Source organism: Criibacterium bergeronii (assembly GCF_001693775.2).
Lineage (GTDB): Bacteria > Bacillota > Clostridia > Peptostreptococcales > Filifactoraceae > Peptoanaerobacter > Peptoanaerobacter bergeronii.
Map to the genome: position 1 here is coordinate 1 of NZ_MBEW02000013.1, position 45,892 is coordinate 45,892.

At 33.1% G+C, this 45,892-nt stretch carries 41 protein-coding genes; 35 read left to right on the forward strand and 6 right to left on the reverse strand.

Annotation, left to right across the window (positions count from 1 at the left end):
* Positions 1 to 221 precede the first annotated feature (221 nt).
* The 3 genes from BBG48_RS06740 (at position 222) to cysK (ending at position 3,439) form a co-directional block, all read left to right on the forward strand.
* The gene (locus BBG48_RS06740; protein WP_068914062.1) at positions 222 to 1,334 is read left to right on the forward strand and encodes a DUF362 domain-containing protein; all 1,113 of its coding nucleotides are present in this window, start codon (positions 222 to 224) and stop codon (positions 1,332 to 1,334) included.
* A 191-nt stretch (positions 1,335 to 1,525) separates the two neighbouring features.
* The gene (locus BBG48_RS06745; RefSeq protein WP_068914063.1) at positions 1,526 to 2,431 is read left to right on the forward strand and encodes a serine O-acetyltransferase; all 906 of its coding nucleotides are present in this window, start codon (positions 1,526 to 1,528) and stop codon (positions 2,429 to 2,431) included.
* Between the two features lie 69 nt (positions 2,432 to 2,500).
* Positions 2,501 to 3,439, forward strand: a complete 939-nt coding sequence (gene cysK, locus BBG48_RS06750; RefSeq protein WP_068914064.1) for a cysteine synthase A — start codon at positions 2,501 to 2,503, stop codon at positions 3,437 to 3,439.
* Between the two features lie 120 nt (positions 3,440 to 3,559).
* Here the strand turns inward: cysK and BBG48_RS06755 are convergent, their stop codons facing one another.
* From BBG48_RS06755 to BBG48_RS06770, 4 genes are all read right to left on the reverse strand, one after another.
* Complete coding sequence (locus BBG48_RS06755) at positions 3,560 to 4,051, reverse strand: PTS system mannose/fructose/sorbose family transporter subunit IID (protein WP_308593690.1); 492 nt, start codon at positions 4,049 to 4,051, stop codon at positions 3,560 to 3,562.
* A gap of 356 nt (positions 4,052 to 4,407) precedes the next feature.
* Positions 4,408 to 5,217: a pyrroline-5-carboxylate reductase gene (gene proC / locus BBG48_RS06760; protein ID WP_068914066.1), complete on the reverse strand. Its 810-nt coding sequence runs from the start codon at positions 5,215 to 5,217 to the stop codon at positions 4,408 to 4,410.
* An 8-nt stretch (positions 5,218 to 5,225) separates the two neighbouring features.
* Positions 5,226 to 6,041 (reverse strand): glutamate 5-kinase, encoded by an 816-nt coding sequence (gene proB, locus BBG48_RS06765; protein ID WP_068914067.1) that lies wholly within the window; start codon positions 6,039 to 6,041, stop codon positions 5,226 to 5,228.
* 14 nt (positions 6,042 to 6,055) lie between these two features.
* Positions 6,056 to 7,297 carry a glutamate-5-semialdehyde dehydrogenase gene (locus BBG48_RS06770; protein WP_068914068.1) on the reverse strand — a complete coding sequence of 414 codons (1,242 nt, stop codon included), beginning with the start codon at positions 7,295 to 7,297 and terminating at the stop codon, positions 6,056 to 6,058.
* Positions 7,298 to 7,578: 281 nt separating this feature from the next.
* Between BBG48_RS06770 and BBG48_RS11000 the strand changes: the two genes are divergently transcribed.
* The 22 genes from BBG48_RS11000 (at position 7,579) to BBG48_RS06875 (ending at position 32,104) form a co-directional block, all read left to right on the forward strand.
* Positions 7,579 to 7,725, forward strand: coding sequence for a hypothetical protein (locus tag BBG48_RS11000; RefSeq protein ID WP_158527913.1), 147 nt, complete (start codon positions 7,579 to 7,581; stop codon positions 7,723 to 7,725).
* A gap of 197 nt (positions 7,726 to 7,922) precedes the next feature.
* Positions 7,923 to 8,075 carry a carcinine hydrolase/isopenicillin-N N-acyltransferase family protein gene (locus BBG48_RS11590; RefSeq protein ID WP_408608354.1) on the forward strand — a complete coding sequence of 51 codons (153 nt, stop codon included), beginning with the start codon at positions 7,923 to 7,925 and terminating at the stop codon, positions 8,073 to 8,075.
* A 145-nt stretch (positions 8,076 to 8,220) separates the two neighbouring features.
* Positions 8,221 to 9,693: a hypothetical protein gene (locus BBG48_RS06780; RefSeq protein ID WP_068914069.1), complete on the forward strand. Its 1,473-nt coding sequence runs from the start codon at positions 8,221 to 8,223 to the stop codon at positions 9,691 to 9,693.
* A 473-nt stretch (positions 9,694 to 10,166) separates the two neighbouring features.
* Complete coding sequence (locus tag BBG48_RS06785) at positions 10,167 to 11,354, forward strand: pyridoxal phosphate-dependent aminotransferase (protein ID WP_068914070.1); 1,188 nt, start codon at positions 10,167 to 10,169, stop codon at positions 11,352 to 11,354.
* A gap of 18 nt (positions 11,355 to 11,372) precedes the next feature.
* Positions 11,373 to 12,101 (forward strand): RsmE family RNA methyltransferase, encoded by a 729-nt coding sequence (locus BBG48_RS06790; protein WP_068914071.1) that lies wholly within the window; start codon positions 11,373 to 11,375, stop codon positions 12,099 to 12,101.
* A 31-nt stretch (positions 12,102 to 12,132) separates the two neighbouring features.
* Complete coding sequence (locus BBG48_RS06795; RefSeq protein ID WP_158527914.1) at positions 12,133 to 13,938, forward strand: stalk domain-containing protein; 1,806 nt, start codon at positions 12,133 to 12,135, stop codon at positions 13,936 to 13,938.
* A 103-nt stretch (positions 13,939 to 14,041) separates the two neighbouring features.
* Entirely contained in the window at positions 14,042 to 15,376 is a 1,335-nt protein-coding gene (gene mtaB, locus BBG48_RS06800; protein ID WP_068914073.1) for a tRNA (N(6)-L-threonylcarbamoyladenosine(37)-C(2))-methylthiotransferase MtaB, read from the forward strand.
* A gap of 259 nt (positions 15,377 to 15,635) precedes the next feature.
* Positions 15,636 to 16,061, forward strand: coding sequence for a CBS domain-containing protein (locus BBG48_RS06805; RefSeq protein ID WP_068914074.1), 426 nt, complete (start codon positions 15,636 to 15,638; stop codon positions 16,059 to 16,061).
* 8 nt (positions 16,062 to 16,069) lie between these two features.
* Entirely contained in the window at positions 16,070 to 16,897 is an 828-nt protein-coding gene (locus tag BBG48_RS06810; RefSeq protein WP_068914075.1) for a pyruvate, water dikinase regulatory protein, read from the forward strand.
* Positions 16,898 to 16,936: 39 nt separating this feature from the next.
* Positions 16,937 to 19,564, forward strand: coding sequence for a pyruvate, phosphate dikinase (ppdK, locus tag BBG48_RS06815; RefSeq protein WP_068914076.1), 2,628 nt, complete (start codon positions 16,937 to 16,939; stop codon positions 19,562 to 19,564).
* Between the two features lie 168 nt (positions 19,565 to 19,732).
* Positions 19,733 to 20,194, forward strand: coding sequence for a ribosome maturation factor RimP (locus BBG48_RS06820; RefSeq protein WP_068914077.1), 462 nt, complete (start codon positions 19,733 to 19,735; stop codon positions 20,192 to 20,194).
* A gap of 99 nt (positions 20,195 to 20,293) precedes the next feature.
* Positions 20,294 to 21,436 carry a transcription termination factor NusA gene (gene nusA / locus BBG48_RS06825; RefSeq protein WP_068914078.1) on the forward strand — a complete coding sequence of 381 codons (1,143 nt, stop codon included), beginning with the start codon at positions 20,294 to 20,296 and terminating at the stop codon, positions 21,434 to 21,436.
* A gap of 15 nt (positions 21,437 to 21,451) precedes the next feature.
* Positions 21,452 to 21,721, forward strand: coding sequence for an RNase P modulator RnpM (gene rnpM / locus BBG48_RS06830; RefSeq protein ID WP_068914079.1), 270 nt, complete (start codon positions 21,452 to 21,454; stop codon positions 21,719 to 21,721).
* Complete coding sequence (locus BBG48_RS06835) at positions 21,714 to 22,055, forward strand: L7Ae/L30e/S12e/Gadd45 family ribosomal protein (protein ID WP_068914080.1); 342 nt, start codon at positions 21,714 to 21,716, stop codon at positions 22,053 to 22,055. The genes rnpM and BBG48_RS06835 overlap by 8 nt, the downstream gene beginning before the upstream one ends.
* Positions 22,024 to 24,312 carry a translation initiation factor IF-2 gene (infB, locus tag BBG48_RS06840; RefSeq protein WP_068914081.1) on the forward strand — a complete coding sequence of 763 codons (2,289 nt, stop codon included), beginning with the start codon at positions 22,024 to 22,026 and terminating at the stop codon, positions 24,310 to 24,312. The genes BBG48_RS06835 and infB overlap by 32 nt, the downstream gene beginning before the upstream one ends.
* Positions 24,313 to 24,319: 7 nt before the next feature.
* Positions 24,320 to 24,745, forward strand: coding sequence for a 30S ribosome-binding factor RbfA (gene rbfA / locus BBG48_RS06845; protein ID WP_068914082.1), 426 nt, complete (start codon positions 24,320 to 24,322; stop codon positions 24,743 to 24,745).
* A 96-nt stretch (positions 24,746 to 24,841) separates the two neighbouring features.
* Complete coding sequence (locus tag BBG48_RS06850; protein WP_068914083.1) at positions 24,842 to 25,807, forward strand: DHH family phosphoesterase; 966 nt, start codon at positions 24,842 to 24,844, stop codon at positions 25,805 to 25,807.
* Complete coding sequence (truB, locus tag BBG48_RS06855) at positions 25,800 to 26,675, forward strand: tRNA pseudouridine(55) synthase TruB (RefSeq protein WP_068914084.1); 876 nt, start codon at positions 25,800 to 25,802, stop codon at positions 26,673 to 26,675. The genes BBG48_RS06850 and truB overlap by 8 nt, the downstream gene beginning before the upstream one ends.
* Positions 26,676 to 26,678: 3 nt before the next feature.
* On the forward strand, positions 26,679 to 27,602 hold the full coding sequence (gene ribF, locus BBG48_RS06860) for a riboflavin biosynthesis protein RibF (RefSeq protein WP_068914085.1): 924 nt from the start codon (positions 26,679 to 26,681) through the stop codon (positions 27,600 to 27,602).
* An 87-nt stretch (positions 27,603 to 27,689) separates the two neighbouring features.
* Positions 27,690 to 30,230 (forward strand): ATP-dependent Clp protease ATP-binding subunit, encoded by a 2,541-nt coding sequence (locus BBG48_RS06865; protein ID WP_068914086.1) that lies wholly within the window; start codon positions 27,690 to 27,692, stop codon positions 30,228 to 30,230.
* 428 nt (positions 30,231 to 30,658) lie between these two features.
* On the forward strand, positions 30,659 to 31,441 hold the full coding sequence (locus BBG48_RS06870; protein ID WP_068914087.1) for an enoyl-CoA hydratase-related protein: 783 nt from the start codon (positions 30,659 to 30,661) through the stop codon (positions 31,439 to 31,441).
* Positions 31,442 to 31,453: 12 nt separating this feature from the next.
* Positions 31,454 to 32,104, forward strand: coding sequence for a hypothetical protein (locus tag BBG48_RS06875; protein ID WP_144015615.1), 651 nt, complete (start codon positions 31,454 to 31,456; stop codon positions 32,102 to 32,104).
* A gap of 93 nt (positions 32,105 to 32,197) precedes the next feature.
* Here BBG48_RS06875 and BBG48_RS06880 read toward each other — a convergent pair whose 3' ends face one another.
* Both BBG48_RS06880 and BBG48_RS06885 read right to left on the reverse strand, forming a co-directional pair.
* Entirely contained in the window at positions 32,198 to 32,947 is a 750-nt protein-coding gene (locus tag BBG48_RS06880) for a TIGR03915 family putative DNA repair protein (RefSeq protein WP_094754502.1), read from the reverse strand.
* A 23-nt stretch (positions 32,948 to 32,970) separates the two neighbouring features.
* On the reverse strand, positions 32,971 to 34,257 hold the full coding sequence (locus tag BBG48_RS06885; RefSeq protein WP_068914090.1) for a putative DNA modification/repair radical SAM protein: 1,287 nt from the start codon (positions 34,255 to 34,257) through the stop codon (positions 32,971 to 32,973).
* A gap of 229 nt (positions 34,258 to 34,486) precedes the next feature.
* On the opposite strand from BBG48_RS06885, the gene BBG48_RS06890 reads away from it, so the two are divergent.
* The 10 genes from BBG48_RS06890 (at position 34,487) to BBG48_RS06935 (ending at position 45,683) form a co-directional block, all read left to right on the forward strand.
* The gene (locus tag BBG48_RS06890) at positions 34,487 to 35,908 is read left to right on the forward strand and encodes a sigma-54 interaction domain-containing protein (protein WP_094754503.1); all 1,422 of its coding nucleotides are present in this window, start codon (positions 34,487 to 34,489) and stop codon (positions 35,906 to 35,908) included.
* Between the two features lie 358 nt (positions 35,909 to 36,266).
* The gene (locus tag BBG48_RS06895) at positions 36,267 to 37,739 is read left to right on the forward strand and encodes a 4-hydroxyphenylacetate 3-hydroxylase family protein (protein ID WP_068914091.1); all 1,473 of its coding nucleotides are present in this window, start codon (positions 36,267 to 36,269) and stop codon (positions 37,737 to 37,739) included.
* Between the two features lie 271 nt (positions 37,740 to 38,010).
* Positions 38,011 to 39,312: an acetyl-CoA hydrolase/transferase family protein gene (locus BBG48_RS06900; protein WP_068914092.1), complete on the forward strand. Its 1,302-nt coding sequence runs from the start codon at positions 38,011 to 38,013 to the stop codon at positions 39,310 to 39,312.
* Positions 39,313 to 39,440: 128 nt separating this feature from the next.
* Entirely contained in the window at positions 39,441 to 39,725 is a 285-nt protein-coding gene (locus BBG48_RS06905; protein WP_068914093.1) for a NifU family protein, read from the forward strand.
* A gap of 14 nt (positions 39,726 to 39,739) precedes the next feature.
* The gene (locus tag BBG48_RS06910) at positions 39,740 to 41,104 is read left to right on the forward strand and encodes a benzoate/H(+) symporter BenE family transporter (protein ID WP_068914094.1); all 1,365 of its coding nucleotides are present in this window, start codon (positions 39,740 to 39,742) and stop codon (positions 41,102 to 41,104) included.
* Positions 41,105 to 41,251: 147 nt separating this feature from the next.
* On the forward strand, positions 41,252 to 41,530 hold the full coding sequence (locus BBG48_RS06915; protein ID WP_068914095.1) for a hypothetical protein: 279 nt from the start codon (positions 41,252 to 41,254) through the stop codon (positions 41,528 to 41,530).
* Positions 41,531 to 41,556: 26 nt separating this feature from the next.
* A complete protein-coding gene (rpoN, locus tag BBG48_RS06920; protein ID WP_068914096.1) occupies positions 41,557 to 42,858 on the forward strand; it encodes an RNA polymerase factor sigma-54 in 1,302 nt (433 codons plus the stop codon).
* 37 nt (positions 42,859 to 42,895) lie between these two features.
* On the forward strand, positions 42,896 to 43,477 hold the full coding sequence (locus BBG48_RS06925) for an SGNH/GDSL hydrolase family protein (RefSeq protein ID WP_068914097.1): 582 nt from the start codon (positions 42,896 to 42,898) through the stop codon (positions 43,475 to 43,477).
* Positions 43,478 to 43,673: 196 nt separating this feature from the next.
* Complete coding sequence (locus BBG48_RS06930; RefSeq protein WP_068914098.1) at positions 43,674 to 44,450, forward strand: enoyl-CoA hydratase-related protein; 777 nt, start codon at positions 43,674 to 43,676, stop codon at positions 44,448 to 44,450.
* A gap of 54 nt (positions 44,451 to 44,504) precedes the next feature.
* Positions 44,505 to 45,683, forward strand: coding sequence for an acetyl-CoA C-acetyltransferase (locus BBG48_RS06935; protein ID WP_068914099.1), 1,179 nt, complete (start codon positions 44,505 to 44,507; stop codon positions 45,681 to 45,683).
* The last annotated feature ends 209 nt before the right edge of the window (positions 45,684 to 45,892 follow it).

The following is a 45,892-nucleotide window of genomic DNA, read 5'->3' on the forward strand; positions in this document are numbered from 1 at the left end:
TGATTACATTTTACAACAAAAAGGATCACTTTGGATTATTTTTTTATAGGTTCAACTTCATTTTACAACTAATTTTTATATAATTTTATAAGTTTAATAAAATTAGCTTGAAAGATAAAAACTAAGGCATAAAATAAATTTATATGATATAATTTAACTCAAATATTGGAAAAAGTTTTATTTATAAAATTTAAACACATAGGCATCAATGGGAGGAATAAATGTCAAAGGTCTATTTTACTGATTTTAGAACATCGCTCAATGAAAATGTCCCCCAAAAGCTATTAAGACTCATAAAAAAAGCAGGGATTGAAGATATAGATTTCAATAAAAAATTTGCAGCCATAAAAATACACTTTGGAGAGCCGGGAAATTTAGCATTTTTAAGACCGAATTTTGCCAAGGTGGTAGCAGACGAAGTAAAAGCACTTGGAGGCAATCCGTTTTTGACTGATTGTAACACACTTTATGTAGGTAGACGTAAAAATGCACTAGAACATTTAGAGTCTGCTCAGGAAAATGGATTCAGTCCATTATCTACAGGCTGTCAAATGATAATAGCAGACGGGCTAAAAGGCACAGACGAAACTTATGTAAAAATATCAGGAGAAAATATCAAGCATATCAAAGAGGCTAAAATAGGTACAGCTGTAATGGATGCAGATATAGTTATTTCTTTAAATCACTTTAAAGGACATGAGTCTGCCGGATTTGGCGGAGCTATAAAAAATATAGGCATGGGTTGTGGCTCAAGAGCCGGTAAAATGGAGATGCACTATTCAGGCAAGCCTGTAGTAAAAACAAAATATTGTGTGCGATGTAGAATGTGCTTTAAAAATTGTGCCTTTGGTGCGATTTCTTTTCCTGCACCTGAGAAAAAGGCTGAAATTAATCAAGATAAATGCGTAGGCTGCGGACGATGTATAGGTAGCTGTAACTTTGATGCTATTTCACCAAAAAATGACAGCAGCAACCTTTTACTAAATGAAAAAATGGCAGAATACTCTCTAGCAGTATTACAAAATAGACCAAGCTTTCATATAAATATTATCAATAATGTATCACCATATTGTGATTGTCATGCAGAAAATGATGCGGCAATAGTGCCGGATATCGGTATGCTTGCCTTCTTTGACCCGGTAGCACTTGACATGGCGTGTGCAGATTTGGTAAATAAGGCGACCCCTATACCAAACAGTGCACTGGGTGAAAGTAAACGGGATTTACATGACCATTTCAAAAATATCTTCCCCGACACAGATTGGATGAGCTGCTTAACCCATGCAGAAAAAATTGGTGTCGGAGAAATTAAATATGAATTAGTACAAATATAATGATATAAATTTTATATAAAAGCTCTAGCAAAAGGCATGTACTACCTTTACTAGAGCTTTAAATAATAACTACTTAATATTACAACTAATGCGTTTTCAATCATTATGATTTTTTAATAAATTTTATACTAAAAGAATGTATATATAATATTTGGGTATATAAAAAAAATAACTTTAACTTGGGAGTAAAAATGGATATTAAAGGTCAAATTGCAGTTGTAGCCAATCAACTGGAAGAAAACTACAAAAAACAAGGGATTTTTGAAATAGAAATAGGTCAAAAATTCCCTAAAAGGTCAGAAGTTATAGATATAATAAATGAGTCAAGGAGAATAATTTTCCCCGGTTTTTTCGGTAGTGAAAATACGGCATATATAAATCTAAACCACTTTGCCTCTCTTGTTTTGTCAAATGTATATGAAAAACTATTCAAACAAATCAGAGTAGCTTTCATGTTTGCAAAAAGAGGTGAAAATTTAACAAATATAGACAGTGAGGCAGAAAAAATAGCATCACAGTTTATAGAGCAAATCCCAAGAATACAAAATACGATTTTTAAAGATGTTGAGGCTATGTTGGATGGAGACCCTGCCGCAGGGAGCAAGGAAGATGTAATATTTTCTTACCCAGGAATTTATGCACTATTTGTATACAGATTGGCACATATTTTGTATAAATTAGATGTTCCTTATATTCCAAGAATAATGACAGAGCACGCTCATAGCAAGACAGGAATAGACATAAATCCAGGTGCTCAAATAGGTGAATATATAGCCATAGACCATGGCACAGGTATTGTAATTGGAGAAACAACAATAATCGGAGACCATGTAAAAATATATCAAGGGGTTACACTAGGTGCATTATCTACAATGAAAGGGCAGGCACTGTCAGGTATAAAAAGACACCCTACCATTGAAGATTATGTAGTGATATATGCCAATGCAACCATACTTGGCGGAAATACGATTATAGGTAAAAATTCTGTAATTGCAGGTAATACTTTCGTGACAGAGTCAGTACCGGAAAATTCAAAAGTGTCAAGCAATATACCTGAAATTAATTTAACTCAGGTGTGTAAAAATTATAAAGCTTAGCAAACATTTATTGTAGCTATTGACAAATGTTAATTAATGTTAAACTATTTATAATAAAAAGGTGAAATTATGTCAGATATTAAACAAAGTGCACTAGAATTAGTAGGTAAAACACCAATACTTGAAAGCCATAGATATACAGAAAATCTAGGAGAAAATGCAGGAAAAATATTTGTAAAACTTGAATATTTAAATCCGGCAGGCTCAGTAAAAGACAGAGTAGCTCTATCAATGATTGAAGACGCAGAAAAAAGCGGAAAATTAAAACAAGGCGGCACAATCATAGAGCCAACAAGCGGTAATACTGGAATAGGCTTAGCAATGGTAGCAGCAGCAAAAGGCTACAAGGCAATCCTTACATTACCTGATACGATGAGTGTAGAAAGACGTAATATGCTAAAGGCATACGGAGCTCAGCTTGTTTTGACAGAAGGTACAAAAGGCATGAAAGGTGCTATAGCAAAAGCTGAAGAAATCCAAAAAGAAACAGAAAATTCTATTGTTTTAGGGCAATTTGTAAACACGGCAAATCCGGCAGCTCATAAAAAAACTACAGGACCGGAAATATGGGAGCAGATGGACGGAAAAATAGATATTTTTGTAGCTACTGTTGGTACAGGTGGCACACTTACAGGTACAGGAAAATTTTTAAAAGAAAAAAATCCAAGTATCAAAGTAGTAGCAGTAGAACCAAAAGATAGTGCAGTATTATCAGGAGGACAACCGGGTTCTCACAAAATACAGGGCATAGGTGCAGGATTTATACCTGAGGTACTTGACACAAGTGTATATGATGAAATAATCACAGTAGAAAATGATGATGCCTTTAAAGAAGGCAGAGACTTCTCTCACAAAGAAGGAATTCTAACAGGTATTTCCGGAGGAGCAGCCCTAAAAGCAGCAACTCAGTTGGCTCAAAGACCTGAAAATGCCGGCAAAAATATAGTAGTAATATTACCTGACTCAGGCGATAGATATTTATCTACACCATTATTTGCAGAAGAATAAAAAATTATAAAATGAATTACAAAAAGAGCCGTGGAATTTATTTTCCATGGCTCTTTTAAAATTTTTGTTATAATATTCCTAGTGCTGAAAAAACAATAGCTAATACAAATGTAACACCAATTAAAACTGTTGGATTAGCATTTTTTTTTTCAAAAGGTAATACATTAAAAATGTGTAAACAACAGGTAGAAAATTAGGAATTATTTTGTCTAACAAATCACTTTGAATTTTTACTACATTACCAGCAGCAGTCGTAATTTCAGAAAGGACATCTATGTTAACGTAGCTGGCAATAAGACCGCCTATAACAGTCACACCGAGAATAGTTGCAGCTCTTGAAATCTTTGCGGATTGTTCATTGGTAAAGTCAAGAGCTTTAACTCCTAACTTGTAACCTAAATTTGCTAGAGGTATTCTACATAAGAATATTACCAAATATACAATGAAAAATATAATTGGACCTAAAGCATTACCCTCCATTGCAAGAGAAGATGTGATACCTGCAACGATTGGTAGGATTGTAAACCAAAATAACGCATAACCTATACCTGCGATTGGTCCAAATAGACCTAGCTTAATACAATTAATTGTTTCAAATTTTTCATCTTTAATAAAAGAGTAAGACTAATGTTTCAAGACAAAGCAGGATTTGGACGAATAAACAAACCAAAGTATTGTTGGTGTAACGAGTAAATCCGACCAACAGTGCCATGCCATCACATAAGACAATACATATATGTGTACGCAGCAGTAGAACCAAAGACAGGAGAAAATTTCTTTTTAATATGTATGCTACAATTTTCAAAGTAATTTAGTATAAATTATAAAAATAAAAACAGCTATAAGATTTTTGTAAAATCCATAGCTGTATTTTAGTACAATTATAATTTATTGCAATCAAGTTTCATTAGATTATTTTCTTGGATAGTTAAAAAGAAAAATCTAAATTTAAATGATATAAAAATATTTTATTTTCCAGCAATCTTTTTAGATTTTTCTATTACTGCGTCTACTGCATCTATTACAGAGGCTCTAAAGCCTTTTTCTTCAAGCACTTTTACGCCCTCTATAGTTGTGCCTGCTGGGGAGCATACCGCATCTTTTAGTGCTGCTGGGTGAGTTTTTGTGTCCAAATATAATTTTGCACTGCCTAGGATAGTTTGTGCTGCCAATTCGTATGCGTCAGCTCTTTTTAGTCCTCCTAATACTCCTGCATCTGCAAGTGACTCAATAAACATAAATATAAACGCAGGAGAGCTGCTGCTTACAGCTCCTACTGCATCAAGGTAGCTTTCGTCCATTGTCATGACTTTACCTACGGCTGCAAAAATATTTTCTACTGATTTTTTTTCTTCTTCGTTGAAATTTTTGCCAAAGGCTATTACCGACATTCCTTCGCCAACAAGGGCAGGGGTGTTTGGCATTACTCTTGCGATTTTTAATTCCTCTGAGCCAAGGGAAGCTATTAAATCTTCTAATTTTATACCTACTGCTATGGAAACAAAAATTTGGTTTTTATTAACAGCATTTTTTATTTCATTTAAAACCTTTTTTATTATATTAGGTTTAACTGCAAATAATATTAGCTCACTATTTTTGGCTATTTCTAAATTATCTGTCGTGGTATCAATGTCAAATTGTTCTTTTATTTTTTTTAATGAATTCTCGTCTTTATCGGATATTAGTATTTCGTTTTTTTTGTATAAATTTGATTTTATTATACCTGAAAGTATTGCACTGCCCATATTACCTGAGCCTATAATCCCTATTTTTTTCATCTTTACTCCTAAAGTCCTCTAACTAAAGTATAATTTGATGTTCCTTTAAAAATATTTATTATTGCATCTTTATGTTTTCCGTTGGTTATTACTAGATTGCAGCCATACTGAGTAACTTTTTTAGCTGCATCGATTTTTGTTTGCATTCCGCCAGTTCCGAATGAGCCTTTTTCACCTATGCTAATTTTGCTTTCAAAGCTTACAATGTCATTGATATCGTCAAATAAAACAGCATCTTCAAACTGATGTGGGTTTTTGTCATATATGCCGTCTATATCTGATAATAATATGTCTAAATCTGCCCCCCAAAGGACTGATACATGGGCAGACAGCATATCGTTATCGCCGATTTTTATCTCTTCTACGCTGACGGTGTCGTTTTCATTTATTACCGGTATTACTCCTTCGTCTATCAGTGTAAATAAGGTGTTTCTTATGTTAAGATTTCTTTTTTGGTCTTTTAAATCATCCTTTGTGAGCAATATTTGTGCGACATGAAGATTTTCTTGCAAAAATATTCTTCTGTATTCTCCCATCAGCTCTACTTGTCCTATTGCACAAAGTGCCTGCTTGTAGTTGATGTCCTCTTTTCTTGACCACTTATTGATGGAAGAAACTCCAGCCATCCTTGCACCGGAGGATACTATTACAACTTTTTTATCCATATCAATAAGCTCTTTTACTTGGTCTCTTAGATTAGTCAAAAATTCTGTATCAACCTTGCCATCTTTACTGGTAAGTGTGGAAGAACCGATTTTGATTACAATTTTTTTGGCAGAATTGATTAATTCTTGTTTTGATTTTTTTTCTGTATTATTTTCCATTTTTGCCTCTCAATTTATCTTATTTGTCCGTTGCCAATAATAATATATTTTTTAGATACCAATTCGTTTAAGCCGATTGGACCTCTTGCATGAATTTTTTGTGTGGAAATGCCCATTTCTCCGCCAAAACCAAATTCTCCTCCGTCTGTAAATCTAGTGGAGGCATTGACATATACTGCTGCTGCATCAACTTTGTTTTGGAATAATAAAGCATTGTTGATATCCTTAGTAACTATTGCCTCAGAATGTTTTGTGCCGTAGGTGTTTATGTGGGCTATGGCATCGTCAATATTTTCTACTATTTTTACACCAAGAATGTAGTCAAGGTATTCAAAACCCCATTCTTCTTCTTGGATTTGTTTTGTATCTGGGAGGATTTTATTTGCTTTTTCATCTGTCCTTATTTCAAGCTGGTCTTTTGTATCGTTTTGGAGTTTTTTGAGCAGCTCATCAGCTACGGATTTATGGACTAGGATTTTTTCTATTGCGTTGCATACGCCTACTCTTTGTAGTTTTGCATTTTTTATTATTTTTAGTGCCATATCAAGGTCTGCTGTTTCGTCTACATAGACGTGATTATTTCCTTCGCCTGTTTGAAGTGTCGGTATTGTTGCCTCTTTTATTACTCTTTGTATTAGGCTATGTCCGCCTCTTGGTATTGCTAAGTCTACTAGATAATTTGATGTTATTATTTCATTTACGATGTCTCTGTCGGTATCCTTAACTAGATGGATTACATCTGTTGGTATGTCGGATTTTTCTAAGCCATCAATGATTGCATTTTCTATAGCAATATTTGAATTTAATGAGTTTGATGAGCCTCTAAGTATCACTGCATTTCCGGATTTAAGTGCTAGAGCAAAGGCATCTACGGTGACATTCGGTCTTGACTCATATATTATTGCGATTATACCAATTGGTACAGTTATTCTAGTTAATCTTAAACCGTTAGGCAAAGTGTCGGTATAGTCGGATTTGCCTATGGGGTCAGGCAGGGAGATAATAGTTTGTATAGACTCTATCATGCCGTCAATTCTTTTTTCATCAAGGTATAATCTGTCTAAAAGTCCTTTAGACATACCTGATTTTTCGGCATCCTCCATATCTATTTTGTTAGCTGCTACAATTTTAGCTTTATTTTTTTCAAGAGCTTTTGCAACTAATTTTAGAGCTTTATTTTTTTGAAGAGTATTTGAAGTTGCCAAAACTTCTTGAGCTTTTTTTATTTGCTTTTCATATTTGTTTAAATATCCCATTTTTACCTCGAATTCAATACTCAAAGATTAGAAATTATTTGAATGTAATTTTATAAATTATACTACATTTTTAAAATAATTAAAATCACTAATTTAGTAGAATTTCAAACAAAAATGAAAATTATTTTTTTATTAAATTTTTATATTGAAATTAAAATATAACTAATAATTTATTGCTATTAGCTAGTAATAATATAAAAAATAATAGCATAATTTTAACAAAAATGATTATTGACATAAATTTTTTATTATTAGATACTTTATATGTTGGGAGGTGCAGAATGTATCATTCAAGATGGAGAGGAAGTCACAAAGAGTCTGGATATAAGTATGGTGACATACTCTATTCTCATGGTAAAAATATAGATTTACATAAATTAGTTAATGATGAAAAATTAAGTTATGCAAATAATGTCTATGAAATATAATATTATCCTGAGATTATATATGAAATACAAGGGTTTTCTGATGGATTAAGAGAAAATTTTGAGGATGTTTTTGCTTTTTTATCATCAATGTACGTTTTTACATTTGATAATTACTGTTCTTGTATAGGCATAAGCAATGACAAAGGTGTATTTTTAGCGAGAGATAGTGATTTTAATAGAAATATTGAGAAATTGAGATTGGTTCATCACAAAATATTATAATTGCGGACTCAAATGGAGATATCTTATTAGCAGAATTAAATTCTAGAGAAAAATATTTTGAGCAAATTTCAAGAGGGCAATTATATCGAACTAATCATTTTACTTCAGAACAGATGGAAATAGAATAAATCGGTAACGTTAGTTTATTTTCTAAAGCTTAAGTGAATACCTGCTTTACTAACGAATAAAAAAATAAATAACACTTTTATATTATCAAATTTTGGGAATAAATAAACAAATAACGTCACAATCGTTTAATATGGAGGTAGCTAAATGTTAGATGAGAAAATCACTTATGAAAAAGAGAAATATCAAGACTTCAAAGTGTCTGAGCTTGGTGTTAGATTAGCGAGAATGCAAAGAATTTGTGAAAGCCTTAAAATACCGGTACTAATAATAGTAGAAGGCTGGGAGTCATCAGGCAGAGGCTATGTGATAAATGATTTGGTTAGAGAATTAAACAGAAAATTTGTTGACGTAGATGTATTCAACAATCAAAGTGACGAAGAAAGAAAATACCCGTTTTTAAGAGATTTTTGGATTAAAATACCAAGAAAAGGCTACTTGAAAATATTTGACAGGAGTTTTTACTATGACCTGATGAACGATTTGGAAATGGGTAAATCTGAGTTAAAAACAAAGATAGAATTTATTAATTCATTTGAAAAAGCTTTATACGATGACAAAACAGTGGTAATAAAATATTTTCTTGACGTATCACAAAAAGAACAAAAATCTAGAATGGAGGCGCTGGAAAACTCTGATTTAAAGTCGTTTTATATAGATATGTATGATAAAGAGCAAAATAAAAATTATGATACCTACAAGGCTCAATTTTCAAAGATTATAGAAAAAACAAATACTGATTATGCTAAATGGCACGTAATAAATGCAGAAGACGAAAAATACGCCTCAAAAGAAACACTTGGGATTGCATTAGAAGAAATTGAAAAAGGCATAGAACGAGTATCGACCCACAGAGAAAATGGAGTAAGGTTCCAAAGAGATTATAAGGCGAAAAATAAACCATTAAATGATTTGGATTTGACAAAAAAATTATCCGATAAAGAATATGATGCAATATTAAAAGATTTGGAAAAAGAAGTCGCCTCTACTGTAGTAAGATTTCACAAGGAAAATATCCCTACAATGCTAGTATTTGAAGGAATGGATGCGGCGGGCAAGGACGGAGCAATAGCTAGACTAATAAGATATGTAGACCCAAGACTTTACACAGTACACGCCATATCAGCACCTGATGAATCGGAAAATGCTAGAAACTATCTTTGGAGATTTTACAATAGGATGCCCCAAGATGGCAAAATGGGGATTTTCTCCAGGTCATGGTATGGCAGAGTAATGGTTGAAAGAGTAGAAGGCTTTGCATCTGACAATGAATGGGAAAGAGCTTATGGCGAGATGCTTGACATGGAAAAACAATTTTATGAACATGGAGGTTTAATATTAAAGTATTTCGTAGTAATTGATAAAGACATACAGCTTGAAAGATTTCAAGACAGAGAAAATGACGTTGACAAGCAGTATAAAATCACTGAAGAGGACTGGAGAAATAGAGACAAATGGGATAAATATCTAGAGGCGGAAAATGAAATGATAGACCGCACAAATGTTCAATATGCTCCATGGATATTAGTAGAGGGCAACGATAAAAAATATGCAAGAATAAAAGTAATAAAAGAATTTTTGAATAGAGCTGAAAAGTTTTTAAAAGATAAAGAAAAATAAATAGAAATCAAAAAAGCCTGCCAATTTTATAATAATTGAGCAGGCTTTTTAACTAATTACTTTAAATGGAAAGATTTTATGATATAATATTGCCCAAGAGAAAAGTAATACAGTAGGTTTGCTCCAATCTAAAAAAGATTGGGGGTGAGTTGTATGTCAAAATATGAAGTTATAACAACAGTTATAATGCTAGTAGAATTGATGCTACAAATCATTGCCCTTTTTCAAGAAAAGAAAAAGTAAGCAGAAAAAAACCGCTGTATTCGCACTACAACGGTTTTTAAATTTTAAAAATTGACTGTAGGAGCAAACCGATAAGGTTTACTTTTCTCTTTTTATTATATCACAAAAATAAAAATTTACAACAAAACAAATAATAATTTATATTTCGTGCAATTGTAAAACTACTAAAAATAATATATAATTGTAGCTAACTTTTTAAAATTTATATCTTTTAAACACGAGGAGGAAACATGATACCTATTTCTGAAAAAGCTAAGAACGTAACTCCGGCTATAACCTTGCAGCTTGGTGCAATGGTAAAACAAATGAAAGCAGAGGGGCAAAAAATCACAAATCTGACTTTGGGCGAGCCGGATTTTAATACGCCACAAAAGGCAAAGCAAAGAGCAATTGATGCAATAGAAAATAATATTACAAGATATGACTTAGCCAGCGGAAACATGGAGCTAAAAAAAGCCATAGCTGAAAAGATGAAAAAGGACCATGACCTCACCTATACACCTGAGCAAATAGTAGTAGCAAATGGTGCAAAACAAGCGTTATTAAATTCTATGCTTACCTGTATAAATCCGGGCGATGAAGTGCTTATCCCTACACCATGCTGGGTTAGTTATCCTGAGATGGCCAAATTGATTGGGGCAGTGCCGGTTTTTGTGGAAACAAAAAAAGAAAATTCATTTAAAATGACAGTGGAAGATGCTAAAAAATATATAACTGACAAGACAAGAATGGCAATAATTACAAACCCTAATAATCCAACCGGTGCAGTTTTTTCAAAAGACGAGCTTATGGCATTGTGTGATTATTTGACAAAAAAAGACATAGTAATTTTAAGCGATGAAATTTACGAAAAAATGTGCTATGACTTTGACTTTGTAAGTGCAGCCTCACTTAGTCAAGAAATATTTGAAAACACAATCGTAGTAAACGGACTTAGTAAATCAGGAGCTATGACCGGCTGGCGAGTAGGCTACTGTTGTGCACCGACAGTAGAGCTGGGAAAAACTATAGGCTCAATACAATCAAATACAACAGCTCATGCTTGCACAATATCTCAGCAGGCAGCAATATCAGTCTTAAAAGAATGTGAAGAAGACACAAAAATGATGGCTGAGCAGTACAAAAAAAGACGTGATATGATAGTAGACTACTTTGAAAAATGGGGACTACTTGATATAGTTAAGCCACAGGGAGCTTTTTACGCATTTATAAATATTGAACCACTTAAAGACAAAATAAAATTTGAAGGCTCTTACTCTGCATTTTTCTGCAAAGATATTTTAGAAAAACAAAAAGTAGCCTTTGTGCCGGGAAGTGGATTTTACAAGGAAGATTATATAAGACTAAGCTACGCAGCTAGCGAACAAGAAATCATGGAAGGTCTAAATAAGCTTAAAGCCTACGCTAAGAGCCTATAATATAAAAAGAGAAAAAATATGAACAGATTTTTTTTAAAAGAACAAGCAGATGCTATAAATAAAATAATAGATAAAACGGACATCTCCCATTTAAAAAATGTGCTACGAATAAGAGCCGGAGAGCTAGTAGAGGTAGTGGACTTACTTGGTGAAGAATACATCATGAAAATCAAGACTGTAAATTCTGATTGCGTTGAGCTAACAATAGAAGAAAAGCTTGACATAAAAAGAGAAACAAGTATTGACATAACAGTATACCAAGGCATACCAAAAGGTACAAGGATGGAATATGTAATACAAAAACTTACAGAAATTGGAGTAAAAAAAATAGTACCTGTTAAAATGACGAGATGTGTAAAAGACGAAATAAATCCATCAAAAATGCAAAGATATGCCGCAATAATTAAAGAGGCGGCAATGCAGTCAAAAAGGCTTATAATTCCGGAGCTTGAGTATCCAATGAACTTTGACGAAATGCTGGAAACCATGAAAAGTAATCAACAAAATGTCGTTTTTTATGAAAATGAACAAAATAAAGGCATAAAAGATTATGTAAAGCAGTTTCCATCAGTTAAATCCCTAGGCATAGTAATCGGTCCTGAAGGCGGAATTGATGACAGCGAAATAGAAAAATTAAAACAAGCAAATTTAGAAATATTAAGCCTAGGAAACAGGATACTTCGTACAGAAACAGCAGGACTGATTGCGTCAGCAATTTTTATACACGAATATGATGAAAATTTTTAATAGTATTAATTTTTTTAATCAGAGGTTTGAAATGAAAAGAAATGGCAAAAAAGTTCTTAGCTTATTATTGATTTCAGCGACAATGCTTTTGGCAAAAACAGGTGATATCTCTGCTGCTAATAATATATCACTGATGATAGACGCCACGAGAGTTTACTCAGACGTAGCACCTTATATTAAAAATAGTAGAACCATGGTGCCTCTAAGAGTAATTTCTGAAAATCTTGGAGCTGAAGTGAATTGGGACCCAAATATCAGGCAGGCAATAGTACAGATGCCATCCACAGGAGTTAATTTGGTTTTCCCAGTTAACCAATATATTTATTACAAAAACGGCAACTCTTATAATTTAGATGCACCTGCGGAAATAGCATCAGGCAGGACAATGGTTCCGTTTAGAGTTATCGCTGAGGCTTTTGATAGAGATGTGCAGTGGGATAGCTCCACAAGGTCAGTTATTATAGGCAGTGGAAATAGTAAGAATAATGTAAATAATGTAGCTAACAATGCACAAAACACTAAGAAAATAAACCAAGTTCCTAAAAATGCGGATTATAAAGAATATACAGCGATTACAGGAGAAACTATAAAAGGAAAATTCATATCCAACTCAGATAAATTCATAGAAATAATGAATGAATACAGAGTATCAAAAGGACTTTCTCAGGTAAAACATTCAAAAGAAATGGACGAATACGCAAAGGTTAGATGTATAGAAACAGCTATAAGGCTTAAAAAAGGTCTAGGACTTTCTCACTCAAGACTTGATGGTAGTCCTGAAAAATTTATTGGACAAGGCGGAGAAAATCTTGCCGCAGGTAACACAACAGAAGATGCAATCTTTAACCAATGGAAAAAATCTCCCGGACATAATGCACATATGCTGCATAATTTTTCATCAAATGCAGGTTATGGGTTTGCGACCTTTGAATTTGAAGGAGATTATGGAGCTTGCTCCGTATTACCATCAATGCACTTAGATTTAAATGATATGCCTAAATATACATGGGATGAGTACGAAAATGGCACAGTAGTGACTAGGACACCCGGTAACAATAAAAAACCAAGCCAAGCTCAGCCAATACAAAAGCCTGAACAAAAACAAGATACTAATCAGCAAAAAGAACAGCAGCAAACTGAAAACAAAGCTTGGTACAATGAATTACAAAGCGAGAAAGCGACAAGCGTCTACAATCAAAATGTGCCTTATGGTGGACGTATGGACGTATGTGGCAAAGACCCTAGTATATATTTAAGAAGTGATGGTACCTTTGACTACGAAGTGCACTTCAGGTCAGATACTAATTATGCACAAGATTTCTTTGCAAAGTATAAAGCCTTATCACTTGATGAGAAAAAAAGACTATACAGACAAAGAGATGCTGAAGCAAGGAGAAAAGCCGAAGAGTTAAAACAAGAAGAAGAAAGCTTTAAAAAGCTAGAGGAGCAAAGAAAACAAGAGCAACAAAAGCAAGCTGAAACTGAGAAATTAGCAGAGCAACAAAAGCAAGCCGAAACTCAAAATACTCCATCTGTTTCAAATAACTCAACAAATTCACTATATAACGTTGAAGAAAACATAGCTTGGTACAACGAGCTGATGCAAAACAAAGACAATAGCTATATTTACCAAAAAGAACCATCAAGCGTTGGATTTTTGGTATATGAAGGCAAACTTAGAATTTATTTATCAAGTGATGGTAGTTTAGTGCGTTCTTTATCAAGTGGAGCATATACATCTGAAATAATAGACGAGGCTAGAAGTTACGATGCACTCCCAATATCTCAGAAAAAAGCTATATACAACAGCCTAGAAGAAACATATAAAAATAAGTAAAGGTAAAACGAGGTATAAATAAAACAAAAACTCTTAAAACCATTTTGATTTTTTGGTATTAAGAGTTTTTTAAAATAATTTTGATTATTTGATTAGGAGAAAAATGCAAAACAAGACATTTGCCACATATACATTAGGCTGCAAGGTCAATCAGTATGAGACCAACGCAGTTGAAGAAGTTTTTATAGAAGATGGATTTACACTTACAGATTTTGATGAAAAAGCTGATGTGTATATAATTAACACCTGCACAGTCACAGCCATGTCAGATAAAAAATCAAGACAGATTATCAGACGTGCAAAAAAACAAAATAAAAATTCCCTAGTAGTAGTCATAGGTTGCTATAGTCAGATATCACCGGATGAAGTAGCTAAAATAGAGGACGTAAATCTTGTGATGGGAACAAGCAATAAAAAAGGAATTTTGCAAGAGGTAAAAAAGCTTAAACTAACAGATAAAGTCATAAAAGTAAACAGCTTAAAAGACGAAAATGAGTTTGAAAACCTAGACACCAAGGCTCATAGCAAAAACCAAAGAGCCTTTTTAAAAATACAAGACGGTTGCGACAGATATTGCTCATACTGCATCATACCATATACAAGAGGCAAGGTAAGAAGTAGAAGAAAAGATGACATACTCAAAGAAATAGAAGAATTATCAAAAAATGATTATAAAGAAGTAGTTTTAACAGGCATACACGTTGCATCTTACGGAAAAGATTTTAGATTAAAAAGTCTTAAAGAGCAAGAAAATGTAAATGATATCAACGAAAATTATTTACTTGACGTCATAGAAAGCATAGCACAAAATGACGGCATAAAAAGAATTAGAATAGGTTCGCTTGAGCCGGTAATAATCACAGATAATTTTTTAGAAAAATTGACAAAAATAGAAAAGTTTTGCCCACATTTTCACCTTTCATTGCAAAGTGGATGCGATGAAACACTTTCTAGGATGAATAGACGCTACACCACAGAGGAATATGAAGAGTCAGTTAATAAAATTAGAAAATATTTTGACAATCCAGCCATAACCACAGATGTGATAGTAGGTTTCCCCGGAGAAACTGAAGAAGAATTTAATAAGACCTTTGACTATCTTAAAAAAATAAAATTATACCAAATGCACATCTTCCCATTTTCAAGACGTTCAGGCACTAAAGCCCACGATATGCCAAATCAGATACCTGAGCAGATTAAGCATACAAGAGTTGAAATATTAAAAAAGCTTGATGAGCAAAATAGAGACTCTTTTGAAAACAATATGATTGGAAAAATTGAGCAGGTACTATTTGAGCAAAGAGCTGGAGAATATTTTGAAGGGCATACAAAAAATTATGTGAAGCTGTATATGAAAACCGAACAAGATTTATCAGGTATATTACAAAATGTGTTAATATATGAAAAAATTGACGACCGGCTCATTTGTAAAAAATAGACCGATTTTTTGTAAAACCTCTTTAAATTATTAAATTGATGTGCAATTCCTTGACTTTTATAGCAAAAAAATATATTATGTTTCTAAGGAAATTGATTTCATATTTTATATATGCAATCAAAAATTTAAATCATTAGCTTGGATTTAATTCCAAGCTTTACATATATCACTGTATTAATATATAGCCTGTAACAATAAACACCTATAAAATAATTTAATTTATAGAAATAATGTCATCTTTAGGAAAGAAGGGATTATATTGTACGTTGCAGAATTTCACCCCAACTATCAAACAGTAGACGACGTAATGATGGTTGCTAGAACATTTGATGCAGCAAGCTCCATATCCTATATAGTAAACACTATGTTTACTGAGAATGTGGAATTTTTCATACTTACCAAGGACGATTTATTGGCAGGAGTAGTAACAAAAAAAGACCTGATAAAAAATTTGGTGATTGACAAAGTAGGCACACAAGGTCAAGTATCAGACATTATGACAAAAATGCCAAACGTATTGTATGTTAAATCTGATGTTAACATTGCGATTGCAACAGGAAAGCTTATACAAAATGATGTAGGTTTTTTACCGGTGGTCGAGGAGCTGCCTGAAGGACTAAAGGTAGTAGGCGTATTTTGTGAAAGCATTGTAACTAGATTATACTTAGAAATGTTTTATTCTTAGGAGAAAATATGAATAGCTTAGATATTTTCATTTTATCAGACTCCTTGGGAAACACAGCCGAACATATATGCAAGGCTGCTGTAGCTCAATTTGAGACACTTGATTATAAAATTCGTAAATTTTCTCATGTAAAGTCGGATGAGGAATTGCATGAAATATTTGAAGACGTACTGAGTAGACAGACTGTTGTGGTATTGTATACGATAGTATCGGAAGAACTAATAAATTCAGTTAAGGAATTTGCTGAGAAAAACAAAATTATAGCAATAGACTTGCTTTCACCAATTACAAACAGTATTACAAAGCTTACAAAGCTAGAACCATTAGAAAAACCGGGAATGCTTAGACAGCTAAACGATTTATACTTTAAAAGAGTTGAGTCAATGGAATTTGCCGTTAAATATGATGATGGCAAAGACAATAGAGGAGTTTTACAAGCAGATTTAGTAATAATAGGTATATCGAGGACATCGAAAACACCGCTTTCAATGTACCTTGCTAATAAAAATATAAAGGTTGCAAACATTCCACTGGTGCCGGAAGCATCTGTACCAAAGGAATTGTTTGAAATCTCAAGTAAAAAAATTGTTGGACTTACAAATTCACCGGAAAAATTAAACCATATCAGAGTTGAAAGACTTAACGCCTTGGGACTTCCAAACGGCTCAAAATATGCGGATATGTCGAGAATTTTAGAAGAAATTGATTTTGCAGAAGGTATAATGAGAAAAATTGGTTGCCCAATAATCAATGTTGAAAATAAGGCAATAGAAGAAACTGCAGAGCTAATCATTACTTACCTTAAAAAGAGTGGGGTAAAAATTTATAACGATTAACAAATTTAAAGTTAAAATATTATTATCAGGAGGAAAAAAATGTCAGAAAAAAAGTATGTTTATGATTTTAATGAAGGCGACATGAATATGAGAAGCCTACTTGGCGGAAAAGGTGCAAACCTAGCTGAGATGACAAACATTGGACTTCCGGTACCTCAAGGCTTTACAATCTCTACTGAAGCTTGTCTAAGATTTTATGATGAGGATAAAAAACTTTGGCCTGACCTCTTATTAGAAATCGACAAGCATTTAGAAAATGTTGAAAAACTTCAAGGCAAAAAATTCTCCGACCCTCAAGACCCACTACTGTTTTCAGTTAGGTCAGGTGCTGCAATTTCAATGCCAGGTATGATGGATACCATTCTTAATCTTGGGCTAAATGATGAAACAGTAAAAGGCTTAGCAAGAACTACAAACAACGAAAGATTTGCGTATGATTCCTATCGTAGATTTATCCAAATGTTCTCTGACGTTGCTATAGGGATACCTAAAGCACTGTTTGATGCAAAACTTGATGGCATGAAGGAAGAAAAAGGCGTCAAAAATGATACAGATTTGAATGCAGAGGACTTAAAAAATTTAGTTGAACAATTCAAAAAAGTATACAAAGAAGAAATGAAAGAGGACTTCCCACAAGAACCAAAAGTGCAGCTACAAAAAGCAGTTGAAGCAGTATTTTCTTCTTGGAACAACAACAGGGCAAAAGTATACAGAAAATTAAATAATATTTCTGATAGCCTAGGTACAGCAGTAAACGTACAATCAATGGTATTTGGCAACAAAGGAGCAACATCAGGTACAGGAGTTGCATTTACTAGAAATCCGGCTACAGGCGAAAATAAATTATTCGGAGAATTCCTTATGAATGCACAAGGCGAAGACGTTGTTGCAGGTATAAGAACTCCGGAAAGCATTGATAAATTAAAAGAAATAAACGAAGATGCTTACAATCAATTTGTTGAGGCAACTCACACACTGGAAAATCACTATCACGATATGCAAGATATAGAGTTTACTATCGAAGAAGGAAGACTATTCTTTTTACAGACAAGAAATGGTAAAAGAACAGCTGAAGCAGCAGTAAAAGTTGCTGTAGACCAAGTAAAAGAAGGACTAATCGATAAAAAAGAAGCGATAATGAGAGTTGAACCAAAACAACTTGACCAGTTACTTCACCCGGCATTTAAAGCAGATGCTCTTAAAAAAGCAGTTTCTGTAGCTAAAGGTTTACCTGCGTCACCTGGAGCAGGCTCAGGTAAAATATATTTTAATGCCGAAGATGCAGTTGCAGCTGCAAAATCAGGACAAAAAGTATTATTAGTAAGACAAGAAACATCTCCTGAAGATATCGAAGGTATGATATCTGCTGAAGGCATACTTACAGCAAGAGGCGGTATGACATCTCACGCTGCTGTAGTAGCCAGAGGTATGGGTAAATGCTGCGTAGCCGGCTGTAGCGAGGCAAGAGTTGACGAAATATCAAAAACTATGAGGATTGGTGAAAAAGTTTACAAACAAGGCGATGTTTTATCTCTTGATGGTTCTACTGGTTCAGTTTATGATGGCGAAGTAGCAAAAGCTGAACCTGAACTAACTGGTGACTTTGGACAGTTTATGGACTATGTAAATGAAATCAAAAAACTAGGTGTATATACTAATGCTGATACACCAAGAGATGCTAAACAAGCTGTAAAATTTGGAGCAGAAGGTATAGGACTTTGCAGAACAGAACATATGTTCTTTGATGAAAAAAGAATTCCGGCAGTTAGACGTATGATTTTATCAAAATCCGTTGACGAACGCAAAAAAGCCTTGGCAGAAATCTTACCAATGCAAAAAGAAGATTTCATAGGCATTTATCAAGCTATGGAAGGTAGACCGGTAGTTATAAGATTACTTGACCCTCCTCTACATGAATTCTTACCAAAAGAAGAAAAAGACCTTAAAGCTATCGGAGAGTCAATGGGAATATCCTATGACGATGTTAGAGATAGAGTGTTAGAACTAGCAGAATTTAACCCAATGCTTGGGCACAGAGGTTGCAGACTTGGCATAACATATCCTGAAATATCAAGAATGCAGGCAAGAGCTATAATAGAGGCAGCATTGGAGGTTAAAAAACAATATCCGGTATTAAAACCTGAAATAATGGTACCACTTGTTGGTCATGTAAATGAGTTAAAATATGTAAAAAAACAAATGGTTGATGAAATAAACAAAGTATTTGAAGAAAAAGGCGAAAAAATAGATTACCTAATAGGTACAATGATAGAAGTGCCAAGAGCGGCAATAACAGCTGATGAAATAGCAAAAGAGGCAGAATTCTTCAGCTTTGGTACAAATGATTTAACTCAGATGGGATTTGGATTTTCAAGAGATGACTCCAGTAAATTCTTAGCAGACTACGAATCAAAAAATATTTTTGATTTTAAACCATTTGAAACAATAGACCAAGAAGGCATAGGTAAGCTTATGAAGATGGCGGTAGATTATGGTAAACAAACTCGCCCTGACATCATTCTTGGTATATGCGGAGAGCATGGTGGAGACCCTGCGACAGTAGAATTCTGCCACAAGCTAGGACTAAACTATGTATCTTGCTCACCATTTAGAGTACCAATCGCAAGATTAGCTGCAGCACAAGCGGTAGTAAAAGAAAGCAAATAAAATTTTTTGTCAATTATCATATGTATAAAATTATCTAAAAAAATTGATTTTTTGCTAATAATCTGATATAATAATCTAAGACAAAATATAAGACTATTCAAGAGTGGGTCAATTCCCACTCTTTGTTTTTACATAAAACTGATTAATTATGTAAAAAGGGAGGAATTTATGAGCAAAAAAGTAGAACAGCGTGCTCAAGAATTAGTAGAAAAATATATCTCAAAAGAGCTTGAGCTGGTTGACGTAGATTATGTAAAAGAAAATGGTGAGTATTATTTAAGAATATTAATAGATAAAGAAGGTGGAGTAAGTCTTGATGATTGTGAGGCACTAAGCAGAGCCCTAGACGATAAGCTTGATGAGGCGGATATTATTCCGGATGCTTATTATTTAGAAGTATCATCACCCGGCTTAGACAGAGAGCTAAAAAAAGAAAAAGATTTTATAAGAGAAAAAGGTAAAAAAATCTTAGTTAAGCTTTACAAAAAATCAGAGTTGGGTAAGGAGTTTACCGGAGTATTAGAAGGCTTAGACGAAGATAAAAATCTATTAATAAATATAGATGGAAAATCCCATACAATAGAAAAAAAGGATATAGCAAAAATAAATCTTCAGGATTTTGATTTTTAATCAGTTATAGAAATTAAAGCCGGAATTAAAAATTTTATTTGACTTTAATTTAATATATAAAGTAATAAAGCAGGTAAGTACGATTTAGGAGGAAAATTAATGAACGCAGAGTTTTTAAAAGCTCTAGAACAAATTGAAAAAGAAAAGGGAATAAAAAAACAAGTTTTAATCGAAGCGGTGGAGCAGGCAATACTTAACGCTTACAAAAAAAATTACGGAAGTAGTGATGATGTTGTAGTTAAGATAGACGAAAAGACCGGTGAAATTAAAGCTATAAATCACCTCTTGGTAGTAGACGATGAAACAGAGGATATCGCCGAAAACGAAGTAACTCTTGAGTATGCAAGAGATTTCTACGGCAAACAATACAAGGTTGGAGATACCATTGAAGAAGAAAAAATCCCAGCCAACTTTGGACGTATAGCTACTCAGGCTGCTAGACAAATAGTAGTACAAAAAATTAAAGAGGCTGAAAAAGACATCCAATATGACCAGTTTAAACAAAAAGAGGGAGAAATAATTACCGGTACAGTCTCTAGAATGTCTAGGGGTACAGTTTATATTGATATATCTATAATAGGTGACAATGACCTGACAATTTTATCTGAAGGAATTTTACCGGTATCTGAGCAAATGAGCACAGACAGCTATAAAATCGGACAAAGGCTAAAATGTTATATCAGTGAAGTAAAAAGAAATAACAATAAAGCACAAGTAGTCCTTTCAAGAGTACATCAAGATTTTGTAAGAAGATTATTTGAGCTTGAGGTGCCGGAAATTTATGATGGTACAGTAGAGCTGGTTAGCATAGCTAGAGAAGCTGGTTCTAGGACAAAGATGGCAGTAAAAAGTAACATGAAAGATGTAGACCCAGTAGGAGCTTGCATAGGAGCAAAAGGACAAAGAGTTAGAAATATTGTTGATGAAATAAATGATGAAAAAATAGATATAATTGAGTACAGTGATGACAAGGTAAAATACATCACAGCGGCACTGTTACCGGCAAAAGTTACCAGCGTGACAATTTTAGAAGACGAAAAAATCGCAAATGTAATAGTACCGGATGACAAACTTTCCCTTGCAATAGGTAGAGAAGGACAAAATGTTAGATTAGCAGCCAAGCTTACTAATTATAAGATTGACATAAAATCAGAAAGTAATGCTCAAAACGAAACGTCATCAGAAATACCACAAGACGAGGAAATGCAAGAGCAAACAGAAAAAGAAGTTACTCAAGATTAGGAGAAAGAGCAACAAATGAAACAAAAAAAGGTACCTATCAGAAAATGTATAGTATGCCATGAAAGTGGTGAGAAAAAAAATCTTATAAGAATAGTGAAAAATAAAGATGGAGAAATATTTTTGGACCCTACCTATAAAGCCAATGGCAGGGGAGCTTATGTGCATGAAGATAAGGAATGTATTGACAAGCTAATCAAAACTAAAGGTCTTGATAGAGCCTTTAAAATCAAGGTAGACCAAGAAGTATATGAAAAGATAAAAAGCGAGTGCACTGCAAATGAATAAAGCAAAAATTCAAACATTACTTGGATTTGCAATGAAAAGTGGAAAATTATCCCTTGGAGAAAATGCAGTATTAGAAACAATAAAATTTGGCAAAGCAAAAATAGTTTTTATAGCCAGCGATGCCTCACAAAATACATCAAAAAGATTATTAGACAAGTCAAATTATAGACATATACCTGTTTGTATGGATTTAGACAGATATGAACTAGGTAAAGCAATTGGTAGAGAATATTGTATGAGCATAGCGTTGAAAGATAAAAACTTTGCTCTAGGTATAAAAAAAGAAATGGGAGGTAATGCTATTGAAGAAAAAGAGGATATATGCAATAGCTGATGAATTAGGAATATCAAGCAAAGAACTTATAGAGAGATTAGCTGAATTAGATTACACAGTATCTAGTCCACTTGCCACATTTACAGAAGAAGAGGCAGAAGCAATTGTGGAAATGCTCCAAGAAGAAAAAGTTCAAACAAACAATATAAAACCATCACAAAAGGATAAAAGGTCATCAAAGACTTATGATAAAGCACCTGAAAAACATAATGCACAACAAGCTGTTCATAAGGCAAAAGAGCATACTAAAAAACATACACATGAAAATAATAAAACTTTAGACCAAAAACCTGAAGCAGTAGAAACAAAGCATACAGAGCATAAGCCAAAGCAAGAACATCATCAAAAAAATACAGCTAAGAGTAATACTAACGAGCACTCACAAAATCAAAAATCAGCACAAAAGTTTGTAGAAAAACAGCAACCATCATCGCAGCAAGAACATCATGGAGAAGAACAAAAACATAATAACAAAGGCAAGAGTAAAAACGAAGAAGTAGAAACAGAACAAACAGAAATAGTACAACTTGACGAAACTGTTTTAGTAGGTGAATTTGCCAGTCAAATAGGTGTGCCTGCCACACAAGTTATAATGAGCCTTATGAAAATGGGTATAATGGCGAATATAAATCAGCATATCAAATATGAAACAGCAGAAAAAATTGCCTTTGAATTTGATAAGCTAGTTGAGCCATTACAAAAAGAAGAAGAAAAAGAAGACGTTGTAATTAAAGACGACTTAGAAGAAGATTTATTACCAAGACCTCCAATCGTAACAGTAATGGGACACGTTGACCATGGTAAAACCTCTTTACTTGATGCGATAAGAAATACAAAAGTAACCGCAGGAGAGGCAGGCGGCATTACTCAGCACATAGGTGCATATGAAGTCTATGTAAACAACAAAAAAGTAGTATTTCTTGATACCCCAGGACACGAGGCTTTCACTCAAATGAGAATGAGGGGAGCGCAGGTTACAGATATAGCGATACTAGTTGTAGCGGCAGACGATGGTATAAAACCACAGACAATAGAGGCTATTTCCCATGCAAAAGCAGCAGGCGTACCTATAATAGTAGCTATAAATAAAATAGATAAAGAGGCGGCAAATATAGAAAGAGTTAGACAAGAGCTTTCTGATAATGGACTGCTTGTAGAAGAATGGGGCGGAGATATTATAGACGTGCCAATATCTGCAAAAAAGAACCAAAACATAGACAAGTTGCTTGAAATGATACTATTAGTTGCTGAAATGGAAGAACTAAAAGCAAATCCAAATAGACCAGCCGTTGGTACAGTAGTAGAGTCTAACTTGGATAAAGGAAGAGGACCTGTTGCAACAGTTATAGTTTCAAATGGTACACTAAAAGTAGGAGACCCGGTAATAGCCGGTACTGCCTATGGTAAAATCAGAGCCTTGATAAATGATAAAGGCAAAAGAGTTAAAAAAGCACCACCATCAACACCAGTAGAAATATTAGGTCTTGATGAAGTGCCAATGGCTGGAGATAGATTTATCGTAATGCAAAGCGATAAAGCAGCAAAAGCCATTGTTGAAAAAAGAAGAATTAAGAGCAGAGACGAAAGACTTGAGGCATCATCAAAAATAACACTTGAAGATGTATTTGATAAGATGCAAAAGGGTGAAATAAAAGAATTAAAGATTGTTTTAAAAGCAGACGTTCAAGGCTCATTAGAGGCAATAAAACAATCATTAGAAAAAGTTTCATCAGAGGAAGTTAAAGTCAGCGTAATCCATGGCAGTGTCGGAGCAATCACAGACTCAGACGTAATGCTTGCATCCGCATCAAATGCAATAGTAATTGGCTTCAACGTAAGACCTTCCGCGTCAGTTATAGCGTTGTCAGATAGAGAGCAAGTAAATATCAGAACATATAGAATAATCTATGAACTAATAGAAGATATCGAAAAAGCCATGAAGGGTATGCTAGACCCTGAATTTAAAGAAGTAGTAATAGGACAGGCAGAAGTAAGACAAACCTTCAAGGCATCAGGCATAGGCACTATCGCAGGTAGTTACGTTGTATCAGGAAAAATCAAGAGGAATTCAAGTGCAAGACTTATAAGAAACGGCATAGTTATATATGATGGAGAAATAAGCTCACTAAAGAGATTTAAAGACGATGCCAAAGAAGTTGCACAAGGCTTTGAATGTGGTATAACTCTTGAAAAATTCAATGACATAAAGGAACAAGACGTTATCGAGTCTTATGAAATGCAAGAAATAGAAAGATAGGTTTGACATGAAATTTGAAAGAACACAAAGAATTGAGCAGGAAATCAAAAAAGTAATTACACAGATGCTCATTGAAGGACATATAAAAAATACAGTTATTACCGAAACGACTTCACTCATATCAATAGTTGATGTCAGAGTAGTTACAGACCTAAAGTACGCTTATGTATATGTGAGCGTACTTGGAGGTAATAAGGATGAAATAGTTGCTGCACTTCAAAAGTCAGCCGGCTTTATACGTTCACAAATAGGTAAGAGAGTTAAATTAAGATATACTCCTGAGCTTATTTTTGAAAGAGACGATACTATAAAGACAGCTATTGAAATGATGGAAAAAATTAATAAAGTCCATCATGATGACGAGGAAAAAGAACTACAAGCAGCTAAAAATATAGAAGAAAAAACTTCTACAAATCAAAACTTAGATAAATAATAAAATCGGATTTTGGTTTAATTGTTTAAGAATAATTTAATATATTTATAATATATTGATGTTCTAATATTTTAATTATACTTGCAAAGGGGTATTATGCAGCAAATTATTGACTATTTAATAAACAACGATAATTTTTTGATAACCAGTCACGTTGCTCCGGATGGAGATAACATAGGGTCGAGTATAGCACTTTGCAAATTTTTGCAAAATATTGGAAAAAACGCATATCATGTATTGGACGATAATGCTCCCCAAAGCTTATCATACATTACATCAAAGGTTAAAATATATAAAAGCTCAGACGTACAAAACCTTTTTAATGATGCACCGTACAATATAGTAGTCCTTGATTGTGGCAATAAAGTCAGAGTGTGCATTGATAAAAAAATCTTGGATAATGCTGTAAAAGTCGGATGTATTGACCATCACGAAAGCAACGAGCTTTTTGGAGATGTCAATTATTTGGTTAAGACAGCCTCATCGACTTGCGAAATAGTCTATCAAATTATGAAAAAAATAGACGAAACAAAAATCGATGAAATTGTTGCAACCGCTCTTTATACAGGACTTGCCACAGATACAGGTCATTTTAAATTTGATTGCACAAGTCAAAGCTCATTTTATATGGCAGCGGATTTACTTTCAAAAAATGCAAAAAAACAAGATGTGGTAAAAAATATTTATCAAAGTGATGATTACAACTACAAACGCATGGAGGCAAATCTTGTCTTAAATGAAATGGAAAAACTTGACGAAATTTGTGTAATGACACTTACACAAGACATTTTATCCGAATTTGGCATAGATATGAAGGACACTGAGGACTTGGTAAATAATACACTAAATATCCAAGGTGTAGAGCTAGGTATACTTTTAAAAGAAAAATCTAAAAATATAGTAAAGGGTTCATTAAGGTCAAAACAAAGAGTTGATTGCAACCAAATTGCCAAGCACTTTGGCGGGGGTGGACACATAAGAGCAGCAGGCTTTACTATAAATGATATTAATATAGAAGATGCAAAAAAATTAGTATTAGATTATGTGAAAAATTATGTGTGATGGTATAATAAACATTTTAAAACCTACCGGTATGACATCTCATGATGCAGTAGCAAGGGCAAGGAAAATACTTGGCATAAAAAAAATAGGTCATACAGGCACGCTGGACCCGAATGTAGCCGGGGTAATGATACTCACTGTAGGTAAAGCTACAAAGTTGACAGAAATACTCCAAGCAAGCTACAAAAAGTATAGATGCAATATGGTATTTGGCAAACGTACTGACTCCTCTGACACCTACGGAAAGGTAATAAACGATGGAGCAAGGACGGATTTTTCCATGGATGAATTAAGCTTGGTTTTTAATTCATTTATTGGTCAAAGCACACAGATACCCTCCCAATTTAGTGCAGTTAAAGTAGGTGGGAAAAAGCTTTACAATATTGCTAGAAGTGGTAAAGAAATACCTGATATACCTCAGAGAAATATTTTTATTAAAGAAATAACAATATTAGACTTCAAGGATGGGGAAGTTACATTTGATGTCACCTGCTCAAAGGGGACTTATATCAGAGTGCTTGTAGACGATATTGCAAAAAAGCTTGACACATACGCCTATGTTAGCTGGCTTATAAGAATAGGACTTGGAGATTTTGAAATTACAAAAAGTAAGCTTATAGACGAAATTACAAAAGAAGATATAATTTCACTTGAGGAATTAAACATCAATGATGCTAAAAAAGTAATACTTGATGATTATATGCTAAAAAGATTTGTCAATGGATTAAAAGTTACAGTGACTTATCTAAAAAAATTTGATTATTCAAAATCCGGATATTACAAGGTATATGACAGTAAAAATAATCTAGTCAGCATTGCACAGCTAGTGGATGGAGATTTAAAAAATAAAGTATTTTTATACAGGTAATATATGAATATAATTGAGGACTTCAATAAAAAAGACGACAAAAAGAGAGCTATAACCATGGGAAGCTTTGATGCACTACATAAAGCTCATAGACTTCTCATAGAAAGCACTGTAGAAATTTCAAAACAAAAAAATGCTACACCTTCAGCTATAACATTTTGCTATAAGCCTAATTTGAAAAAGAAAAATAATGGCAAATATATTTTGCCAAAAGAAGAAAAGATTAGACTTTTTGAACAAATGGGTATAGCTGATTTGTATTTAGTTTTTTTTGATAAAAAAATTAAAAGTATGTCAGCAGACCAATTTGTAAAAGACATCTTAGTAGACAATCTTGGAGTGACAGACCTAGTTTTAGGAGACGATGCGAGATTTGGCAACGATATGCTTGGAGTGGACGAGCTTGAAAAGATTTGTAAAAAGCATAATGTACGGTTTAAAGTAATTGGAGAAGTAAGGATAAACGACAAGCGTGTCAGCAGCACATTAATAAGAGAAATGTTGGATAAAGGCATAGTTGGAGCTGAATTGGAACAATATTTAGGCAGACCGTATATAATTTCGTCGGAGGTTGTCCATGGAAATAATTATGGCAACAAAATCGGTTTTCCAACTGCAAACTTGGAAATCGGACTTGAGCAGATAATGCCAAAAAACGGAGTATATTATGCCGAATGTATAATAGATGGTGAAAAATATGTCACAGCTATCAGCATAGGCAACAAACCAAGTGTTAAAAACCCTCACTACGGCTTAGAGGCACATATACTTGATTTTGACAAAAATATCTATGGCAAAAAAATAACAGTTATACCAAAAAAATATTTAAGGGCTGAGATAAAGTTTGACAAGATAGAAGATTTAGTATTGCAAATGAACAGCGATGTTGAGACGGTCAGAAAATTATCAAATGGAACACTTAACTGATTTAGTTTTTACTTAATTGGTATAAATATAATAGTATCAAAAGCTTTAAAACTTTTTAATATAGATTAATATATAGAAAGGGAAAAAATGCGTAAATGTAGCGAGTGTCATGAAAATGTAGCTGTACTTTATGTTCAGGACCAACACGATAGAACAAAATTGCGTGGACTATGCTTGTCTTGTGCAAAAAAGCTAAATGTACCGGGACTTGATGAAATGTTTGACAAATTAGGCGTAGATTCAGATAATATAGATGTTATAACTCAGCAAATGAACGATTCAGTGGAGCTGTTTGAAGAAGAAATAAAAAATTCTGATGGCGGTTCTCTTGATGAAGTGATTAGCAACCTGAGCAACAATAAAGCCTTTGCCGAAATGACAAGGAAATTTTCAGATATACTGGACAACAAGAAAAAACCATACAAAGAAGATAATTCATCACAATATTCAGACGAAAAAGAAGAAAATAAGGCTTTATCAAATATAAAAGCTAACGAGGAAAGTAATAGCAGTGATGAAGATTTAATAGATATAAGCACATTTGAAGACGAAATGAAAAAAATCTTCGGTTCGACTAGAAAAAATAATATCTTTGAAATAAATATAGGTGGCTCACCTGACAATTTTTTGGATTATGACTATTCTGATAGCGAATATACGCAGCAAGACTCCAAAAAATCAGATAAATACGGCGATTCAAAGTCTAAGAGAAAGAAAAATATGAAGACTCTTGAAAAGTATGGAAAAAATCTGACAAATATGGCTAGAGAAGGCAAAATTGATAAGGTCATAGGCAGACAAGAGGAAATAAACAGAGTCATACAGATATTAAATCGTAGGACAAAAAATAATCCTGTATTAATTGGTGAACCGGGAGTAGGTAAAACGGCTATAGCAGAGGGCTTAGCCTATAAAATAGTAAATAGTGAAGTACCTGAAAAACTTTTAGATGTTGACATAATACAGCTAGACATGGCATCAATGGTGGCAGGTACTCAGTTTAGAGGACAGTTTGAAAGCAGACTAAAAGGCATAATTGACGAGGCAAAGAATGCTAAAAATGTGGTACTTGTAATCGATGAGCTCCATACAATAATGGGGGCAGGAGAGGTTGCAGGAGGAAATCTTGACGCAGCTAATATCCTAAAGCCGGCACTAGCAAGTGGAGAAGTGCAAGTATTAGGTGCAACAACACTTAATGAATACAAAAAAACAATTGAAAAAGACAAAGCACTTGAAAGAAGATTTCAGAGCGTATTAGTTGAAGAACCAACCGAAGAAGAAACCATAGAAATAATAAAAGGTCTTAGACCCTATTATGAAGAATATCACAAGATAAGATTCAGTGACCAAGTGATACAAGAGGCTGTCAGACTTTCAAAAAGATATATAACAGATAGATATTTACCTGATAAAGCAATAGATGTAATTGACGAAGTCGGGTCAAGGACAAATTTAACCAACGAATATATACCAAGAATAGACGCAATAAATGAGTCACTTGAAACAATTGCAACAAAAAGAAATGAGGCAATGCAAGACCAAGACTACGAAAAAGGTGCAAATTATCAGCTTGAACAGCTTAAACTTGAAGATGAATTAGAAGAACTAAAGAAAAAAGAATATATAGAAGTTACAACTGATGACGTTGCAGATGTGATACAGCAATGGACAAAAATCCCAGTAAAAAGACTTATAGATAAAGAACAGACAAAGCTGGCTAATCTTGAACAAACGCTAAAACAAAAAGTAATTGGTCAAGACAACGCAGTTGAAACAATTGCAAAAGCTATTAAAAGAAATAGAGTAGGTATATCAGGAGTTAAAAAACCAAGCTCATTTATTTTCGTTGGACCAACCGGAGTAGGTAAGACACATCTTGTAAAGCAACTTGCAAAAGAAATGTTTGGTCTTGAAGATATGATTATCCGTATGGATATGAGTGAATATATGGAAAAACATTCCGTAGCAAAAATGGTTGGAGCACCTCCGGGATATGTAGGCTTTGAAGAAGGCGGACAACTGACAGATAAAGTAAAAAGAAAACCATACAGCATAATATTATTTGATGAAATAGAAAAAGCTCACCCTGATGTATTTAATATGCTTTTACAGATATTAGACGAGGGCAGACTTACAGATGCACAAGGCAATACAGTACACTTTGAAAATACAATAATAGTCATGACTTCAAACATAGGCACGACCTATAAATCAAGTAACCTTGGCTTTGGCTCAAAAAATGAAAGCGAAATGGATAAAGAAAGAATAAATGACTCATTAAAAGCCTCTTTCAAACCGGAATTTTTAAACAGGGTCGATGAAATAGTAGTGTTTAATAAGCTAGAAAAAGGAGATTTAAGAAAAATAGTCGATTTAATGCTACAAGACCTACAAAAGGCAGTTGCTTTAAGAGGAATAAAACTTAATATAAGCGATGAGGTCAAAGACTTTATAGTTGAAAAAGGTTATGATGAAAAATATGGAGCAAGACCACTTAGACGCACAATACAAAAATATATAGAAGACGAAATTGCAGATGCAGTGATAAAACAAGATATATCTAAGTTTAATGAATTAAGATTAAATATGCTTGGTAGAAAAGTATTACTAGATGCAGTGAATTAAAGCCATAAATATAACAATATTAAAAAATCGATAAAATATAATAAAAACTTTCTTTGGTATACAACTTACCATTTTAAAGGGAAATATAAAAACTTTAACAATAGCTAAGACTTACGTCTTGGCTATTTTTTTAAGAAAAAAATTGACTAGATAGTTCTGTTTTGAAAAATTGAATAAATACAATTAATTGTATATTTGCAATCGGTTTTAAACATTTGCATACAAACAAAGCTAATAAAATGACAAAAAAATAATTTACAAAATTCAATAATTATGAAATTGAAATTGAATAATATTTTAATCAGTCTTATAAAAAATGTTTATATTCAACATTTTTAATACTATAAAATCAAAATATTATAAATAAGAAAATGGAACGATTTTTGCTATACAACTATTTAATAATATTTTTTTGAGGAGGGTAAAAGATGGGGGCAAAGGTTTTAATTGAGAAAAAGAACGAAAGTGTATCATTATTAACTCTAAATAATCCTGATACTTTAAACGCATTGAGTACGGATTTTATGTATGATATTAATGAGGCAATTGATATAATTGAAAACGACAAAAGCGTTAAAGTGTTAATTATTACCGGGGTTGGCAAAGCCTTTATTGCAGGAGCGGATATCAAAGAAATGATTGAGCTTACGCCGGCACAAACGCTTGAATGGGGGCAATTAGGCAGTAAATTAAATACAAAAGTAGAAAATATGCGTATACCTGTAATAGCCGCCGTAAATGGATTTGCATTAGGTGGAGGCTGTGAGCTTGCCATGGCTTGTGATATTAGAATAGCGTCTGAGAAAGCTAAATTTGGTCAGCCGGAAGTGGGTATAGGAATTACTCCGGGAGCAGGTGGCACTCAAAGATTGCCACGATTAGTAGGCATTGCTAAAGCAAAAGAGCTTTTATATACAGGAAAAATCATAGATGCAATAGAGGCAGAAAAAATAGGACTGGTAAACTCAGTAGTACCGGCTGACGAATTGCTGCAAAAAGCTATGGAAATGGCAAATGAAATTTCAATGCAAGCACAAATTGCAGTGCAGGAATGTAAAAGACTGATAAACAGTGGAATACAAACGGATATAAATACAGGACTTGCACTAGAGCTGCAAGCGTTTAGTCTTTGCTCATCCACGCAGGATAAACAAATAGGAATGGGTGCATTCATCAGAAAGGAAAAGGAAAAAAAATTTATATATAAGTAGGAAAAGAATTTGTTGTCTAAAATAAATTTGTTTACTTTTGAAGAGGGTATATCTGATAAAATAATATTTAGCATAGAATCTGGAGCAACTGGTGGAGTACCTGCAAGTGGAAGGGGTACAGGTGCATCATTTAATCCGGAAGCTATACTGAAACAGCTTGATATATTTGACTTTTATGATGGAGGAGGTCTTGACATAGGGTACTTAGGCTTGGCTAAAGCTGACGAGGATGGCAATGTAAATGTATCAAAATTTGCCGGCAGAGTAACCGGACCTGTAGGTTTTATAAATATTACTCAAAATGCTAAAAAAGTATGTTTCTTAGGTACTTTTACAGCAGGAGAGTCTGAGATTGAAATAAAAGATAGAAAAGTAAATATTATAAAGGATGGAGAAATACTAAAATTTAAGAAAAAAGTTGAGCAAATAACTTTTTCAGGAGAGTATTCAAAAAATAATGATAAACAGGAGGTTTATTTTATAACACAAAGATGTGTTTTTAAATTAACCAACAATGGGCTAGAGTTAATAGAAATAGCACTCGGAGTAGGTTTAGAAAAAGATATTTTAAATAAAATGGAATTTGTACCGAAAATATCAGATGATTTGAGGTTAATGGATTCACGCTTATTTAATACAGATAAAATGGGTTTTGAAATATAAAATTAATAAAAAACTTCTAATTTTAAATTATTCTTTAAAATTAGAAGTTTTTTATTTTAGCTATTGATTAACATTTAGTTTATTTATTACATATTAGTCCATTTCACTAAGGTGTTTCCAATATTTTTTTGGCATGAAATTTCTTTGGCATCTTTCATTTTTCCTACTTTCAATACTCATAGCTTTGTGATAGGTTTTCCAAAGTGTTTCAAAATCGTCTTTATATTCAAGGTATGGTTTCATTTTTTCTTTTGACATACTTAGTAGCTGCAAATTTCCATTGTTGTGCATTACCAGTGTTTCTCTGTTTAAATCGTATATGAACCAGTTTTCATTTGGGTATCTTTTTCTAAAGTGGTTTCCGATGATTGGTATTATATTATGTGTAGGCTCTATTACTGAAAATAAATAGTTGTTTATCTGCTTAAATCTCACAAGTCCATATAATTTGTGTCTTTCTGCTAAAACTTTTTGACTTAATTTCAGCACGTCTATGACTGTATGATTTGATATGTTATTTATGATTTTGTCACCATATTTAAAGCCTAAGACTATAAAGTCTAATATTTTAAGCTCTTTATTTGGTGTATCGGATAAAAATGCGTTGTAGACTATATTTAAAAAGTCAAAGGAGAGTTTGTTTTCTATAGCGTCATAGACAGTGTTAAAATTATTATCATCAGATACAATAGCTTTTGTTTTAATAAAAAATTCTATTTGTTCATCGTCAGTTTTGATAGCTACAAGCTTGTCTTTGTCCTTGTAAAATGTATATACGCAGCATAAAAATCCCTCAAAAGAGCCGTCATATATATAAGTATATTTTTTGTCAGTGTCAAGCATATAACCTCTCAAGTTAAAATTTTTTATACTACATATTTGCTTAAATCTATAGATAGCTGTTCGTAGTTGTCTTCTTTTTTATTTGGGATAATTTTTGAGCGAATTATTTGACTATCCATTGAAAAGTCACCGTAAAATTTACCGTTGCAGGTGATGAAATATTTTGCTCTTTTCAGCACTACGCCCAGTTTTTTTAATGTGTCATAAGATAGATTGGCATATCTTCTAGCTCTTACAATCCTTTTTGCACTTCTAACTCCAACACCCGGTATTCTAAGCAGCATTTCATAGCTACATCTATTTATCTCTACTGGGAACAGATTAATATTATTTAGTGCCCAGTTGCATTTTGGGTCAAGCTCTAGGTCAAAATTTGGATTTTTTTCATCCAATATCTCATTTGCTGTAAAACCATAAAATCTAAGTAGCCAATCGGCTTGGTAAAGTCTATTTTCTCTTTTAAGCGGTGGTGCTGTATTTAGTGCGGGTAAATTGCTATTTTGCGAAACCACTGGTATATAAGCGGAGTAGTATACTCTTTTTAGTTTAAATCTGTTATACAATGTTTCTGTCAAATTTACTATGGATAGGTCACTTTCAGGAGTTGCTCCTACAATCATTTGTGTGGTTTGTCCGGCTGGCATATATTTTGGTGCATTTTTAAAACGCTTTTGCTCATCTGCAATTTGTAGTGTGTAATTGGTCATGTGGTTCATTGGTAAAAATATGCTCTTTTTAGTCTTTTGAGGTGCTAAGGCTATTAGACTTTTTTCTGATGGCAGCTCTATATTTACACTCATTCTGTCAACAAGGCTTGCAACCTTATCTATAAGATTACTGTCTGCACCGGGAATTGCTTTCATATGAATGTAGCCGTTGTAATTTTCTTCGTATCTGAGCTTGTATGCCACTTGATACATTAAATCCATTGTATTATTCGGATTTTTATATACTCCGCTACTTAAAAACAACCCCTCTATGTAATTTCTCTTGTAAAAATTAATGGTCAGGTCTACGATTTCTTGAGGTGTAAAAATGGCTCTTTTTACTTCATGATTAGAGCTTCTGTTGATGCAGTAGGCACAATCATATATACATTTATTTGTCATCAAAATTTTTAGTAGTGACACGCACCTGCCATCACTAGTCCAGCTATGACAAATACCGGAGTAATGAGCGTTACCTATACCGCCCGTATTGTTTCTATTAGAGCCGCTGGAGGAGCATGATGCGTCATATTTTGCAGCATCGGAAAGTATTTTTAGTTTTTCTTCAAATTCAATCTTTTCATTATATCTTATTATGTTCATAAAATTTACCAAAGTTACAAATTATGAAAGAACTGTGCTATAATAATTATACAAACACATTTTACCATTAGTATTTGTTAAAGTCAAACTTATATTAAATGAAGTTAAAGTTCATTTTTCAATTAATATTTTACAATTACTGGATTTATTTTTAAAAGTATGCTTTAATAAATCTACTAACATATAATTTTATATTAAATATAGTTAATAGTGATATGCGGGGGAAAAAATGAAAAAAACTGAAAATATTTGTGAAAAAAATAACAGTAAATCTTTAAATTTTTGTGAAGATATCCCTTGTACGCAAATAAATAGCTATATTGAAAGTATATTAAATACAGTTCAAGATGGTGTATATATTACTGATGGAAAGTCAAAGACGATATTTTTGAACAATGCTTATGAAAAATTATCCGGCACTAAAAAGGAGTTATTTTTGAATAAAACCATGACTAGAATTATCGAAGAGGGGCTTATTGATAAGTCGGGCACAATGGAGGCATTAAACTCAAAAAAAGAGATAACTATGAACCAAACTCTAAATAATAAAAATCAAGTGCTAATTACCTCTACTCCTTTATTTGACCTTGATGGTAATATCAACCTAGTGGTTACTACTGTAAGAGATGTGACCCTAATAAACAGTTTAAAAAACGAATTAAATAGGACGACATTGGACATGAACAAGCTAAAAAGCTTAATTCATGAAAAAGATGGCATCGTATATCAATCAAAGCAAATGGAGAACACAATACTTACAGCAAAAAAAGTAGCGGTGTATGACACGTCAGTGTTAATAAGTGGAGAAACAGGAGTCGGAAAGGACATAGTTGCAAGAATAATACATAAAAACAGCAATAGAGCAAACAAACCGTTTATAGATATCAACTGTTCAGCCATACCTGAAAGCTTGATGGAGTCAGAGCTGTTTGGCTATGAGGGCGGGAGCTTTACAGGTGCACTCACAAAAGGCAAGAAAGGAATATTTGAGCTTGCAAATGGAGGCACTCTATTTTTAGACGAAATAGGAGAGCTGTCGCTTAATATGCAGGCAAAGCTCCTTAAAACATTGCAAAACAAAACAATCAGAAAAATCGGAGGCTCAAAGGAAATACCGATAGATGTCAGGATAGTCAGTGCAACAAATCAAGACTTAAAATCAATGATAGAAGAAAAAAAATTCCGCGATGACTTATATTACAGGATAAATATAATACCAATTGAAATATTACCGCTTAGAAAAAGAAGAGAGGACATATTGTTGTTGGTAAACCATTTTTTAGAAAAGAGCAACGAAATCAATCATGAAAATAAATTTTTTTCTAAGGAGGCGTTGCTTGCGCTTTATAATTATGATTTTCCGGGAAATGTTAGAGAGCTGAAAAATCTTGTTGAACGCAGTGTTGTACTGAGTAGAGACGATGAGATACAGTTAAATGACCTACCAACAGTAATTAAAATCAGCGACTTCCAAGAAAAATCATTTGAATTGAAAAAAGGTGTAAATTTTAAACAAGCAGTGGATAATTTTGAAAAAATGGTAATTAAAAACGCATTAGATAATTCAAGCACTTCAAAAGAGGCGGCAATTAAATTAGGGATGAATGAGTCTACTCTGACAAGAAAAAAACAAAAGCTGGGAATAATTTAAAATGGCAGAGTAGTATAAAAAAAATTTATTATTGCAAAAATGCAATATATTTCATTTATGCAATAGATTGAAAGTGCAACATACTTTGCAGATTTAACAAAAATAATTTCGAATAATCAATTTTAAAATAATTCATTTTAATAATAAAAAGTAAAAATAATAATTTTGCTTAAATTTCTGAAAAATTTCATTGAAATTCTAAGCAAAATTATTTTTTTATTAAATTTTATAAATTTGGCACGTTTTTTGCTATTTAATAAAGCGTAAGTAAAAGTTTTCCTAAGCGTTTTTAAAATAGGAAAATTAGAATTGATATTCATAATTTAAATTTAATTTATTTTGCAAAGGAGAAATTAACATGGCACTTATGACAGGTAAACAGTACATTGAAAGCTTGAAAGCATTAAAACCAAAGGTATACATCTTTGGTGAATTAATTGATGACCCTACATCACATCCTATATTAAGACCTTCAATCAATTCAGTAGCTATGACATATGACTTAGCACATGACCCTGAGTACGAAGATGTAATGACAGCTACAAGCCATTTAACAGGCGAAAAAATAAACAGATTTTGCCATATACATCATAGTACAGAAGATTTGGTTAAAAAAATCAAAATGCAAAGATTATTAGGTCAAAAAACTTCAAGCTGTTTCCAAAGATGCGTAGGTATGGACGCATTCAATGCAATTTATTCAACTACATATGAAATAGATAAAAAATATGGCACTGAGTATCATGAAAGATTTAAAAAATATTTACTAATGGCTCAAAAAAATGACTGGACAGTTGATGGAGCTATGACAGACCCTAAAGGTGACAGAGGACTATCTCCATCTCAACAGGAAGACCCGGATTTATTTGTGCATATCGAAGAAATAAGACAAGATGGTATAGTTGTATCCGGAGCAAAGGCTCACCAAACAGGCTCTATAAACTCACATGAACATTTAATCATGCCTACACAAGCTATGAAAGAGGCTGACAAGGATTATGCAGTAAGCTTTGCAGTACCTACAAACGCTGAAGGTGTATTCATGATTTATGGTAGACAATCATGTGATACAAGAAAACTTGAAAAGGATGTAGATATAGACCTTGGAAATAACACATTTGGCGGACAAGAAGCATTAGTTATATTTGACCATGTATTCGTACCAAATGAAAGAGTATTTATGTGTCAAGAATATGAATATTCAGGTATGCTAGTTGAAAGATTTGCCGGATATCATAGACAATCTTACGCATGTAAAACAGGCGTTGGCGATGTACTTATCGGTGCAGCAGCCTTAGCGGCAGATTACAATGGAGCAGCAAAAGCAAGCCACATCAAAGATAAAATTATTGAAATGCAACACCTAAACGAAACAATGTGGGCATGTTCACTTGCTTGCTCTTATGAAGGAACAAAGACTGAGTCAGGTGCATATTTAATCAACCTATTACTTGCCAACGTATGTAAACAAAACGTTACAAGATTTCCTTATGAAATAGCTAGACTGGCTCAAGACCTAGCCGGCGGTATCATGGTTACAATGCCATCTGAGGCTGACCTAAGAGGAGCTGAAACCGGAAAATGGGTTAAAAAATATCTTGCCGGCAAAGTTGGCATGGATGTAGAAAATAGAATGAGAGTATTAAGACTTATCGAAAATCTATGCTTAGGTACAGCGGCAGTAGGATATCTTACTGAGTCAATGCACGGTGCAGGCTCTCCTCAGGCACAAAGAATAATGATAGCAAGACAAGGCAACCTAGAGGCTAAAAAAGAAATGGCTAGAAAAATAGCTCATATTGATACATCCAAAGATAACGTTACAAAATAGAGGCTATTAGTAGTATCTAATAAGACATTAATTCAATATAATAGATTTTAATAATAAACCCCTTTCAAATTCGGCTAGAGATGTTGGCAAATAACATCTCTAGCACTGGATTTGAAAATGTAGTTAAAGTAAGTTGTATTTTGACAGTCAGTAGTTATATATAAACTTAGAAATAGATTTTTTATAAAAAACAATAGAAATAGATTTAAAAATTGACAAATATTTAACTATTAAAAAAACTGACTGATGATAAAGCAAGCAAGGAGGTATCATGGATTTTATACAAGAATATAAAAATAAATTAAAAACGCCGCAAGAGGCAGTTAAAATGATAAAATCAGGTGACAGAGTTGTAGTGCAGCACGCCACCGGAGAACCTTTAGCCTTAGTAGATGCGATGGTAAAAAATAAAGATGCTTATGAAAATGTGGAAATAGTCCACATGGTAGCAATGGGAAAAGCTGAATATTGCAAAGAGGGCATGGAAAAACATTTCAGACATAATGCTATCTTTGTAGGTGGCTCTACAAAAAAAGCAGTAGCAGAAGGAAGAACAGATTTTACTCCAACATTTTTCTTTGAAGTTCCTAGACTTTTTAAAAATAATTTACCTGTAGATGTTGTGCTGATACAAGTTACTCCTCCAAATGAAGATGGAGAAGTGAGCCTTGGTGTATCTTGCGATTACACTACACCGGCAGTAAAAAGTGCAAAGCTTGTAATTGCTCAGGTAAATAAAAATATGCCTTGGACATATGGAGCTACTGTATTAAACTTGGATGAAATAGATGTTTTTGTTGAACATGATGAACCAATAATTGAGCTTGGCAAACCAAAAATCGGTGAGATTGAAAAAATGATTGGTAAACATTGTGCTGAATTAATTCAAGATGGAGACACACTACAGCTTGGTATAGGAGCTATACCTGATGCAGTATTATCTTTTTTGGGTGAAAAAAAAGATTTGGGTATTCACTCAGAAATGTTTGCTGATGGAGTAGTTGACCTTGTAAAAAAAGGTGTAATAACAAACAATAAAAAGAAAACACACGCAGGTAAGCTAGTTGCAGCATTTTTAATGGGTACTAAGGACTTATATGATTTTGTAGACCATAACCATGATGTGCTGATGATGCCGGTTGATTATGTAAATAATCCAACGGTTATTATGAAAGAAGATAATATTGTAAGCATAAATTCATGTATACAAGTAGATTTGATGGGGCAAGTTGTATCAGAGTCCATCGGAGATATGCAAATAAGCGGAGTAGGTGGACAAGTAGACTTTGTAAGGGGAGCTTCCATGGCAAAAAATGGAAGGTCAATAATAGCAATGCCTAGTACAGTCAAGGGTAAAACTTCAAAAATTGTAGCAAAGATAGATGATTATGCGGCAGTTACGACAAGCAGAAATGATGTGGACTACATTGTTACAGAGTATGGTATAGCACACCTTAAAGGGCAAACTCTAAGAGAAAGGTCTAAAAGATTGATTAAAATTGCTCATCCGGATTTTAGAGCTGATTTAATAAAATATCATAATGAAAAATTTCATGACAATTTTTCGCTTTAATTTTGCGTAAATAATATAAAGAACTATAAGATAATCAAGTATCAGGTTGTTCAATCCAAAATATAAATCTTAACTTAAAGACTTGGTGCTTGATTAAATTTTAGTTTAAAATTTAAAGAGGAAGGCGAATGGAAGAGTTATTAATTAAAACAGGACGCATAGTAGACGAGCAGATAAGACCTTCTATCAATTCGCATGGTGGCGACATTACAATAGTTGGCTTGGATAAGGAGGTACTAACTATAAAATTGACAGGACATTGTGCAGGGTGCCCCTTGTCACAAATATCGACTGCTCAATGGATAGAAGAAACGATTAATAAGAGTATGGGAACAGATTTAAAAGTTAAGGTTTACAATGAAGTAAGTGATGAATTATGGGATTTTGCAAAAACTATTTTAAGAAAACAATAATGGGGGGTTACAGTATGGCAAAAAGAGAATACGGGCAAGAACAACCTTACATACCAGTTGGTATTTTTAAATTAAGACTGCCATTTATACATTATAGAGTTGAAGTATCTGAGCTTTTGCAAGCGATACTAATGTGTTCTACCTGTCTAGGTGCAATACCGGTACTTACGGAAAATTTGGGTATACCATTTGAATTAGCATGGTCAATGGTTATTATAAATGGATTATTGTATACAATCCATGCAACATGGGGAGACCCTGTTGTACCCGGATGGATTACACCTGCAATACCATTAACATTGGCATACATTACCGGATTTGAAATGGGACCTGAAAGAACTCAAGCCATGATAGCTTTGCAGATAATGGTTGGGGTAATATTTTTGGTAATGGGTATTACTGGAATGGCTAGCAAGCTTTTAAGAATAGTGCCTGAGTCAATAAAGGCAGGTATACTTATGGGAGCAGGGCTTGCTGCAATAATAGGTGAATTTACACCAGGAAAAAGATTTGACAAGACTCCTATCACTATAGGACTATGTATATTACTTTCTTACTTTATGCTTTTTTCGGAAAAATTTAAAAAAATGCGTAAGTCCAATTTTGTTTTAGATAAGATAGCAGGCTTTGGTATGTTGCCGGCTATTATTCTAGCTGTTATTGTCGGACCTATAGTTGGCGAATATCCAGTTCCAAATATAGATATATTCCCAATCATACATTTTCCGGATATCAATGGCATATTACAGCACGCAAGCATATTTGGTGTAGGATTTCCAAACATTGATTTATTTATTAAAGCTATACCAACAGCTATAGTTATATACATAATAGCTTTTGGAGATTTTGTTACTACAGAGGCTCTTATAGGAGAGGCTGATGAAATAAGACAAGATGAAAAAATAGATTTTAATGCAAATAGGTCAAATCTTTTAAGTGCAGTAAGAAATTTAATAGAAGGATTTTTCTGTGCATATCCAACTTTAGCCGGACCACTATGGGCAGCAGTAACAGCCTCTGTTGCAGAAAGATATAAAGAAGGCCCTGACAAGATGCAGAGCATATTCTCAGGTGTTGGTACATTTAGATGGGCGACATTTATTGCAGTTACACTTACTCCTGTAGTTACACTAGTGCAGCCGATATTACCAGCAGCTTTAAGTGCTACACTTGTAGTGCAAGGATTTATTTGCACAAGATTAGCCATGGAGTCTTGCCCAAATAGACTTGATATGGGTATATGTGGGGTTATAGGTGCAATGATAGTGGCAAAAGGAGCATCTTGGGGACTTGCAACAGGTATAGTCCTAGTTATATTATTGAGCATAAAAGATGCAAATAAGGCAAAAATAGCTGCTGAAAAAGTAGAAAATGAATAAAAAATTATACATTTTAGCAATAGCATAATAAATACAAATATTTAATGTTTTAGCCAAAACAAACTAAATATCCTACAAATAAAATTTTAATGAGGAATTCCCGATTAGTTACTTCGGGGTTTCCTTTTTTATATAAGAAAGGAAAATATGAAAATAGGAATAAAGTATTGCGGAGGATGTCAAAGTAAGTATAATAGAAGGAAAGTAGTAGACGAAATAATAAATAAAAATTCAAATCAAAATGATTTTTATTTCGTTGAAGAAAATGGAGTATATGACTTAATCGTAGTAGTATCAGGGTGTCAAATAAAATGTGCATCAATTTCTAAATATATTACTAAAAATGGCTATTTAGAAATAGATTGTCAAAATTATCAAGAGGCTCAGAAATTATTAGCAAAAAAATTGACTGAAATAAAATTTTAATTTAATTATAAAGGCAGGAGGAAAAATTGATAAATAATAAATTAGATATTAAACTGAAACAAAATCTTATAGTTACACAATCTCAAATCCTGTCTTTAAAATTATTAGAAATGAACCAAATTGAGCTGAAAGAATATTTAATAAACGAATATGAGTCTAATCCCATATTAAAAAAACAAGAATTAGAAAAAATTAATTTGCAAAGCATAAAAACCAAGCATATTTCAAATAAAACAAATATGGATGAGCAAAACAATACATTGGATTATGCCATATATTACGACAAAAATATAGAAATCGAGCTACTATTCCAGCTAGATGTCACTTCATTTTCAAACAAACAGATAGAAATTATGAAATACCTAATAGGATTGCTGGACGATAAAGGCTTTTTTAAATATGATTTAAAAGACATTTCACAGCTTACAAATTATAATCTTAAAGAACTCAAGGATTGCTTAGAAATACTTAAACAATTAGAACCTGAAGGAATATTTAGTGAAAATCCTGAGCAGTGCCTAATTTATCAATATAACAAGCACTGGCAAACAGACGATGAAATTAACATACTAATAAAAAATAATTTACAAGACTTGCTTTTAAGAAACGTAACTAAAATAAACAAACAAACAAGTATTAAACAAGAAAAAATAAGAGAAGTAATAGACAAAATCAGCGATTTAACCCCATATCCATTTTATAACAAAGCTGACAGTCAACCCGAATATATAATACCTGACATATTAGTATCTAGGATAAATAATGTTTGGAAAATAGAACTAAACGACACCTTTGTAGACGAATATACCTATGATGATTATTATTTATCCTTAATTCAAAAAGCACAGGACGAAGAACTAAAAAAATACCTAAATATAAACTTGGAAAGAGCTAGATTTGCAATAGAAAGCATTAAAAAAAGAAGAAACACCATACTAAAAATAGTAAAAAATATATTAGATAGACAAGAAAACTATTTTTTGAAAAACCAACCTCTAAAGCCAATGACACTGTCAGATATAGCAAATGATTTAGATATAAGTGAGTCTACAGTCAGTAGAGCAGTGAAATGCAAGTATATGCAGTATAAAAAAATGTATCTACTAAAAGAATTATTTTCTAATAAAGTAAATGCACAAGGCAATTCATCTAAAGAAGTAAAAAATATCATAAAAAATATAATAGACTCAGAAAATAAAAAAAGTCCATATAGCGATTTAGAAATAAAAGATATAGTATTAAACCAAGGAATAAAGATATCAAGACGCACTGTTACAAAATATAGAGAGTCAATGGACATATTAAATTCTTCTAAAAGAAAAAAATAAATTTTTAAGGCATATATTGACATTTAGGTGAAAAATTATGAAAACAATAGTGGCACTGGGAGACTCCTTGACCTTTGGGTATTGCGTGACTGAAGAAAACAAATGGGTCAACATTATAAACAAATCCCTCAAGCAAAACCATATTGACGTAAAAATAATAAATAGCGGCATTAACGGGGATACCACAAGGGCAATGTATCAAAGGCTAAATCAAGACGTGCTTTCTTATAATCCGGTTGAGGTAGTAATGTGGTCAGGAGCAAATGACTTTTATTTTAACACATATCCATTTGAGGAAACATTAAAATATTTTGAAAAAATTACACAAAGTTTAAACAAAAATTTTATCAAAGTTAATTATATTTTAGGACCGGACGTTAATTTAAATTTGGCATTGACAGAAATAGAATACGCTACATTAAAATCAATGCTTGTAAAATTTGAAAAATTAAAACAATTTTTTGATAAAAATGATTACAAATATTTAGATTTAAGAAACATATTCCACAGTGAAAATAATGAAGATTATTTTATTGACACAATACATTTTAATAATAAAGGCTCAAAAATTATAGCAGATAAAATATATAGGTATATTGTTGATAAAATCATAAAATAAAACTATTTATTTACTCAATTATAGGTATGCTTGTAAAATTAATCCAGTCAATATAAAAACAATAAAAAAATAAAATTTGACAATACTGAAAAATTGCTGTAAATTATATCTATAATTGCGTATGCTTTTGGGTAGAATTATTAGCAATTAATAGTCTTATAATATTATTTTAGACATAGTATAATTAGGAGGCAACATGAATAACTTGCTAATGGATGTCGAAGGTGAAATAGCAGTAGTTAGTATAAATCGTCCTAAGGCATTAAACGCATTGAACACTGAGACAGTACAAGAAATTAATGAATGCTTTAAAGAAATACAAAATAGAAAAGACATTAAAGTAGTCATTCTTACAGGAGCGGGAGAAAAATCTTTTGTAGCCGGAGCAGATATCGCTCAGATGTCTAATATGACACCAAAGGAAGCAAGAGAGATGAGTTTAAATGCTTACGAAGCTTTTTCTAGAATCGAAAATTGCCCTCAAGTTGTCATAGCAGCAGTTAATGGCTTTGCATTAGGCGGGGGCTGCGAAATTGCAATGTCATGTGACATAAGAATAGTAGCCGACACTGCAAAATTTGGGCAACCGGAAGTAGGTCTAGGAATTATCCCGGGATTTGGCGGCACACAAAGATTGCCAAGATTAGTTGGCAAAGGAAGAGCCAAAGAATTAATTTTTACAGCAGAAACTATAGATGCAAATGAAGCATATAGAATTGGTCTAGTAAATAAAGTTGTACCAAAAGAAGAACTAATGGATACCTGTAAAAAAATGGCTCAAAGAATTCTAAAAAATGGTTCATTAGCAATAACTCTAGCTAAACAAGCAATTAACCTTGGTGTAGAAATGGATTTAAACAGCGGTATACAATTGGAGTCAAATCAATTTGGATTGACATTTTCTTCACAAGACCAAAAAGAAGGAATGAATGCTTTCCTAGAAAAAAGAAAAGCTGAGCTTAAAGATTTTTAAGCAAAAAATTTAGTTTATTCAATTAATAAAAAATAAATTTTAAAGGAGATTTTTATGAGAAATGTTGTAATAGCAAGTGCAGCAAGAACAGCAGTTGGTAGCTTTGGCGGAGCATTAAAAGGACTTAGTGCAGTTGAACTAGGAACAATAGCAGCTAAAGAGGCTATAAAAAGAGCAGGAATTAAACCCGAAGACATTCAAGAAGTAGTTCTTGGTAATGTATTGCAAGCCGGACTTGGACAAAACCCTGCAAGACAAATCACACTAAACGCAGGTATACCAATATCAGTGCCTGCAATGACATTAAATAAAGTTTGCGGTTCAGGACTTAGAACAGTATCACTTGCAGCACAAATGATAAAAGCAGGAGATGTTGATATAGTATTAGCAGGTGGAGCAGAGTCCATGTCAAATGCACCATTCTTACTTCCTAAAATGAGATGGGGAGCTAGAATGAATGATACAAATGTAGTTGATGAAATGATAAAAGACGGACTTTGGGACGCATTCAACGACTATCACATGGGTATCACAGCAGAAAACGTAGCAGAACAATTTGGTATCTCAAGACAAGAACAGGACGAATTAGCAGTAAACAGCCAAAATAGAGCAGAAAATGCTATAAAAAATGGATATTTCAAAGAAGAAATAGTACCTATAGAATTAAAAGATAGAAAAGGGAATGTAACAATATTTGACACAGACGAATATGTAAGAATGGGTCAAACAATGGATGCAGCTGCAAAATTAAAACCAGCATTCAAAAAAGACGGTACAGTTACAGCAGGTAACGCATCAGGTATAAATGATGGAGCAGCTTGCCTAGTAATAATGAGTGAAGAAAAAGCCAACGAACTTGGAATAAAACCATTAGCAAAAATCGTATCTTACGCATCAGCAGGCGTAGACCCTAAAATAATGGGAACAGGTCCAATACCATCAAGCAAAATGGCAATGGAAAAAGCTGGACTTACCGCAGCGGATATTGACCTAGTAGAAGCAAATGAAGCATTTGCATCTCAAGCATTTGAAGTAGTTAAAGAATTAGGGTTCTCCATGGATAAAGTTAACGTAAACGGTGGAGCAATAGCAATAGGACACCCAATCGGAGCATCAGGAGCAAGAATTCTTACAACATTACTTTATGAAATGAAAAGACGTGACGTTAAAAAAGGCCTAGCTACACTTTGCATAGGTGGCGGAATGGGTACAGCTCTTATAGTTGAAAGATAATAACTGAATATATATGCAAATAGCACAATAATATTATTGTGCTATTTGCATAATATATAAAAATTAAAACAAATTGAAAAAATATTAACAAGCATATTAAAAATATTTAAAGCGTAAAATTAAAATTTTTTTATATAAAATAGAAAACCTTTTCTAAAAACCAAAACCCCTAAGGAGGAAAAAAATGGAATTTGGACTATCAAAACAAC

Excerpts from the sequence above, each read along its gene's own strand:
- BBG48_RS06740 (WP_068914062.1), top strand. The coding sequence starts at position 222 with ATGTCAAAGGTCTATTTTACTGATTTTAGAACATCGCTCAATGAAAAT.
- BBG48_RS06745 (WP_068914063.1), top strand. The coding sequence starts at position 1,526 with ATGGATATTAAAGGTCAAATTGCAGTTGTAGCCAATCAACTGGAAGAA.
- cysK (WP_068914064.1), top strand. The coding sequence starts at position 2,501 with ATGTCAGATATTAAACAAAGTGCACTAGAATTAGTAGGTAAAACACCA.
- proC (WP_068914066.1), bottom strand. The coding sequence starts at position 5,217 with ATGAAAAAAATAGGGATTATAGGCTCAGGTAATATGGGCAGTGCAATA.
- proB (WP_068914067.1), bottom strand. The coding sequence starts at position 6,041 with ATGGAAAATAATACAGAAAAAAAATCAAAACAAGAATTAATCAATTCT.
- BBG48_RS06770 (WP_068914068.1), bottom strand. The coding sequence starts at position 7,297 with ATGGGATATTTAAACAAATATGAAAAGCAAATAAAAAAAGCTCAAGAA.
- BBG48_RS11000 (WP_158527913.1), top strand. The coding sequence starts at position 7,579 with ATGTATCATTCAAGATGGAGAGGAAGTCACAAAGAGTCTGGATATAAG.
- BBG48_RS06780 (WP_068914069.1), top strand. The coding sequence starts at position 8,221 with ATGTTAGATGAGAAAATCACTTATGAAAAAGAGAAATATCAAGACTTC.
- BBG48_RS06785 (WP_068914070.1), top strand. The coding sequence starts at position 10,167 with ATGATACCTATTTCTGAAAAAGCTAAGAACGTAACTCCGGCTATAACC.
- BBG48_RS06790 (WP_068914071.1), top strand. The coding sequence starts at position 11,373 with ATGAACAGATTTTTTTTAAAAGAACAAGCAGATGCTATAAATAAAATA.
- BBG48_RS06795 (WP_158527914.1), top strand. The coding sequence starts at position 12,133 with ATGAAAAGAAATGGCAAAAAAGTTCTTAGCTTATTATTGATTTCAGCG.
- mtaB (WP_068914073.1), top strand. The coding sequence starts at position 14,042 with ATGCAAAACAAGACATTTGCCACATATACATTAGGCTGCAAGGTCAAT.
- BBG48_RS06810 (WP_068914075.1), top strand. The coding sequence starts at position 16,070 with ATGAATAGCTTAGATATTTTCATTTTATCAGACTCCTTGGGAAACACA.
- ppdK (WP_068914076.1), top strand. The coding sequence starts at position 16,937 with ATGTCAGAAAAAAAGTATGTTTATGATTTTAATGAAGGCGACATGAAT.
- BBG48_RS06820 (WP_068914077.1), top strand. The coding sequence starts at position 19,733 with ATGAGCAAAAAAGTAGAACAGCGTGCTCAAGAATTAGTAGAAAAATAT.
- nusA (WP_068914078.1), top strand. The coding sequence starts at position 20,294 with ATGAACGCAGAGTTTTTAAAAGCTCTAGAACAAATTGAAAAAGAAAAG.
- rnpM (WP_068914079.1), top strand. The coding sequence starts at position 21,452 with ATGAAACAAAAAAAGGTACCTATCAGAAAATGTATAGTATGCCATGAA.
- BBG48_RS06835 (WP_068914080.1), top strand. The coding sequence starts at position 21,714 with ATGAATAAAGCAAAAATTCAAACATTACTTGGATTTGCAATGAAAAGT.
- rbfA (WP_068914082.1), top strand. The coding sequence starts at position 24,320 with ATGAAATTTGAAAGAACACAAAGAATTGAGCAGGAAATCAAAAAAGTA.
- BBG48_RS06850 (WP_068914083.1), top strand. The coding sequence starts at position 24,842 with ATGCAGCAAATTATTGACTATTTAATAAACAACGATAATTTTTTGATA.
- truB (WP_068914084.1), top strand. The coding sequence starts at position 25,800 with ATGTGTGATGGTATAATAAACATTTTAAAACCTACCGGTATGACATCT.
- ribF (WP_068914085.1), top strand. The coding sequence starts at position 26,679 with ATGAATATAATTGAGGACTTCAATAAAAAAGACGACAAAAAGAGAGCT.
- BBG48_RS06865 (WP_068914086.1), top strand. The coding sequence starts at position 27,690 with ATGCGTAAATGTAGCGAGTGTCATGAAAATGTAGCTGTACTTTATGTT.
- BBG48_RS06870 (WP_068914087.1), top strand. The coding sequence starts at position 30,659 with ATGGGGGCAAAGGTTTTAATTGAGAAAAAGAACGAAAGTGTATCATTA.
- BBG48_RS06880 (WP_094754502.1), bottom strand. The coding sequence starts at position 32,947 with ATGCTTGACACTGACAAAAAATATACTTATATATATGACGGCTCTTTT.
- BBG48_RS06885 (WP_068914090.1), bottom strand. The coding sequence starts at position 34,257 with ATGAACATAATAAGATATAATGAAAAGATTGAATTTGAAGAAAAACTA.
- BBG48_RS06890 (WP_094754503.1), top strand. The coding sequence starts at position 34,487 with ATGAAAAAAACTGAAAATATTTGTGAAAAAAATAACAGTAAATCTTTA.
- BBG48_RS06895 (WP_068914091.1), top strand. The coding sequence starts at position 36,267 with ATGGCACTTATGACAGGTAAACAGTACATTGAAAGCTTGAAAGCATTA.
- BBG48_RS06900 (WP_068914092.1), top strand. The coding sequence starts at position 38,011 with ATGGATTTTATACAAGAATATAAAAATAAATTAAAAACGCCGCAAGAG.
- BBG48_RS06905 (WP_068914093.1), top strand. The coding sequence starts at position 39,441 with ATGGAAGAGTTATTAATTAAAACAGGACGCATAGTAGACGAGCAGATA.
- BBG48_RS06910 (WP_068914094.1), top strand. The coding sequence starts at position 39,740 with ATGGCAAAAAGAGAATACGGGCAAGAACAACCTTACATACCAGTTGGT.
- BBG48_RS06915 (WP_068914095.1), top strand. The coding sequence starts at position 41,252 with ATGAAAATAGGAATAAAGTATTGCGGAGGATGTCAAAGTAAGTATAAT.
- BBG48_RS06925 (WP_068914097.1), top strand. The coding sequence starts at position 42,896 with ATGAAAACAATAGTGGCACTGGGAGACTCCTTGACCTTTGGGTATTGC.
- BBG48_RS06930 (WP_068914098.1), top strand. The coding sequence starts at position 43,674 with ATGAATAACTTGCTAATGGATGTCGAAGGTGAAATAGCAGTAGTTAGT.
- BBG48_RS06935 (WP_068914099.1), top strand. The coding sequence starts at position 44,505 with ATGAGAAATGTTGTAATAGCAAGTGCAGCAAGAACAGCAGTTGGTAGC.